We start from the raw sequence: 56,134 nt of genomic DNA, 5'->3' as shown, positions 1-56,134 counted from the left end.
CTCTTCCTGACCCGGCGAAGTATGTTTCGTTGTTCCCGGTCAGTGGATGCGCATTATAGGGACTTCCGCGCCGCCCGCAACCCCTAATTTGAAAAAACCTTCCGACCGCTGAATCTTTAGTCAAAACGCTGTTAAATTGACAGTTTTTGCAGCGTTGAAAAGCCATAACCCTGTAAAACGGGCAATAAAGCATCAGTATCCGCGTTCAACGCCATGCAGTAAGCAATATTTTCATCTTGAGAAGAAACCACATTTTCCTGAGAAGATATCAACCAGGCAGTACGACGGGCAATGGCTGCGCCGGAATCCACCATTCGGGTGCCTTCCGGTAGCACTTGCGCTAACTCTGCTACTAATAGAGGGAAATGAGTGCAACCCAAGACGATGGTATCTGGTGGCTCCCGCATCGCCAGCCATGGGTGAAGGATTTTCTTTAGAACTTCGGTCGGTACTGCACCACCGTGCAATTTGGTTTCTGCTAATTCCACTAGCTCGGATGAACCCAGTAGCTCAATTTTGCAATCTGTAGCAAAGCGCTCAATCAAATCACGAGTATAAGAAGCATGAACTGTGCCGCGAGTTGCAAGTAAACCTACAACACCATTACGGGTTAACCTCACCGCAGGTTTGATAGCAGGAACGACACCCACCACTGGGAAGGTGAAGCGCTCACGTAAAGCAGGGAGAGAGACGGTGCTGGCCGTGTTACAGGCGATAACCACAATTGCCAGTGGATGGCGCTGTTGTACCGCAGTGACAATTTCCCGTACGCGTTCAACAATAAACTCACCGGATTTCTCTCCATAAGGGAAAGCAACATTGTCGAAAGCATATATATAGTGGAGATCCGGCAGTAATTGCCGGATCTCTTGATAGACAGATAGCCCACCAACACCTGAGTCAAAAATCAGTGCTGTCGGGCGAGGGGCAGTATCAACCTTAGAAGTTATAGCTTCCGGTGAGGTAATACTCTCGTCCAGCGGTTTTATAGCCATAAGCCGTTTCGTAATCTTTATCAAACAGGTTAGCAATTCTACCACGAACTGTAAGATGAGAAGTAACCGGATAACTCGCTGAGACGTCGACCGTGCTATAACTCGATAATTCACGCTGAGTCGAGCTATAAGCGAGGGTGCTATTGTCATAACGTTTACCGTAATACTGATACGAAACGTCCATATCCAGATTGAATATCGTCCAATCTAATTGATACTTAGCTTGCTGTTTAGAACGATGGACCAAAACTTCATTATTCTTATCATTACGCGGATCCATATATTGCAATGTGATCTTATGATTGAGCATGCCGGTATCGAAGTTCCCTGTCCATTCAACACCTTTTATGGTTGCCGAATTGACATTGTAATACTGCCATTTGTAAGTATTTGGGACTGAGAGATAATCGATCAGGTTTTCAATTTTGTAACGATAAGCAGACAAGCGCCAGTCAAGTGGGCCAGTGACCCCTTCCAAGCCAGCTTCCCATTGGCGGGACTCTTCAGGCTTCAAATCACTGTTTGATATAATGTCGAAGCGCTGCGAACCATACTGCTGACCCAGTGATGGAGCCAGGAACCCGGTGCCATAAGACAGGGTCGCGCGATAGTCGGGGATAAACTCCCAACCTGCGGCGGTTTGCCAGGTCTCATGCCAGCCAAACTGCTCATCTTTATCTTCGCGGCCCGAGGCTTCCAGCGTCACACTACCTATCTTCTGCTGCCCGCTAAGATACAAACCGGTATTATCCCGCTTATATGCATCAGAGATAGTGGTACTCGATGAGGTCAAACGCTGTTGCTGCCAGTCAACGCCAGCACTCAGCGTTGCACTCTCAAAACTGTATGTATTACCCCATTGCACGTTACGCTGATCCATATCGTCCAGCGTAGTCGCCTCGCCATAACGCCCATATTGGCTGCTGTAGTTATAATCTTTGTATTTCTGATAGCTACCGATTAATTGAGAGGAGAAAGCCCCCGCAGCATAACGTAGCCCTGCGTCATAAGTATGGTTATATAATCGCTCCTCATCGCCACTGTAAGCAGGGGAAGAAATACTGCCAACATCGTAATCAGTATTGTTGGTGTAACCATAACCTCTGACGAAACCGGATATATCTTGGTTGAACTGATGCTCTAGCCCTGCCCAAAAATTTTTATTACGAAAACCGTCCCGATCGCTATCCACTGGATTAGGTGAGTCGGGTTTAATGTTAAAACCGTTCGTGGTTTGATAGCCGCCCGCTATCGTCGCTAACGTATCACCAAAACGTTGGCGAACGCTGCCGTCATATTGCTGGTAACCTTTAGAACCAACCCCGGCATTAATCTGCCCACCTTCCTGGTCTGACTGTGTAATAACGTTAATAACACCACCAATTGCGCCAGAACCATATACGGCAGAACGTGGCCCGCGAATATATTCAACGCGTTGCACCAGAGAGATAGGAATTTGATTGAAATCGACACTATTGAGGATACCGGTTCGCGCCAGAGGAATAGCGTCGATCAGCACTAATACATGACGGGCTTCAGTGCCACGGATATACAGAGTAGAGCCTTGGCCTAGCCCCCCCATTTGCGCAATATCCACGCCCGGCAAGCGGCGCATCACTTCATCGAGGTTTTTTGCCTGCCAGCGATCGATATCATCGCGAGTGACCACATCAGTGGGCGCTAAGACGGTAGAAACCGGTTGTTTGAAACGGCTGGCAGTTACCACCATTTCATCTTTATTACTTGTGGTGGTGCTGCCCTCGGCCCATCCAGAAAAGGCTGTCACAGAAAGGGCTGTGAACAGCGTATATTTTTTTATTGTCATGGTATTTTTAACGATCATTAAAGAAGCATCCAAGCTCATTTGGCGGATGCCGCAGTGCCATGGTCGGTATTACGCGACGACCACGAATATTGCGACGTATACCGGCAGGTCTTCGGGCTTGGGATCTCTACTATATTCTACTATATAGAGAGCGGGCGATGACTTCCCATCCTTGCGGACAGTGTCTGGTTTAAACCTATCGCCGTAGCTTCCCCTTACCGCTGCGCGTCAGCTCCGGATTTACACCGGATTCCCTTTTAACTCTTAGGTGTTTAAGTAACCGCATGAGGCCGGACCGCAATGCTACAATCAAGTAAAATAGATATCTAGACTTCCGTCTTTGTTCCATCGAATAAACACAACAAAACTGGACATCACTGCCACTTTCCCTACAATCCGCTGCAATAACCCTCTTTTATAATGGCCAGACGAGAAGAAACATGACTCCCGACATCCTGCCAACTGACAGCTACGAAAACCAATTAGCGGAAAAATCTGCCCGTATTCAGGCGATGATGTCGCCATTTCAGGCACCCACTCCGGAAATATTCCGCTCTCCGGCAGAACATTACCGCATGAGAGCCGAGTTTCGCGTTTGGCACGATGAAGATGATTTGTACCACATCATGTTTGACCAGCAGACCAAGCAGCGTATCCGGGTTGAGCAATTTCCGGTAGCAAGTCTGCTAATTAATCGTCTGATGAGCGTGCTGATGACCGCTATCAGAGCAGAACCAATATTGCGCCGTAAACTGTTCCAAATCGATTACTTATCTACCCTGAGCGGTAAGCTGATTGCTTCTTTGCTGTATCACCGTCAATTAGATGAAGAGTGGCAGCAAAAGGCACTGGAGCTGCGTGATCAGTTACGCGAACAAGGTTTTGACCTGCAACTGATTGGGCGGGCGTCAAAAACCAAAATCATGCTGGATCACGACTATATCGATGAAGTGTTACCCGTCGCTGGGCGCGAGATGATTTATCGTCAGGTTGAGAATAGCTTCACCCAACCGAATGCGGCGGTGAATATTCATATGCTGGAATGGGCGATTGATAGCACCAAGAACGCCAGTGGTGATTTACTGGAGCTGTACTGCGGTAATGGTAATTTTTCACTGGCACTGGCACGGAATTTTGCACGGGTACTGGCAACCGAAATTGCCAAGCCGTCGGTAGCAGCGGCGCAATACAATATCGCGGCAAATAATATCGACAACGTGCAGATTATCCGCATGTCGGCTGAAGAGTTTACCCAGGCCATGCGAGGTGTGCGCGAGTTTAACCGTTTGAAGGGGATTGACCTGAGCAGTTATAACTGCGAGACCATTTTTGTCGATCCCCCGCGCAGCGGGCTGGATGACGAAACAGTCAAATTAGTACAGGCTTACCCACGTATCCTTTATATCTCCTGTAACCCTGAAACACTGTGCGCCAATCTGGAACAGTTACAACACACACATAAAATCAGTCGGTTAGCACTATTCGATCAATTCCCTTATACCCACCATATGGAGTGTGGGGTATTGCTGGAAAAGCGAGATTAACGAGTAAGGTTAACGACAAACCCAACATAAAACCAAGGGCGTGAAGGGGCGACTGTCCCTTATCTCTTGATCTAGGGGCGCTAGCGCGTCGGTCGCTTACGCGCTTATATTTGAAACTAAGAGCGCCCCCCAACGGAATATTTCCCCTTCAATCGACTTTGTAAGCAGTCTGCCCTTTTCATTTGTGCCGTTGGATCAAGCGATTATTGCGGCTGCTGGTTATCCGTATCAGGCTCAACGTCAGTCTGCACCGATTTACGTGATTTCAATTTGAACAAGATCCAGAAAACCAACACCACACTGAGAATCGAAGGAACAAAATTAGAACCAATAGCCGGATACTCAACCCGCACAATAGCGCTATATAACAAAATTCCCAACAGGAAACACGCGGAGGCCAGAACTGGCAGCCCATGTGACATGGCAAAATTGAGATAACGCTGATGTAGGCAATAAACTGCCAATATTAAGGTGAGCAACGGAAAGACTGAAAAAGGCACAAACGTGCTGAATATCGTGTTAAATGAACCGTTTATTGCCAGACCAGTAATCAATGCCAGCAACAGGGTGCCGGTTTCACCACGAGATTGTTCCATCATTTTCTTTACCTTATTAAGTACGGGACACAGCGAGCTTTTCCTGCTCGCGACGATACCAATAATAAGCGCCCTTTGAGATCATCCGCAGTTGTAAGACCAGGCGTTCCTCTAACTGTCGCCGTTGTTCAATATCCACGTCCAGCGCTTCAGCACCCGCACTGAAGACAATGGTGACCATGGCCTCAGCTTGCGCTTCGGTGAAACTGCGCGGCATGTGGTTTTCCAGCTCGAGGTAATCGGCCAGCTCAGCAATAAAATGCTGAATTTCACGCGCAACCGCAGCACGAAATGCAGCGGAAGTCCCGGAGCGCTCGCGCAGTAATAAGCGAAATGCATTCGGATTATTACCGATAAATTCCATAAATGTAGATACTGACGTGCGGATAACACTGCCACCCTTGGCAATCCGCTGGCGTGCCTGACGCATCAGTTGGCGTAACATTAGGCCGCTTTCATCAACCATTGTCAGGCCAAGCTCGTCGACATCACGGAAATGCCGATAAAAGGAAGTCGGCGCGATACCCGCTTCACGTGAGACTTCCCGTAAACTCAGGCTGGCAAAACTCCGCTCAGCGCTCAATTGGCTAAACGCCGCTTCGATAAGGGAACGACGAGTCCGCTCTTTTTGTTGTGCTCTGACGCCTATAATCGTACCCAAGGGATATCCAAACTCTTAATCTAAGATACATAATAAGCAATATACCAAACTTTATAGTAACAACCGTTATACAAACGTATCTTCGCAATATTGAATTATCGCTTTATAGCGCACATTACAGTGATTTTCCCATTGTTGATTGGGTTATGTACAGGATGATGTTAATGTGGCGTTGTAATTTTGTATAAGAATAGGTCTCTCCTATATGCAACAGCACTTCCATTTTGATGCCATTGTTATTGGCTCGGGTCCTGGCGGTGAAGGTGCCGCTATGGGGCTGGTCAAACAGGGCGCCCGAGTTGCCGTGATTGAACGGTACAACAATGTCGGTGGCGGATGTACCCATTGGGGCACCATCCCTTCCAAAGCCTTGCGCCACGCCGTTAGCCGTATTATCGAATTCAATCAAAATCCACTCTACAGCGACAATGCCAGAACGATCAGTTCTTCTTTTGCTGATATTTTAAACCATGCGGATCGTGTTATTAATCAACAGACCCGTATGCGCCAAGGCTTTTATGATCGCAACCACTGCCAGATGTTTTCAGGCGATGCCAGCTTCGTTGATGCCAATACTATCAACGTGCGTTATGCCGACGGCACCAACGATACGCTGAGTGCCAATAACATTGTAATTGCCACCGGCTCACGCCCCTATCGTCCGGCAAATGTTGATTTTAACCACGAGCGTATTTACGACAGCGATACTATCTTGCAACTCAGCCATGAACCCCAGCACGTCATCATTTATGGCGCTGGGGTTATTGGTTGTGAATATGCGTCAATTTTCCGTGGGTTGAGCGTCAAAGTTGATTTGATCAATACTCGTGACCGTCTACTGGCTTTCCTCGATCAGGAAATGTCAGATGCTCTCTCTTATCACTTCTGGAATAACGGCGTGGTTATCCGCCACAACGAAGAGTTTGAGCAAATTGAAGGAACGGTTGATGGCGTTATCGTTCATCTCAAATCAGGCAAAAAAGTCAAAGCGGACTGTTTGTTATATGCCAATGGGCGCACCGGTAATACCAGCGGTTTAGGGTTGGAAAATATTGGTCTCGAAGCGGATAGCCGTGGCTTGCTGAAGGTCAATAGCATGTACCAAACGGCATTGCCCCATGTCTATGCGGTTGGGGACGTGATTGGTTACCCGAGCCTGGCCTCTGCGGCCTATGATCAAGGGCGGATTGCCGCACAAGCGATGATCAAGGGCGAAGCCAATGTTCACCTGATCGAAGATATCCCGACGGGCATTTATACCATTCCGGAGATCAGCTCGGTGGGTAAAACCGAGCAGGACTTGACCGCGATGAAAGTGCCTTATGAAGTAGGCCGCGCACAATTCAAGCACCTTGCACGCGCACAAATCGTCGGGATGAATACCGGCAGCTTGAAAATCCTGTTCCATCGGGAAACCAAGCAAATACTCGGTATTCATTGCTTTGGCGAACGTGCGGCTGAAATCATCCACATCGGGCAGGCCATCATGGAACAGAAAGGAGAAGGCAATACTATCGAATATTTCGTTAATACTACCTTCAACTATCCAACCATGGCTGAAGCCTATCGTGTAGCTGCACTTAATGGTTTAAACCGCTTGTTCTAGCTTTTCGTTGATAACTTCTGGGTTCATGCGCGGTTGCATGTGCTCACGTATTGCCTCGGCAAGTTGCTCATAGCGGCCACGCAATGGGGAGCCGGGGCGATACACCAACGCAATCGTGCGTTTTGGTACTGGTTTGTAGCATTCCAGATAACATACGCCATCACGCATTCTTTCATTCGGTACTGCCAATAAGGGCAATAAGGTAATGCCGCTACCCGCTGCAACCATGTTGCGCAGCGTCTCCAAACTGGTGGCGCGGAAATGCGTATCCTCTTCTGCACCCGCCTGGAAACAAAACCCCATCGCCTGATCGCGTAAGCAGTGACCATCTTCCAGCATCAGCAATTTTTCGCCAACCAACTCATGCATTTGTATCCGGTCACGATCCACCCACGGATGGTCTGCATAGATAGCCAAGCTCAACGGCTCGTCAAATAACGGGACTTCGATAAAAGCCTCGGTCTCTTTGACAAGTGCCAGAATGGCGCAATCCAGCTTGCCACTGTCCAACTGAGCCAGAAGATTTTGAGTCTGTGCTTCGTGTAGATACATTTCCAATTTTGGGAATGATTGATGCAGCATAGGAATGATTTTCGGTAACAAATAAGGCCCGACGGTAGGGATCAGCCCAATGTGTAACGGGCCGGACATACTCTCGCCCTGTAAGCTGGCCATCTCTTTTAGTACTTTCACTTCCCGCAATATGGTTCTAGCCTGCTCCACCAACAGCAACCCGGCTTGCGTAAACAGCACTTTACGACTGGTTCGTTCTAACAGCATCACGCCCAGCTCATCTTCCAATTTACGGATCTGGCCGCTTAATGTGGGTTGGCTGACATGGCAAGAGTCGGCGGCACGCCGGAAGTGCCTGAACTCAGCCAACGCCACCAGGTATTCTAGATCACGAATATTCATCGGTGCTCCACTTTATGATAGCCATTGACGATAGATAAGATAGCAACCAGTGATTAGAACTATCAAGTAATAAAATTAATAATGTGTCCCAACGAAGAGATAGCCGTAAAAATTTTAACATTTTATTTTTGAATTAAGGAGTTACAGATGTTTACTAGCCAAGAAGGTAAAAAAATCCCACAAGTGACCTTCCATACCCGTCAGGGCGACCAGTGGATTGACGTAACCACCGACGACTTGTTCAGCAACAAAACTGTGATTGTATTCTCACTGCCGGGTGCCTTTACCCCAACCTGTTCTTCCAGCCATCTGCCACGTTATAACGAACTGGCCGGAGTGTTTAAACAGCACGGTGTCGATAGCATTCTATGTGTATCCGTCAATGACACTTTCGTGATGAATGCCTGGAAAGCCGATCAGAATGCTGAAAATATTACTTTCGTGCCAGATGGCAACGGTGAATTTACCAAAGGTATGAATATGTTGGTTGAGAAGGCCGACCTGGGCTTCGGGCCACGTTCATGGCGTTACTCCATGCTGGTACGTAACGGCGTGGTTGAGAAAATGTTTGTTGAGCCAAATAAACCGGGCGATCCGTTTGAAGTGTCAGATGCTGACACCATGCTGAAATATTTGGCACCTGATTTTAAAGTGCAGGGATCCGTTTCTGTCTTTACTAAGCCGGGTTGCCCATTCTGCGTCAAAGCGAAACAGATGCTGCAAGAGCGCGGTATTCAGTATGAAGAAATCGTGCTAGGTAAAGATGCAACAACCGTCAGTCTGCGGGCAGTGACTGGCCGTGGGACTGTGCCGCAAGTGTTTATTGGCGGTCGCCACATTGGCGGCAGTGATGATTTAGAGAATTACTTATCTTCTAATTAATAATATTAATAGAATGAAGATAATGTGAATACCCAAAGTCATTGGAGTTGCAGCTAGGCGGCAAGTGAACTCATCCCGATGAGCTTACTTATTTTTAAGGTCAAGACCAGTAAGTGATTCGGGTGACAAATCTGCCGGGAGCAGATTTGAACGCGGCTGGCCGCGGCCTCGCAGAGGCGAGGCCCAAGGATGGGCCGAGTAAAAAATGTAGCCAACAACCCTGCAGCTTCAAATACGAAGGGTATATTTGGTAGGCTTCGGCCTACCCTTTTTCTGTTAGGAGTAGACATGAAAACCTTAAACGTTGATGTCGCCGTTATCGGTGGCGGCACCGCCGGGCTTGGCGCTTATCGCGCTGCTAAACTATCGACCCCCAATGTGGTGATGATTGAAGGTGGCGAGTACGGTACCACCTGTGCTCGCGTGGGTTGCATGCCATCCAAACTGCTGATCGCAGCGGCAGAAGCCGTGCATCAGATTGAAAAAGCGCCCGGATTTGGTATTCATCCGCAAGGTAACACCCTGATTAATGGCCGTGAAGTGATGGATCGCGTTAAACGTGAACGTGACCGATTTGTTGGTTTTGTATTGGAAGGTGTAGATAGCATTCCAGCAGCCGATAAAATTCAGGGCTACGCCCGTTTTATTGATGAAAACACGCTACAAGTTGACGATCACACCCGAATTGTCGCGCAACGTATCGTGATTGCGACCGGTTCGCGCCCAAGCTGGCCTGCGGCCTGGAATGAATTAGGTGACCGACTGATAGTTAATGATGATGTCTTTAACTGGGATGATCTGCCCAAATCTGTCGCAGTGTTCGGCCCCGGCGTTATTGGTCTGGAACTCGGTCAGGCCCTGCACCGACTGGGTGTTCAGGTCAAAATGTTCGGTGTAGGTGGTGGTGTTGGCCCGTTGACTGACAGCATCGTGCGTAATTATGCGGCGAAAACACTGGGTGAAGAGTTCTACCTTGATCCAGATGTAAAAATTGAAGTGATGCAGCGTGAAGGGGATAAGGTGTTTATCCGTTATCTGGATAAGGCTGATAAACCGCAAGAGATCATGGTGGACTATGTTTTGGCCGCCACAGGTCGCCGCCCTAATGTTGATAAACTGGGTCTGGAAAATACCTCACTCGCCCTTGATGAGCGTGGTGTGCCGCAAGCTGATCGGCTGACAATGCAAACCAGCGTGCCACATATATTTATCGCCGGTGATGCCAGTAACCAATTGCCGTTACTGCATGAAGCCAGCGATCAAGCCCGTATCGCGGGAGTGAATGCCGGAGGGTTCCCTGAAGTGGTTCCCGGCTTACGCCGTAGCCCGATTTCAGTGGTGTTCTCTGACCCACAAATTGCAATGGTGGGTTCCACCTTCCGCGAATTGTCACAAAAGTTCAGTGCATGCGGCTGTTTTGAAATCGGTGAAGTCTCTTTTGAAAATCAGGGCCGCTCACGGGTGATGCTAAAGAATAAGGGTATTTTGCGCATTTATGGTGAGCAAGGTACAGGGCGCTTTTTGGGTGCCGAAATGATGGGGCCAAGTGCAGAGCATATCGCACACTTGTTGGCCTGGGCGCATCAACAGCAGATGACTATCGATCAGATGCTAGATATGCCGTTCTATCACCCGGTCATTGAAGAAGGCTTACGTACCGCGCTACGTGATTTGCAGTCTAAGTTAAGACTGGGGACCGATGAGGCGGAACGTTGCCTGCTCTGCCCTGGCGAATAACATTTCTCGCTGGCTACTGTTGAATCCCCAAGCTGAGGTTAATGATAAAGTGCCCATGACGGAGAGAACAGGCAGGTCGTAAAGACGCCGTATTTTCTTGGTTAAAAGTAAGCATCTATGATGGTTCAAGCCGCGCCATCTCTGGCGCGGACGCTTTACTCTTCTACCTATCCTCATTGGTTTATCTTTTTTAGATCAAAACCAATGGCTAGAGTTAATGTTATCGGCCCACGTAATAACAACTCGGCGGGTGGTCGAGGTAATGGTTGAGCGCGTTTGATAACTGCCAACGCCTCGTGATCTAAAATAGCTACCCCACTACTATTGATAAGTTGAGCCGATAATACATCCCCATTTTGATTGACCGAAAAACGGATAGTGGCGGTACCTTGTTGACGCTGCTTTCTGGCACTGGGTGGATAGCGTTTAAAATCCCTCAGATGCCCGTTAACACGATTTTTCCAGTTCATTTTAATCTGTTGCTTATGTAAAGAGTCGCTATTCGATGCGGCGGCAATCTGATGACTATCGCCAGATAGCGTCGTGCTGGCGACCGCTGCAGGTGGAGAGGGTTTGCTGCGGTTCTCTGCTGTTTCTTCAATAATTGGTTTACGCGGTTTTATCACTTCTTTTTGTGGTCGTTTCGTTTTGGTCGGTTGCTTTTTTACCACCTCTAATTCTTTTTCAACAATCAGAAAGGCATCTGGTTGTTCCGGTGCCGTCAGCAAATCGGGTACTTCTTCTGGCTGATTTTCTGACCGTTCAACTTGCGGTTCGTTGAAATCCTGAGTTAACCCCACCACCGTGTTTTGTTCTAAGTTTGGCGTAAACTCCGTCTCGGCCGACAACGTAAGCATCACTGCCACCGGAGAGTGATCGGTGTGCTTAACGGGAACAGCTTCAGTACTCAGCAGCCAGAGCAAATATAGATGGGTGGAGCCCGTGAATAAGGCACTCCCCCACCAAAGAAAAATGCGGTTGTTATTCTCTCTTATTGTCATGAATTAAATCACTATATTCCTTTATTTTTAATAGGTTACTCCAAGTAACCCAGCAAAGTGTTTATTCTTCAGCAAGTGCTACATGCAGACGATCAGTGAGGGGTTTAAACAGATAATTGAGTAACGACCTTTCTCCGGTTCGGATAAAAACATCAACAGACATTCCAGGCCGGATTGTTAGCTCGGTCTGAGACATATCAATAGCGACGGTTAGAGGGTAATAAGGCTGCATGGTTTGCGGATGCTGTATACTATCTGCCCCAACATGTAATACCGACCCGTATAGTTTAGGGGTATTGCTCTGGTTAAAAGCAGAAAAACTGAGGTCGACGGGTAGACCTACCTTAGCTTTGTCAATTAGCTCTACCGGTAACTGGGCTTCAATTAAGAGTGGCTGACCACTGGGGACCAATTCCATTAATGTTTGCCCGGTACTTACCACGCCGCCTACCGTATGTTGGGCCAGAGCGATAACCGCACCACTGACCGGGGCATATATACGAGTATTGTCCAACTCATATTCTGCAATATTCAAACGCTGCTCCAACTCTTGTGTATTTTGCTGCGCTTTAGCTAATTGTTCTCGATTCTCACTTTGATACTGTTCACTCCGTTGTAATATATGCTGTTCGGTTTCATCAATCAGCCGATGAGCCTCTTCAATGTCACTGGTGTCCTGCTCTACCCGTGCATGCAGTGAAATCGCCTGACGCTCCATCTCCAACAACTGGTTTTGAGCAACATGACCATTTTTCGCCAACAACTGAATACCTTGTAATTGTTGTTGGAATAACTCGGTTTGGCGCTGGTTATTACGCCGCATTGTCTGCAAACCATTTAGCCGGTCCTGATAACGCGTAATTTGTGCGGATAGGCGAGCAATTTCGCTCAGTTGCGCCTGGCGACGATGATGGAAAAGTTGTTGTTGCAAAACAATATTACGTTCAACCAAAGACTGGGTTGGATGCAAGAATAATGTCTTGGGGAAAGTAATTTCGTCCAGACCATCCTGCTCAGCGGTTAAACGGGCTTCCTGCGCCAAAGCACTCAGATACTGATTTTGCAGATTATCCCGCTGACTACGAATCACCGAGTCATCCATGGTGATTAATAATTGCCCGACGGTTACGTCCTCTCCTTCAGCAATATGTAATTGTTGGATACGGCCCCCTTGCAGTGGCTGGATAACTTTGCGATTTTCGGCAACCACAACCTGCCCTATAACCGCAATCCCTTTATCCAGTGGTGCTAACCCAGCCCAAAGCAAGAAGCCAATAAAACCCCCGAAAACCAGTAGCCCGCCGAGGGCCAGATAGTCGCCACTGTTTATCTGTGGTTGTAATCGGTGTGGTTGTTCACGGCTTTTATCTGTAACGGGATAGCGGCTTGATTCAGGTAACATCGCTTTATCTCCATCCATGGTATCTATATTCATGATTTCTGTGCTGCGGTGCGAATGGGAGCAACACCATATGACATGCCGCTACCCCAGCCATTACGTGTGTTGGATGCTTTGGCTTCAGGTTCAGCCGCTGCCTTATCCTTACCCTGAAAGCCTTGCAATATGGTTTGAGTGTGATCAAACAACTCCATTTGCCCATTTTTCAAGAACAGTAAGTAATCACTGCCTGATAACAGCTCGGGTTTATGAGTGATCATCACAATAGTGCTACCCAGTTGCTTTAGCTGACTGATACTGCCTAATAACGCTTTCTCACCCTCTTTATCCAGGCTGGCATTGGGTTCATCCAGGACGATAAGCCGTGGAACACCATACATGGCCCGCGCCAAAGCAATTCGCTGCCGCTGGCCACCGGATAACCCTTCGCCCTCATCCCCTAGCTGGGTGTCATATCCTTGAGGTAGATGCAAAATAAGGTCATGTACATCAGCCAGTTGCGCGGCTGCGATAACTTTTTCCATATCAATCGTGCCAAAACGTGCAATGTTCTCAGCAATCGAACCGCGAAATAGCTGGATATCCTGGGGTAAGTAGCCAATAAATTCGCCCAAATGGTTTTTATCCCATTGAGAAATATTGGCGCTATCCAAACGGACCGAGCCACTAAAGGCGGGTTTACATGCCACCAACAGCTTGGCCAGAGTTGATTTACCGCTGCCTGACGGGCCCAAAACACCTAAAACATCACCGGGTTGCAGTTCAAAGTTGATGGATTGCAATACAGGAATGTGTGTGCCCGGTTTGCAGACGGTTAGTTGTTTCACGCTCAATTTGCCCACAGGTGGGGGCAGGATCATACCGATAGCGGGCTGTGGGTGTTGCGCTAACAAATAAGAGAGACGCTGATAGGCTAGACGCGTGTGGCTCCATTGTTTCCAGACGGCAATAAGCTGGTCAATCGGCCCGAGTACCCGACCAACCAAGATAGACCCGGCAATCATCACCCCTGCGGTAATGGCCCCGTCAATCACCAGCAATGCGCCAAGGCCCAGCATCATTGACTGCAATGCCTGACGGCTAGATTTGGATAAAGCAGTAACACGGCTGCTTTTATCACTGGCAATATTTTGTTGGTAGAGAAAATGTGAGTGCTGTTTCAGCCAGCGTTCGCGCAAGGCTTTTAGCATTCCCATGGCTTCGATGGTATCGGCATTACGCAGATTCGCATTGGCCTGTTGAGTCGCTTGTGAGGTGATAGTTGAGGCTTCATTCAGTGGTTTTTTGCATATCCAATGATTGAGCCAGGCAAGAAAAATCAGAATACCCGCCCCTAGACCAGCCAACGCTCCGAGCCAAGGATGAAGGATGAAGATCACCAGTAAATAGAACGGGAACCATGGTGCATCAAAAAAGGCAAACAGTGCGCTGCCGGTGGCAAACTGGCGCAGTGCGGTCAGATCATTCAGTGCCTGGGCGGCCTGCACTTTTTGACCATTAAGGTTAGAGGTAAACGCGGCATTAAAGACCTGCTGGTTCAGTTGCATATCGATGCGAGTCCCCAAACGAATAACCACCGCACTACGAACCCATTCTAATAAACCGACAAAAGCAAATATGGCCAGTACGAGGATGGTTAGCATTAATAACGTCATGGTATTTGCTGAGGCAAGAACACGATCATAAACTTGCAGCATATAAATAGCAGGTGCCAGCATCAGCAGATTGATTACGGCTGTAAATAAGCCAATACCCCAAAGGCTTTTTTTATGATGAGCCAACGCGGAAAGAAGGGTTGATGATGCCAATGAAGAGCTGGCGTTTTTACTTGATTCCATGACATCCATTTCCATACTGAAAATATTTTATCGTGAAATAGTTTGTGACTGATTTTAATTTATAAAAATAGTTTTATTTATCAGAACACATTCATTTTCGGACAAATTTACTTTCAGAATAATAACAATGTGAACCGCCGCTGTAGTGAGTATGTAGCCGTGTAGCGGTAGTATTATTTATTCAGCCAGAAGATCATTTCCTAGCAACCTTAATTAAGCAGCTAATAATATATCGCTCCCATCGGTTGCACCCAGGGCGTCAATGATTGGTGTATCGGTAATAATGTCAAACTGACTGGCAATCGCCATATCTTTGAGTGGGGTATCCACATCAATGCCTTGGGCTTTGAGGATCTCCAATATAGGGATTGCATTGCCTCTCAACAGATTGTATATGCCTTGATCCATACCATCTTGGTAAGGTTTGCCTGGCTCAGCGTGTATTGCACGGGACAATGAACAGATTGAATGATAAAAATCACCTTCAATTTCTAAGCCATCGAATCTCAACTGCACTTGTTCAAGCTGCTTACCGGTATTATCAGTGTTAGGAATTAACGACTCACCAAACTCCAAAGATTGTATATAATTCTCACTCCCCATTCTTCCATTGTCACCCAACAGCGTCCCACCAATAATTATTGCGGCACTATCATAAAAGCTTTTAAAGCCAGCAAGAACGATTTTATTATTATTCGCGTCAGTACCGCTAAAGAAGTTATATGTGTCCTCGTGATTAAGGGCCTGAACCAAGTCACCATAAGCAGTAGCCCACTGCTGGGTATAGGAAGATATAGTCTGGTCTGCGAACTGACTTTGATATTTTATAGTTACCGTCATGATAATATCCTTTAAATTAATGGTTATTCTATGTTTCATCATTGAGTCATAGAATGGTTTAAGCGGTTAACGATATTTCACTGCTATTAATCACACCTACGGTATCAATGGTTGGCACATCGGTAATAACGTCAAACTGGCTGGCAATCGCCAAATCTTTGAGTGGGGTATTTACATCAATGCCTTGGGATTTGAGGATTTCCAATATAGGGATATTATTCCCTCTCAGCAGACCATATACACCAAGATCCATATTACTTGGATAGCTATTATCTATAAGCATCGCATAATGAACCTCAAATACAGAGATATCAATGTCATCTGAAATATCTAAGCCACTGAATTTCAGTTGCACTTGCTGGAGCTGAAGTTGATGAGGCTGAGGATCCTCTAAGTTACTATCAGGAATAGGGACTAAATACTCACCAAATTCCAGACCTTCGCTGTTACCGGGAGTTAGAGGGGCCGTTTCCGATGGCTTAACGCCATTCGCTTCCAAAATCATCGCCGCTTTTATTCCCTTAGATTCCATCACTATCGCGGTTTTACTTTGAGGAGAGCTGCTTTGAATTGCGAATTTTATACCAACGGTAGGAGGATTTGGGCCAGCCGAGTAAAAACCATATTCACCTTCACCCAATTCCAGTGCTATATCCCCAAAATCAGTGGCCCACCAGTAAGTATAAGAGGAAATAGTTTCATTTTTAAATTGTTCCTGATACTTAATAGTTACTGTCATATTAACGTCCTTTTAATAAAGGATATAACTCATCGTTAAGTTATATCAATTAGAGGGTGAATTAATAAAGTCACCTAAATATATTTATCTAATATTTAAAATAAAAACATGAACCACCGCCGTAGCCAATATGCCAAATAGTCCAGAGTACGGCGGCGGTGCACTTACACTTATTACATTTATAACACTAACTCTGCTTCAGCCAAAAAATCCTTTTCCGGCTGTCTTACTTAAGCAGCTAACAACATATCGCTGCTTTCAACCACACCAACGGTATCAATCATTGGTGCATCTGACGCCATAACGTCAATTTGGCTGGCGATTGGCATATCCTTCAGTGGGGTATTCACATCAATACCTTTAGCCGCGAGTGTTTCCAGCAATGGGACAGCATTACCTCTCATAAGGCCATAAGTGGCTTTATGCATATCCCCTTGATGGTTTTCTACCATTGTTTTGGTAGGGTCATATTCACCGGTCAGATCTATGCCACTCAATTTCACTTGCACTTGGTCAAGCTGTTTACCAGTGCTATCTGAGTTATCTTTCAAGTATTCACCCAACTCCAAGTTTGCCATTTTCCCGTAGAAGGTATGGTGGGCCATATTATAGTTCAAATCACCCTCTACGATCATTGCAGTACTAACACCACTATGAGAGCTTCCAATTGAATATTGGGTACCACTAAACCACCCCCCACCAGAAAATTGGCCAACGTCCTTGGCATAGCCTGGCGCCTGCGTGTCTTTTATATCACCATGAGTGGTAGCCCACTGCTGAGTATAAGAGGTTAGAGTGTCGTTACTGAATTGGCTTTGATATTTGATAGTTACTGTCATGATAAACTTCCTTATTGCTAATAACAATTATATGACTCATCATTGAGTCACCGTGACTACAGGTGAAGTTATCATTCCACCTGAAGATTTAAATTTAATATTTATATTTAGTCTTTTTTATTTTATTTTGATAACTAAAATTTATATTCAAAACCGCCCTGAATAGTTCGACCACGATTTGGCGCAAAAGAAAGTGAATCACCATAACTGACTATATAAGCGCGATTAGTTATATTTTCTATTGTGCTACGCAAAGTTAAATTATTAGTTACCTTATAACTAGCATAAAGATCAAATAAGGTATACTTCGGCCAATCCGCAACATAAGCGGTATTAGCGTGGCCGTAGCTATTAACAACCGATGCGTCTTGATGTCCTTTGTTATAGCGAACAATGGTGCCGAGATCCAGCTTTTTATCAAATAATCTTCCACCTAAAGTTAAACTGCCACGATCACCGGGCAAATAAGCAGAAGAACCAAATAATTTATTCCCCGCCAAGCAATCAATCATATTATTCATGTTATTATTTTCGAAAGGATAAATACCATCCTTATTAGATGTAAAGGCTTGCGCTCCACCTAACCAAGCCCTTTTAGAACAAAAGTTATTAACACCAATCATTCTGGTATAATTTAAACTGGTATAAAAAAAACCCATGTCATAGCTTAATTGATATTCCAGACCACGAAAACGGGCTGCCAATAAATTATTAATGTAGGTAGCATTTGCAAAGGAACCGTAACCTAGCAGTGGTTTGGTCTTGGATAATTCAAGATTAATATAATTGCTGACGCGGGTATCAAAGTAGGCCATTTTGGCCACCAGGCGGTCTTGTTCACTAAACAGATTACTGTGTTGAATATTAATGCCCGCTTCCCAGGCTTTGGAATGCTCTGCGGCCAGAAACGGATTGGGCAAAATCCAGCCGTGACCATGTGCACTGCCGGTCGCCAGCACTTCGGTAATCGCCGGTGGCCGCCAGGATTTGCCGTAATTACCAAAAAACTCCAGCCACTGCACACCAGGTTTGATACCGATAGCCAAGGTGGGCGAAAGCTGTTGTTCACGGCGATCCACATCCCAGGTCATTTTGACCGTGTGATTATAGGAGCACCGCCTGTTTTCAGCGAGATGTTGCTCATGTATCTTTTTGTTGCATGGATTTTCACGGGAATAGTTGCCAAGGAAAGATTTGCTCTGCATCCAGGTATTACCCTTTAAGCGAAATTGATCATAACGCAGGCCACCTTCCAGCCGCAGCCAGTCTGCATGTTCGTAATTCAACTGGGCAAAGGTGCTGGTCATGGTGCGCTTGCCGGGTGGGGTGACACCCAGCATTGTTTCTTGAGTTGAGTTGCCGGTGGAGCGGTCACTAAACCACTCGAGGCCATATTTGACTTGTAATTGATGGTGGTCGGCGAAGGTAAAGTAATTGGTATTTTGCAGTTGTAAACCACGGGTGTTCAAACGGGTTTGAGTCCAAAACTTTTTACAAAAAACGGCATCAGAACACAGGGTATCGGTTTCATCATTGGTATCAACGTAATAGATTTTAGCCGCCACATCCAGCCAGGCAATATGTTCAGGCTTGAGGCTATAATCCAACCCTATACTACGGTTCAGCACATCACTTACGCTGCTCTTTTTCCAGCCCATTCTAATTCTACGGTAGGGATCTGACTTATCGACAATCTGCGTTAACATACTGGCATTGGGGCTATTTATTTGCGTTTGCAAATAGCTGAGTACCAGCCGTTGGTCAGCGGGCAGATTCCAGCCCAGTTTAGCGAGCCGTGAGCTCATTTTATAGTTGGCAAATTCAACTTTGTTATTTGTAATTTCTCTGCCTAAAACTGGGGCGGCTTCTCTGCCAAAACGAAGAGCACCAATATCCCCTTTATTGCCGGGCCAATAATCTTTTAGATTGCGCTCACTGGCAGCAATTAATAGATCACCATATTCATTACCCAGCGCCAGGACACCACCACCAATAAACTGAGTGCCGTTATCACCGGTCATGGCACGTATTTGCCCCCCCAGCTCTTTGCCCGGTTCAAGGAAGTCACTGGCATTAATAGTATTAAAGGTGGCAACCCCGCCCATACCGCTGGTAGCGCCCTTTTCAATCACCACGTTACTCAATATTTCCGGATCGATATACATCACACCATGGCGTTGACCATGACCACTTTTCATAAAATTCTGACGCATGCCGTCAATATTCATATTGACCCGGCCGTAGTCTTGGATGCCACGGATATTCACGGAAAGCGCAGGGTCTTGCTGGCTGACGCTGGAGTAGACACCGGGAGTTTGTTCCAATATATCTGCCGCATGGCGGGCAGGGCGATTATCCAGTTGTTCACGGGAGATTTCACTAACCGAATGGAGTTCATCATAGACCCAGTCACCGTCCTGAGCGTTACTGGTTCCCTCTACCTTGAGTTTATCCAACACCATGTCATTTTCACTCGACGATGCGGCGGCGGCATCAGCCTTAACGCTCGGTGAATAACCCTGTGCCGTGAGTGCCAACAATATACCAAACGCAATTTTATTCATTACGCTTATTGGCGTTTTTTTATCTCTAACTATACTTTCCATTTATGAGATTTCATCCTTATTAATAAAAACTAATACATCTATTAATTATTGACTATTACCTTAATGATATGAATGCTAATATTTGGCAATAGAATGCCATACCGAATATTAAATATTATCGGGCAGTTGATATGGTGCCGTTTACTATAAAATAAATAAGTTAATTAAATTAATAAAAGTACGCATTAAATCAAAACACATCAGATTGTTTTATTGGCGGACAGAGTAATATGTCAGATTAATACCCCTGTTATTTCCCTAACTTAATTGAGTTTATTTTTAATACTAGTAGAGGTTTTACTACAATGCCAAAATTTGATAATGATTATCATAACCATTTGTGAGTATGAACTCAACTGCACATTAAAAACAATACAGCATCAAATTAAAAATATTGACGTTACTTGAAGAGGTAAAGAATAGAGTAATAATAGTTTCGGTAACAGGAAGAGGTATATTTAACGCTCTATACCTTATAGATTTCAAGATGAATGCAAAATGGGAGGTTATTGACAACGTGCCCGCAGCGGTGAAAACAGGCCGATCGTAAAGACGCCGTAAACCCGTCCTTGGGGGCTAGAGCCGCCTAACATCGAGTCATCGAGGTTTGTCAGCAGTTTGATGGGCCACTTTAACAGTGGCCCATGCTCGATATTAATACTCAAAGAACTAAAACAACCGTGCTTTAGCCTCAGTAATGGCAGAAGCCACCTGCTGTGGTGAAACCCCACCTTTAGCCACACGTTTATCCAGGCAAGATTGCAGCGCCAGAATGGGATAGACGTCATCGCCAATCACTGCACTGAATTTCTGCAAATCACTCAGGGCCAGGGCCTCTAATGCTTTGCCCTGACGAATCGCTTCTACTACTGCTTCACCCACAATATGGTGCGCTTCGCGGAATGGCACGCCTTTGGCGACCAAATAGTCAGCCAGTTCAGTGGCATTGGCATAGCCCTGTTGTGCGGCTTCTTTGCAACGAGGGCGTTTTACCTGAATGCCGTCTAAGACCAAGGCGGCCATATGTAAGCAATCGAGCCAGGTATCCAGCGCATCAAACAAGCCTTCTTTGTCTTCCTGCATGTCTTTGTTATAAGCCAGAGGCAAACCTTTTAGCGTCATCATCATCCCGGTCAATGCACCTTGTACCCGGCCACATTTACCACGGATTAATTCCAGCGCATCCGGGTTTTTCTTCTGCGGCATCAGGGAAGAACCGGAAGTCACGCGATCGGATAAATCGACAAAAGCCGCTTCGCCACTGTTAAAGAAAATCAAGTCTTCAGCAAAACGCGATAAATGCACCATACCGATGCTGGCGTTAGACAGTAATTCCAACACATGGTCACGGTCGGAAACGCTATCCAGGCTGTTACGGGTCGCAGAGGCAAAACCTAACCAGCCCGCCAGTTGTTCGCGATCAATTGCATAAGCGGTACCTGCCAATGCGCCGCTGCCTAATGGACTGACATCCAGGCGCTTCAGGGTATCTTGCAGACGGCTTTCATCACGGGACAGCATTTCGGCATACGCCAGGCACCAGTGCGCGAAAGTGATCGGCTGAGCACGTTGCAAGTGGGTGTAACCCGGCATGACGGCATCTTGATTGGCTTCGGCGGTGATAACCAGCGCCTGCTGCAACTGCTGCACTGCAGTTTGTAATTCGGTTATCTGGAATTTGCACCACAATTTTAGATCAGTCGCCACCTGATCATTACGGCTGCGACCCGTGTGCAATTTCTTGCCTAAATCGCCAACTTTATCAATCAGTTTGGTTTCTACCCAACTGTGAATGTCTTCGGCATCACTGTTCAGAATGGCCTGTGGATCGGCCTGCACTTCTTCCAGTAACACTGAAAGCGCCTGCTCCAGTTGTTGCTGTTCAGCGGCCGTTAATACGCCAACCGTAACCAGCGCTTTCGACCAGGCAACAGAACCGATAATATCCTGTTGCGCCAGTCGGTAATCAAACCGCAGCGAATCGTTGAATTGCTTGAAACGCTGATCTGCCGCCTGACTGAACCGCCCGCCCCACAATGCCATAATCTTGCTTCCCTAGTTTCAGAATAAAAACTCATAATATACCCAAAGTAGTTGGAGTGGCAGCAAGGCAGCAAACGCACGAATCCCGTTGAGCTGACTCAAGTCAGTGATTCGGGTGAGTAAGAGCCGCTAACACTGCTGCAACTTCAAATAAGAAGGGTATTTAGGCCAGAATACGCGTGCCAATCGGCACACCATTAAACAGCGCCGGTAACTGATCAGCGTGACGCCAACTGGCAATATCCACCGGGCGGCCCAGAGAACGTGCGGCATCGAGTGCGGCATTCACTTTGATCACCATGCCATCGGTGATGATACCCTGAGCAATCAATTGTTCAGCTTTTTGTGCCGTCATTTCGGCAATCCGCTGGCCCTTGCCATCCAGAATACCACTGACATCAGACAGTAAAATCAAATCGGCCCCCAGTGTGGCGGCCAGTGCCGTTGCGGCCTGATCAGCATTCACATTCATCAGGATGCCATCTGCGGTGATACCGATGGAGCTGATAATTGGCATGTAATTCGCTGCCAGCAGGGTTTGTACCAAAGCTGGAGAGCCAGGCAGTGCTTTACCTACATGCCCCAGTGCTGCATCCAACGGGGTGACCGAAACAGTATTACCATCGCCCAGACACAGCCCGACGGCATTAATTTGGTGTTTTACCGCCCAAGCCAGTAGTGTTTTGTTGGCAGTACCGGCCAATGCACCAGTAATAATATCGATCTGATCAGCCGGGGTAACACGCAGGCCGTTTTTCTTCACCACCGGCAACGCCAGTTTTTTCATCAAATCATCGACCAGACAACCACCACCGTGCATAATCACCAACGGGCGCTCATGCTTCTCGCGATAAGTCACCAACGCAGTAAACAGGCGCTCCAGCGCTTCCTCGCTGTCCAGCAACACGCCACCTAATTTAATGACTAACGGGTTCATCATTTTTGCGCCTTATCTCATCGGATTATCAGTGTTTGCCTATTGCTTACCGTTCTATTACTTACAACAGAGACTGGGTTTGTGCAAAGCCAAAACGTATATTCATGCATTGTACGGCTTGCGCCGCTGCGCCTTTCAGCAGGTTATCTTCGGTGGCGACAATAATTAAATGTTCGCCCTGTACCGAGAAACCGATATCACAAAAAGGCAGTCCAACCACCGCTTTTAGAGCCGGAACACCTTGTTTATATAGCCGCACCAGTGGCTTATCCTGATAAGCCTGGTGATACGCCTCGGCGATATCTTGCGCCGTGACTCCGGCTTTCAGGCGGCAGGTAATGGTCGCCAAAATGCCGCGAGCGAAGTTCCCCAGGTGCGGCGTGAAAATCACCGGTATACCCAGGTGAGCCACAATCTCTGGCTGATGGCGATGATTAAACAGACCATACGGCTGAAAACTGACTTCACAGAAGCTGTTGCCGATGCTGGCTTTACGCCCGGCACCGCTGACACCACTGACTGCGTTGATCACTGGCCACTGTGCATCATTCAGCAGGCCGCCATCGATCAGCGGCTTAAGTGCCAGTTGTGATGCCGTTGGATAACAGCCGGGAACGGCAACCAGTTGTGCCTGTTTAATCTCTTCGGCCTGCCATTCGGCTAGCCCATAAACAGCTTTATCCAGCCAATCGGTATGTTTGTGCTCAAAACCGTAATATTGGCGGTAAAACTCAACATCCTTAACCCGAAACGCGCCGGAGAGATCAAACACCACACAACCGGCGGCTAAAAATTGTGGCGCTAAATCATGGCTGACCTCATGGGCGGTGGCGAGGAAGACGACATCAACCCCTTTTGCCGCCTGAGCTACATCCACCAAGGGTTGCAGCGGCAGATCAATAATGCCTTTTAGTTGCGGATGCAGGTCAGAAAGTAATTTTCCTGCATCTGCACTTTGCGCTGAAACCGCTAAAGCGGTTATGTTCATATGTGGGTGACGATTTAGGTAAGCCGTAAGTTCTGCTCCGGCATAACCACTGGCACCAACAATTAGCGTATTCAACATGGGTTAATGTCCACCTTACCCTTGGTGCTTTGGGTATAAATTTAATCGGAATAAAGACATAAGTAGTCAAAACCGGTATTTGGGTTCTCAGCAAGGTTTTACTGTTCCCCCTCGTGATTGAGCGTTGACATTTTCGTAAATTTAAGGGCGTTTTTCGGTTCCCTTACGCTCAAGCTTAATGTATTTTTATTCATAATTACTGCATGAATATTGATACTATCCTAACCAAAGGCTGTCAACAGTGAAGATGAAATTACCTCCATTTATTGAGCTGTATCGGGCGTTAATCGCAACGCCGTCGATCAGCGCAACCGATAGCGCCCTTGATCAAAGTAATGAGGCGTTAATCAACTTGTTGGCCGGATGGTTTACCGATCTGGGTTTTCGTGTCGAGATCCAGCCGGTACCTGATACCCGCCACAAATTTAATCTGCTTGCCAGCATCGGAGAAGGTCGCGGCGGGCTACTATTGGCAGGTCATACCGATACCGTGCCTTACGATGAAGGGCGCTGGACGCGCGATCCGTTTACTCTGACCGAACATGACAACAAATTGTATGGCTTGGGTACTGCCGATATGAAAGGCTTCTTCGCTTTTATTCTGGATGCGGTACGCGATATCGATGCCAGCAAGCTAAGTAAGCCGCTGTATATACTGGCAACTGCCGATGAAGAGACCACCATGGCAGGTGCGCGCTACTTTGCCGCCTCCACCCTGTTGCGCCCCGACTTTGCCATTATCGGCGAACCCACTTCGCTGCAACCAGTACGGGCGCACAAAGGGCATATTTCCAATGCGATCCGCATTACCGGCCAGTCAGGCCATTCCAGTGATCCGGCACGTGGAGTGAATGCCATTGATTTGATGCATGAATCGATTACCGAGCTAATGAAGCTGCGTACCACGCTGCAAGAGCGTTATAACAATCCGGCATTTGCTATCCCTTACCCCACGATGAATTTTGGTCATATTAATGGTGGTGATGCGGCAAACCGTATCTGTGCTTGCTGTGAATTACATATGGATATCCGCCCGCTGCCGGGGCTGACACTAAGTGATCTGGATGAATTGATGGCTGAAGCACTGGCACCTGTCAGTGCGCGCTGGCCGGGCCGCTTGAGTATTGATGAACTGCATCCACCGATTCCAGGCTATGAATGCCCGACCGATCACCATATGGTTGGGGTTATCGAGAAATTACTGGGTGAGCGCACGGCGGTGGTGAACTACTGCACCGAAGCGCCGTTTATTCAGCAAATTTGCCCAACATTGGTGTTGGGGCCAGGCTCAATCAATCAGGCTCATCAGCCGGATGAATTTATCGATATGGCGTTTATCGAGCCAACCCGCGAGTTGATTGGTCAGTTAGTCGACCATTTCTGCCAGCAGTAATTACCGCTGGTGGGGTAGGCGGATCAATATTGTTGATTAGCTAAACTGATAACGTGGCCTTAGTAATTAAATTTCAGCGATATCTCTAAAATTGATGTTTTTTTGCTGAAAATAGTGTCAATTGGGCTATGGAATTGAACGTGGCGAGTGGATTTTTCCATCTCTGCCTTTTGGATGAAACTAATTTACAAAAAGAAATCATATACTCTAAATAATTCGAGTTGCAGGTAGGCGGCAAACGAGCGAATCCCCAGGAGCTTACTTGAGTAAGTGACTGGGGTGAGGGAATGTGGCCAACACCCCTGCGGCTTGAAGTATGACGAGTATAATGGGTCAGGGGTCATATGAACGAACAGTATTCCGCAATGCGAAGTAACGTCAGTATGCTCGGCAAACTACTCGGGGACACCATCAAGGAAGCGTTAGGCGAGCACATTCTTGATCGGGTAGAAACCATTCGTAAATTATCCAAATCTTCGCGTGCCGGTAATGAAGCAAGCCGTCAGGAACTGCTAACCACGCTGCAAAATCTGTCCAACGATGAGCTGCTGCCGGTAGCCCGGGCTTTTAGCCAATTCCTCAATCTGACCAATACGGCAGAGCAATATCACAGTATTTCGCCACACGGTGAAGCCGCAAGTAACCCGGAAGCTCTGGCTCAACTGTTCACTCGCTTAAAAGACAGAAAGCTGAGCGAACAAGACATGCGCAGCGCGGTTGATGATTTATCCATTGAGCTGGTGTTAACCGCTCATCCAACCGAAATTACCCGCCGTACCCTGATCCATAAACTGGTGGAAGTGAATACTTGCCTGAGCCAGTTGGATCACAATGATTTAGCCGATTACGAACGTAACAAGATCATGCGTCGTTTGCGTCAGTTAGTCGCACAATCATGGCATACCGACGAAATTCGCAAAATTCGTCCTTCCCCGGTGGATGAAGCCAAATGGGGCTTTGCCGTGGTTGAAAACAGCCTATGGGAAGGTGTGCCAGCCTTCCTACGTGAGTTTAACGAGCAGTTGCAAAACTCCCTCGATTATCGCTTACCGGTAGAAGCGGTGCCGATCCGCTTTACTTCCTGGATGGGCGGTGACCGCGACGGTAACCCCAATGTGACCGCTGAAATTACTCGCCATGTGCTGTTACTCAGTCGTTGGAAAGCCACCGACCTGTTCCTGCGTGATATCCAAGTGCTGGTGTCTGAGCTTTCGATGTCGGAATGTACGCCGGAACTGCGTGAACTGGCTGGGGGCGAAGAGGTGGTTGAACCTTATCGCGAACTGATGAAACGTGTTCGTACCCAGTTGACCAACACTCAGACCTATCTGGAAGGCCGCCTGAAGGGCGAGCGCGTATTGCCACCAACAGATTTGCTGGTCAGCAATGACCAACTGTGGGACCCACTTTACGCCTGTTATCAGTCTCTAAAAGCCTGTGGCATGGAAATCATCGCTAACGGTCAATTGCTGGATACCCTGCGCCGCGTGCGCTGCTTTGGCGTGCCATTGGTGCGTATCGATGTGCGTCAGGAAAGCACCCGCCATACCGATGCGATTGCTGAACTGACCCGCTATTTGGGTCTTGGCGATTATGAGCGTTGGTCTGAGGCTGATAAACAAGCCTTCCTGATCCGCGAACTAAACTCCAAGCGCCCGTTAGTTCCACTGAAATGGGAACCGAGCGCCGATACACAGGAAGTGCTGGAAACCTGTCGGGTGATTGCCGAGGCACCACAAGGCTCTATCGCTGCGTATGTCATCTCCATGGCGAAAGTGCCATCAGATGTGCTGGCAGTGCATTTACTGCTAAAAGAAGCCGGTTGCCCATTCACCCTGCCGGTCGCACCGCTGTTCGAAACTCTCGACGACCTGAACAACGCTGATGACGTAATGACGCAGTTGTTGAACATCGACTGGTATCGCGGCCTGATCCAAGGCAAGCAGATGGTGATGATTGGCTATTCCGACTCAGCGAAAGATGCTGGCGTGATGGCGGCATCCTGGGCGCAATACCGTGCGCAAGATGCGTTGATCAAAACCTGCGAGAAAGCCGGTATTTCCCTGACCCTGTTCCATGGCCGTGGCGGTTCTATCGGTCGCGGTGGTGCGCCCGCTCACGCCGCGCTGCTGTCTCAGCCTCCGGGTAGCCTGAAAGGGGGTTTGCGCGTCACTGAACAGGGCGAGATGATCCGCTTTAAGTTCGGTCTGCCAGAAGTGACTATCAGCAGCCTGGCGCTGTATGCCGGGGCGATTCTGGAAGCCAATCTGTTACCGCCGCCAGAGCCGAAGAAAGAGTGGGTTGAGGTGATGGATATTCTGTCTGATGCTTCCTGCGAGATGTATCGCGGCTATGTGCGTGAGAACCCAGATTTCGTTCCTTACTTCCGTGCCGCGACACCAGAACTGGAATTAGGCAAGCTCCCCTTGGGTTCACGCCCAGCCAAACGCCGCCCGAACGGCGGGGTAGAAAGCCTGCGTGCTATTCCATGGATTTTCGCCTGGACGCAAAACCGCCTGATGCTACCTGCCTGGCTGGGTGCCGGTGCCGGTTTGCAAAAAGCTATCGATGCTGGTAAACGAGATGCCCTCGCCACGATGTGTCGTGACTGGCCGTTCTTCTCTACCCGTATCGGGATGCTGGAAATGGTGTTCGCTAAAGCAGATTTGTGGCTGGCAGAATACTATGACCAGCGTTTGGTGGATAAATCGCTGTGGCCGTTAGGTCAGCAGTTACGCGACCAATTGGCCGCCGATATCAAAGTGGTGCTGGCTATCGCCAACGATGACCACCTGATGGCTGATTTACCGTGGATTGCGGAGTCTATCGCGTTACGTAACGTGTACACCGACCCACTCAACGTCCTGCAAGCCGAACTGTTGCACCGTTCGCGTCAGCAAGAACACCCAGACCCTCGTGTTGAGCAGGCATTAATGGTGACTATTGCAGGTGTTGCGGCAGGGATGCGTAATACTGGCTAGGGTTTGATTCTGGCAGGATTAAAGGGGCCTCGGCCCCTTTAACAACTTACGGCCTTACCCCTAAGGTATGGCAAATCGCATAACTCAACTCAGCCCGGTTCAGGGTATAGAAGTGGAAATCCTTCACGCCTTCACGGCTTAATATCTTCACCATATCCATCGCCACCGATGCCCCCACCATTTTGCGCGTCTCAGGGTCGTTATCCAGCCCTTCGAATATCTTGGTCATCCAGTTAGGCACCCGCACATTGGTCATGGTAGCGAAACGCTGAAGCTGCTTAAAGTTAGATACCGGTAAAATGCCGGGTACGATCTCAACGTCAATGCCGGTAGCCACACAGCGATCACGGAAACGCAGGTAGCTCTCAACATCAAAAAAGAACTGCGTAATAGCACGGTTAGCGCCCGCATCGATCTTGCGTTTCAGGTTAATCAGATCAGCCTGTGCGCTTTTCGCTTCAGGATGAACTTCCGGATAAGCCGCAACTGAGATATCAAAATCACCCACGTCTTTCAGCAAGGCCACCAGGTCAGAAGCGTACATTTCCGGTTTGCCGCTATCCGGTGGCAAATCACCGCGCAGGGCAACAATATGGCGGATACCACTATTCCAGTAGTCGGTGGCGATATCACGTAATTGGGTCGGAGAAGCATCAATACAGGTCAGATGCGGTGCCGCCTCGAGGCCAGTACGTTCTTTAATGCCTTTGATGATGCTATGAGTGCGATCGCGCTCACCAGAGTTTGCACCATAAGTTACTGAAACAAATTTCGGTTTCAGGATGCTAAGGCGGTCAATCGAGCTCCACAGGGTGTCTTCCATCTCGCTGGTACGCGGCGGGAAAAACTCAAAGGAAACATTAATCTGACCCTGCAACTCTGCCAGACTTTGATTCAGCGCTTCCCGCTGGTTTGCGTGAAAAAAACTCATACCCTGTTACTCCAGTGTCGTTATGACGACTTATGTTATCGCTCACTTATGAGTGTCTATACGTTTAGACGGCTAAATAGAAAATGACGGAAGTTGGCTAAAGAGTCAACTTTTAAATAAGTTTAGAATGATGATGATTGTTCACACGCAATATGCGGAAAATTCATGCAGCCGCTAAAGTGGGATTGTGCCTCCCCTGCGGTGGGCAGAAGAGGCGAATTAATGCAGATTACAGCAGTTGGGACAGGCGGTTTAAATCAGACTGAATGGCACCGGCAGTCACGTCGCGCCCGGCTCCAGGGCCACGGATGACTAACGGATTGTCTCGATACCAACGGCTCTCAATGGCAAAGACATTATCGCAGGGGAGCAACGAGGCCAATGGATGATCAGCACGGACGGCTTCAACGCCCACTCGCGCCTTACCATTGGCGTCAAAACGGGCCACATAACGTAATACCAGCCCCATCTCATTGGCGGCTTCCAAGCGCTGTATCATTTGTTGATTCAATGCTTCACCATTTTCAAAGAACTGATCTACGGAACCGACATCAGCACCGGCAGGTACCAGCGATTCCACTCGCACCTGATTTGGCTCGATGTCGTAACCTGCCTCACGGGCCAGGATCACCAACTTGCGCATGACATCCTGACCGGAGAGATCCACTCGCGGGTCGGGTTCTGTCAGCCCTTGTTGCCAGGCTTGATCCACCAATTCGGTAAACGGCACCGTGCCATCGAATTGCAGGAATAACCATGACAATGTGCCGGAGAAAATACCGCTGATCGCCAGAATACTGTCGCCACTATCACGCAGGTCGCGTACCGTGTGATTCACCGGCAAACCGGCACCCACAGTGGCGTTATACAGCCAGTGGCGGCCTGTTTTAGCGAAAGCATCACGGATTTGGCGATAATTATTACTACTGGAAGCACCGGCCAGTTTGTTGGCGCTGATAACGTGGAAACCGTAGCTGGCAAAATCCAGGTATTGTTCAGCCAATGATTCGCTGGCGGTCACATCCAGCACCACTAAATCATCAAACGGGTGCGCTCGCATCCACAAGAATAGCGATTCTTCATCCTGTTCTTTGGCTTCGTCATCGTAAAATGCCAACATCCGGCTGGCATCCAGCCCGTCGTAACTTAATAGGCTGCGACGGCTGTCCACTACGCCGGCCAGCACAAACTCAAAACCGCTGCGTGCCGAGATATTCTTCTGCTCGCGGGCGAATAGCTCCAGCCAGCGTGCGCCGATATTGCCTTTGCCAAACAGCATCAGGCCAATACGCTTTTCTGCACGGAACAGCGACTGGTGCAAGCCCTGAATCAGGTGTTCAGTTGGCCCAAGACGCAGAATGGCCACCATGCTGATGCCGTCTTCCGCCTGCCAGATAAATTCAACCGGTTGATCTTTCAGTTGTTGATAGAAACGGTGGCTGTGTAGCGGGTTCTTGCTCACCCCCGCGCCCACCAGAGCCACCAGCGCCAGCCCCTCACGCAGGGCTAATCTCCCCGGCAGCGTGGCATCTTCCAGCACTCTTAATGCACTGTTAACCACTTCGGAGGTGTAGCAGAGTTGCAACAGGTTACGATCAGGGTGAATACCGGTCGCCAGCGGCTTGATTTGCGCGCGTTTGAGCAGTAAATCGATCTCTTTCTGCGCCAGCGAGAAATCATGGTGACTGGCAATCTGTAATTCGATTAGGCAGACATCATCGTGGCTGGTGACAATTTTGGCACCCGAGCCTGACGCCAACACACGTTCAATACGGGTTGAGCCTTGCTCTGGCTGGTAGCTGCAACGCAGTTGTAAATCAATATCGCTGCCGGAAACCGGCTGTAGCGTTCGCGTGTGTAACACCGGTGCCGCCAGACGGGCCAGTTCACTGGCTTCATCCAACCGCAGTAATGGTAATAGGCAGGCATCTTTCACTTTGCGCGGGTCAGCGCTGTATACCCCGGCAACGTCACTCCAAATAGTGACGCGTTCGACCCCCGCCAGCGCACCAACTTGAGTGGCCGAGTAGTCACTGCCGTTACGCCCTAACAACACGGTTTCACCGGCGTTGTTGCGCGAGATAAAGCCGGTTACGACTAAGCGTTGATGCGGATGCTGCGCCATCAACTGTTGCAACAACGGATAAGAGCGGCCTTCATCAATTTGTGGCTGCGCCGCACGTTCAGCACGCAGGAAAGTGCGAGCATCAAGCCAGGCGGCGTCCATGTCTAACTTGTTCAGTACCGCAGCCATCAGACGGGCGGACCAAATCTCACCATGGCCAAGCACTTCGGCATAAATCGCATCGTCTACTTTGTTATCCAGCAAACCCGCCAGGCGTTCCAAATCATGGATCAACGTAGTAATCAGCGGCTCAGCCATTTCTGGCGACAATAAACCGCTAATCAGATCGTGTTGATAACGACGTAGATTTTGCTGTACCTGATGGGCAGAAAGACGATCACTTTGGCTCAGTTTCAACCAGCTAATCAGTTGGTTGGTGGTGCTACCGGCTGCTGATACCACCATAAGATCACCAGGGCGACTGTAGTTAGCCATAATATTGGCTACTCGCAGGTAACACTTCACATCCGCAAGGCTACTCCCACCAAATTTATGCAGTTGACGGCCCGTTACCGCCGCTGCTACCGCTGTTGCATTCATGCTTACCTCGTTCCTGCCAACTGGAAAGCATTTTCCAGATCGGCAATCAAATCTTCGCTGTCTTCAATACCCACGGAAATACGCAATAAGCTATCAGTAATACCTGCGGCAATGCGCGCTTCTGGCGCCATACCGGCATGGGTCATGGTCGCGGCATGAGAGATTAGGCTTTCTACGCCGCCTAAAGACTCCGCCAAAGTAAACAACGCAAGGGCCGAGAGGAAACGCCGTAGTACCTGCTCATCGCCATTGAGTTCAAAACTGAGCATCGCACCAAAACCAGACTGCTGACGGCGTGCAATTTCGTGGCCGGGATGTTGTGGCAGAGAAGGATGATACAGCTTTTTCACTAAAGGCTGCTGCTGTAAATAACGAACAATGTCATCCGCGTTACGCTGCTGTTGAGCCATACGGGGCAATAAGGTACGTAAACCACGTAATAACAGGTAACTATCAAACGCAGCACCGGTGACACCAATATTATTCGCCCACCATGCCAGCTCCACCGCCAGTTCAGGATCTTTGGCAATCACCGCCCCCGCCACTACGTCTGAGTGGCCGTTCAGATATTTAGTGCAAGAATGAATCACCAGATCCGCACCTAAAGTAAGAGGCTGTTGTAACGCTGGGCTGAGGAATGTGTTGTCACAAACAGTCAATGCGCCGACGGCATGGGCCGCTGTGCAGATAGCAGCAATATCCACCACGCGTAACAGTGGATTACTCGGGGTTTCAATTAACACCAATTTTGGTTTTTCAGCCAACGCTCGGCTTAAGGCTGTTTCATCGCCCTGATCAACAAACAGCACTCGGTAAGCACCGCGCTTACTCAGGCTATCGAATAACCGGTAGCTGCCGCCGTAACAATCATGTGGGGCGACCAGTAGATCACCCGGCTTGAGAAATGTGGTGCAAACCAAATGAATCGCCGACATCCCGCTGCTGGTCATTACCGCACCTGCGCCACCCTCCAATTCAGCCAGCGCTCGCTGCACTACATCACGCGTCGGATTGCCGCGACGTGAATAGTCATGTACGCGAGGCTGATTAAAATCAGTAAAATTATAGGTACTGGAGAGGTGAATCGGAGGAACAACGCAGCCGTATTGCTCGTCATCGTTCAACCCACTACGGACTGCTATTGTTGCCTGTTTACGCGTCATATGAAGTTCCACCAGCCGGTTATCGAGAAAATGTTACGTCAGAGTAGACGCACAAATTACGGACGTCAATACATCTGGACATCTAAACTTCTTTCCGTATAGATTGAGCCATGGAATAATAACCGCTAAAATTATAGAGGTTTTAGATATCCTAATGATGCCAGTCAGCTTTCAGCGGCGCTTTGTTTAACCGCAAAGACGCGATAGAAAGGTAACGGCTATCAATAAGTAGCAAAAAAGGTTATTTCAGTGACCCTAGTCTACTAAAATTGACATTTATTTAGTGAGAATAGCGAAGATCGGGCATAATTGGCCGGTTTTCAGAATGTTGTATTTTTCCGACAAATTTAAGGTGTCCCATGGCTGAGTGGAACGGCGAGTATGTCAGCCCTTACGCTGAACACGGCAAGAAAAGCGAACAGGTCAAAAAAATTACGGTATCCATTCCGCTGAAGGTGTTAAAAATCCTCACCGATGAACGGACCCGCCGTCAGGTGAACAACCTGCGCCACGCCACCAACAGTGAATTGTTGTGTGAGGCTTTTTTGCATGCATTTACTGGTCAGCCGTTGCCGAATGACGAAGACCTGCGTAAAGAGCGCAGTGATGAAATTCCGGAAGCCGCGAAGATTTTAATGCGTGAGTTGGGTGTTGACCCCGATACCTGGGAATATTGATAACGATAACTTCGGCTTAATTTCTCCGAACCCGCAACGTTTAGAATCCTCTTTCGCTAAAAACAAAAAAGGCGCCCAAGGCGCCTTTTTCATCTGACGGGCAATTATGGCTTCGCAGCACCCGGCACGCTGAAACGCTTGTTAAAGCGGTCAACACGGCCACCGGTAGCAACGTCACGCTGCTTGCCAGTATAGAACGGGTGGCATTCGCCGCACACGTCCAGATTCAGGTTCTTACCAACTGTTGAGTTGATTTGGATAACGTTACCGCAAGAGCAAGAAGCAGTAACTTCTTCGTATTTAGGGTGGATACCTTTTTTCATGGAAAACCTCTATATTTAGGCCGTGTCGCTATCCAGCCCTGTTCCGCCAGACACCACACGATTAAGAAATAACAATCGCTGATAAAACAAGCAACGGTTGTTCATAGGATTTGATATCAAATTATACCAAAGGCGGCGAATCATACAGAATTTGACCAAACCGCGCAATCGAATCCGTACATTGTGATACATGCGGTGTAAACTGCTCAATCTTTTTTTAATCAGGATCGCAACATGTCCGTTGTTCAAGTGGCATTACCCGTACCGCTGGCTCGTACTTTCGATTACCGTTTAGGCAGCGCCATGGCCTGCCCAGGGGTCGGTGCTCGCGTCAGTGTGCCGTTTGGTAAACGCAAAGCCATCGGGATCGTAGTGGGTATCAGTGATACCAGCACCTTCCCCCTTGAACAACTTAAAGCCGTTGATGCTGTTTTGGACAACCACAGCTTATTCCCACCTAGCCTATGGCGCATACTGTGCTGGGCCACCGAGTATTATCATTATCCGATTGGTGAAGTGCTATTCCATGCTCTGCCGATCCTGCTACGGCAAGGGAAGCCCGCGCAATCAGCGCCGTTGTGGCAATGGTTTGCCACAGAACAAGGCCGGGCCACACCACCGGAAAGTTTAAAACGCGCGCCCAAACAACAACAGGCCCTGGCCGCATTATTACAAAAACCAGTCTATCGCCATCAGGTTAATGAAATGGCGTTAACCGAAAGTGCATTGCAAGCCTTGCGCAGTAAAGGGTTGATTGATCTGCGGGCGCAAGCAGCCACAACGATTGACTGGCGTGATGGTTTCTCAGTATTAGGTGAGCGCCTGCGATTGAACACCGAGCAGGCGACTGCCGTCGGTGCGATCCGCAGTGAAGATACCCATTTTTCTGCCTGGCTACTGGCTGGGGTCACCGGCTCCGGTAAAACAGAGGTTTATCTCAGTGTGCTGGAAAATATTCTGGCTCAGGGCCGTCAGGCGCTGGTTCTGGTGCCTGAGATTGGCCTGACTCCACAGACTATTGCCCGTTTTCGCGAACGCTTTAACGCCCCCGTTGAGGTACTCCATTCCGGCTTAAACGACAGCGAACGTTTATCCGTCTGGTTAAGGGCGCAGAACGGCGAAGCCGCCATTGTGATTGGTACCCGCTCGGCACTGTTTACCCCGTTCTCCCGCCTTGGGGTCATTATTATCGATGAAGAGCACGACAGCTCTTATAAACAGCAGGAAGGCTGGCGTTACCATGCCAGAGATTTAGCCGTCTTCCGCGCCCGTGAAGAAAATATCCCCATCGTGATGGGCACCGCAACCCCTGCACTGGAGACGCTGTATAACGTACAAATGGGCAAGTATCGCCAACTCACCCTGACCAAACGGGCTGGGAATGCAACGCCGGCAGTACAACATTTACTCGATCTGAAAGGGCTACCGTTAAAAGTTGGCCTATCTCAGCCACTGCTGAAACGAATGAAAACTCACTTGCAGGCCAACAACCAAGTGATTTTATTCCTCAACCGCCGTGGTTATGCTCCTGCCCTGCTGTGCCATGAGTGTGGCTGGATTGCCGAATGCCAGCGCTGCGACCACTATTACACCTTGCATCAGAATTACCGTCAGTTGCGCTGCCACCATTGCGACAGCCAGCGGCCTGTGCCTCAGCAATGCCCGAAATGCGGCTCGACCCATATGGTCTCCGTTGGCGTCGGCACTGAGCAGTTGGAAAACGAACTGGCTCCGCTATTCCCAGACACCCCGATCACCCGAATTGACCGTGATACCACCAGTCGCAAAGGCTCATTGGAACAACATTTGGCTGATGTGCATCAAGGGGGGGCCCGTATTTTGATTGGTACTCAAATGCTGGCAAAAGGCCATCACTTCCCCGATGTCACCCTGGTGGCCTTGCTGGATGTCGACGGTGCGCTGTTCTCGGCAGATTTTCGCTCGGCAGAGCGTTTTGCTCAGCTTTATACTCAAGTATCTGGCCGTGCAGGGCGTGCAGGTAAGCAAGGCGAAGTCATTTTACAGACCCACCATCCTGAGCACCCACTGCTGCAAATTCTATTACAGCAAGGCTACGATGCCTTTGCCAAACAGGCATTGGCAGAACGTAAAAGTGTATTTTTACCCCCTTATACCAGCCATATCATTGTGCGCAGCGAAGACCACGATAATCAGCAGTCAGCACTGTTTCTGCAACAATTACGAAATTTACTGGAAGCCAGCCCACTGAAAGATGATGCACTGTGGATTATGGGGCCGGTTCCGGCATTGCAGGCCAAACGTAGTGGGCGCTTCCGCTGGCAATTACTGCTGCAACATCCTTCACGGCAATTGCTGCAACGGCTGATAAAAACCTCTCAACCGCTCATCAATACGTTGCCACAGGCACGTAAGGTTAAGTGGACGTTGGATGTCGATCCAATAGACAGCTAACTCCCTTGATGCAACAGCGTTGCTAGCTATGTTCGTTACTCGCCCCATCCATGGGCCTCGCGGCTGCAAACAGCCTCGCTGTAACGCCAATGACTTTGGGTAATATCTCTTTTACTTGAGTAATTTATTGTCTACTCGGTACCGCAAAGCAATCGTTTACCCTGCTTTCTGCGAGCTAGTTCGAAAAAACCTACTTATGTCACACTTTTAATGCAAATTAGGTAACAAGTTGCCCCCACTATCTGTATAGAATATCGGAAAGTCTGCATTTAACCGAGACTACTCAGCCATGAAAGGATACGAGTACGCTTACCGCTAACACCGGTTTGCGTGTGACAAGCCGTTAATATTCTGAGCCATTAACCACAGAATATCTCAAAGCATTTAATGCTGACTCGGCGTCAGAGCAAGGAGAAAGACGTTGGAACATAAGAAAGAATTCACGATGGCTACCATGAAAGACGTTGCTAAAATGGCGGGTGTTTCAACGGCGACGGTATCACGCGCGCTGATGAATCCAGAGAAGGTTTCAACAGTGACGCGGCAAAAAGTGGAGCAAGCTGTTCTGGCGGTGGGTTATTCTCCCCATGCTTTGTCTCGTAATATTAAGCGTAATGAATCACGTACTATTCTGGTTATCGTACCGGATATCAGCGATCCATTTTTTGCCGATATCATTCAGGGTATTGAGCATGCGGCAGCCCAGCAAGGTTATCTGATATTAATTGGCGATTGCGCACAACAAACCCAGCAAGAGCGTACTTTCGTTAACCTGATTATCACCAAGCAAATTGATGGGATGTTGCTGTTAGGCTCTAATCTGCCTTTTGATGCCAGTAAAGAAGAACAACGCAATTTGCCCCCCATGGTGATGGCCAATGAGTTCGCACCTGAACTGGAACTGCCAACGGTGCATATCGATAACCTGACCGCCGCCTATGAAGCCGTTAATTATCTGCACGAATTGGGGCACCAGCGCATTGCCTGTGTTGCCGGGCCGGAAAGTTTACCGCTGAGCCATTATCGGCTACAGGGCTATATCCAGTCACTGCGTCGTAATGGTATCGCGGTCGACAGTGACTATATTATGCGCGGTGACTTTAGCTATGAAGCCGGTGCTGAAACCTTTGCCACCCTGATGGAACTGCCTCATCCCCCGACAGCAATATTTTGTCACAATGATGTGATGGCGATTGGGGCTATGTGGCAGGCGAAAAAAATGGGGCTATGTGTCCCGCAGGATGTCTCACTGGTAGGCTTTGACAACCTGAAGCTGTCACAGTATTGCTCTCCTCCCTTGACCACGGTGGCACAACCACGCTATCAAATTGGTCAGCAAGCCATGTTACTATTACTTGAACAGTTACAAGGGCATTCAGTACAAAGTGGCTCCCGCTTGTTAGACACCGAATTAATTGTCAGGGAAAGTACTGCTGCGCCTAAACGCTAGGCAAATATTCAGGGGTTCAGTAACATGACGGACTTATTCCATCATCACGACGCAGCGAAACGATAGTGGCACAAAGAGATTATGTAAGCCGAGGGCGCTCAGGAGCGCGGCGCAAAAGCACCAGCCGGAAAAAACGGAGTGCTCCAGCAGTATCAAAAACCGTGGTGGCACTGGCCGTCGCGCTATTAGTGGTATTTGTTGGTGGCCTCTATTTCATCACCCACAATAAGCCGGGTGAGCTCCCGTTACTGCCGAACCATGACCCCCGCACCGGCAATGGGTTACCACCCAAACCCGAAGAGCGCTGGCGCTATATTAAAGAACTGGAAAATCGCCAGATAGGCGTGTCTACACCAACAGAACCGTCTGCCGGTGGCGACGTTAATTCCAAGACACAATTGACCAATGAGCAGCGCCAATTACTTGAGCAGATGCAGGCAGATATGCGTCAGCAGCCAACCCAGTTGTCAGAAGTACCCTACAACCAAGGGATGCCGGTGCCACGCTCTGCGGTGACCATTAAACCACCGGTCACCAATATGCAGCCGCCGTTAACCTCACCGCGTCAGGCTATCGCGCCAGTACAACCACACACACCAGTGCCCTCGCCGACACCCGTATCGCCTCCGGTACCTACCCCGCCGCGTGCACAACCCACGGCTCCGGTGACACAAACTGTTACACCACCGAAACCGGAAAAAGAGAAAGAGAAAGCGCAACGTTGGATGGTGCAATGTGGTTCATTTAAAGCCGTCGATCAGGCCGAATCTATCCGCGCTCAACTGGCATTTGAAGGGATAGAAAGCCGCATTACCGCCGGTGGCGGCTGGAATCGCGTCGTGCTTGGCCCTTACAATAGCAAGGCAGCCGCTGATATTGCCTTACAGCGTTTGAAAGGCGCGGGTCAGTCAGCATGCATTCCCCTCGCGGTTGGGGGTTGAAAAGTAGTAATCCTCCCCCATTTATAATCTCAATATGCCCCGTATTGTTTTGCTGAGAAACAGTACGGGGACTCATTCAGTCTGCAACGAGGGTTCGCTCGTGACAACAATTGTAAGTGTACGCCGTAATGGTCATGTCGTTATTGGTGGCGATGGCCAGGTCACTCTGGGCAATACCGTAATGAAAGGCAACGCCAAAAAAGTACGCCGCCTTTATAACAATAAAGTCATTGCCGGGTTTGCGGGTGGTACTGCTGATGCCTTTACCCTGTTTGAGCTATTTGAGCGCAAACTAGAGATGTATCAAGGTCATCTGACTAAAGCCGCTGTTGAGTTAGCCAAAGACTGGCGCACCGACCGTATGTTACGCAAGCTCGAAGCGCTACTGGCTGTCGCAGATGAAACCGCATCACTGATCATTACGGGTAACGGCGATGTCGTTCAACCGGAAGATGACCTGATTGCTATCGGTTCCGGCGGGCCTTATGCCCAGTCTGCTGCACGGGCGTTATTGGAAAATACCGAATTAGATGCGCGGGATATCGTTGAAAAATCACTGAGCATTGCGGGGGATATTTGTATCTACACCAACCGCTTCCAAACCATTGAAGAATTAACGTATAAGCGTAAGGATAGAGTGACATGTCTGAAATGACCCCACGCGAAATCGTCAGCGAACTTGATAGCTATATCATCGGCCAGGATAAAGCTAAACGTGCGGTGGCAATTGCCCTGCGTAACCGCTGGCGTCGTATGCAGCTTAACGAAGAGCTGCGCCACGAAGTTACCCCTAAAAATATTCTGATGATCGGCCCAACCGGTGTGGGTAAAACTGAAATTGCCCGCCGACTGGCGAAACTGGCCAATGCACCGTTCATCAAGGTTGAAGCCACTAAATTCACCGAAGTTGGCTATGTCGGTAAAGAAGTGGACTCTATTATCCGCGATCTGACTGATGCCGCCGTGAAAATGGTTCGTCATCAATCTATCGAGAAAATGCGCTACCGGGCGGAAGAATTAGCCGAAGAACGTATCCTGGACGTGCTGATCCCGCCGGCCAAGAATAACTGGGGGCAACCGGATGAGACCCAAGAGCCATCTGCTACCCGCCAGGCTTTCCGCAAAAAACTGCGTGAAGGTCAACTTGATGACAAAGAGATTGAAATCGATCTGGCTGCCTCACCGGTAGGCGTTGAAATTATGGCCCCTCCGGGCATGGAAGAGATGACCAACCAGTTGCAATCCATGTTCCAGAATATTGCTGGTCAGAAACAAAAACCGCGTAAAATCAAAATCAAAGATGCATTCAAACTGTTGATTGAGGAAGAAGGCGCGAAGTTGGTCAATCCAGAAGAACTGAAACAGCAGGCGATTGATGCCGTTGAGCAACACGGGATAGTCTTTATCGATGAAATCGATAAAATCTGTAAGCGTGGTCAAACTTCAGGCCCGGATGTGTCCCGTGAAGGGGTGCAACGTGACTTGCTGCCACTGGTCGAAGGCTGCACCGTATCAACCAAACACGGTATGGTGAAGACTGACCATATTCTGTTTATTGCTTCCGGGGCGTTCCAGGTCTCCAGCCCGTCAGATCTTATCCCGGAATTGCAAGGTCGCTTGCCAATCCGCGTAGAATTGCAGGCACTGACCACCGATGATTTCGAACGCATCCTGACGGAGCCGAGTGCCTCGTTAACTGAGCAGTACAAAGCCCTGATGGCAACCGAAGGTGTTACCGTTGAGTTTACCCGCGAAGGTATTCGCAAAATCGCTGAAGCGGCATGGCAGGTTAACGAACGCACCGAAAATATCGGCGCACGTCGTTTGCATACCGTGCTGGAACGTCTGATGGAAGATATCTCCTATGACGCCAGCGAAAGTAGTGGTGAATCAATCACTATTGATGCGGCATATGTAGGTAAACATCTGGATGAGTTAGTGGCAGATGAAGATCTGAGTCGTTTTATCCTATAATTCGCTTTATAAGCCTATGCTGGATAAAATGGTTCGCCAGTATAATATTGAGTGGGAGGCATCGCCTCCCACTTTTGCTTTTTGACCGACATGAATCTTTTTAACGCGCCGATATGGGCGGACCAGACTCCTATAAAATGAAGCGAAAAATGAGCCTATCAACCAATACCAGCCAAACCCAGGCGTGGCTGGAAAGCCTGCGGCCACGCACCCTACCACTGGCCTTTGCCTCTATCGTTACCGGTTCAGCCCTTGCAGTCTGGCTCGGTAGTTTTAAACCCGCAGTGGCACTGCTGGCCTTATTAACTGCCGGTCTGCTGCAAATACTCTCTAATCTGGCCAATGATTATGGCGATGCCATTAAGGGCAGTGATACAGAGGAGCGTATCGGGCCGTTGCGTGGTATGCAAAAAGGGATGATTACCCGCCAGCAGATGAAAGTGGCGCTGATTATTACCGTTATCCTGACGATCATTTCCGGTATCGCACTCATTGCTGTTGCCTGTGAAAAGCCCAGTGACGTTTTAGGCTTCTTACTGCTTGGGCTGATGGCCATTGTTGCCGCAATTACCTATACTGTAGGTAGAAAACCTTATGGATACATGGGGTTGGGTGATATATCAGTGTTGGTGTTCTTCGGCTGGTTGAGCGTCGCAGGGACTTACTATCTCCAGGCTGGGCACTTTGACAGCCTTGTCATATTGCCAGCCACTGCCTGTGGTTTACTGGCAACTGCGGTTTTAAATATTAATAATTTGCGCGATATCGAAAATGACAAAGCCAATGGCAAAAATACGTTGGCAGTGCGTTTAGGCCCTGTCGTCGCACGTTATTACCATGCCCTGTTGATCGCTGCCGCCATCTTCTGTCTGGCGTTATTCAGCATTCTGCATCTGCATAGCTGGGCGGGTTGGATCTTTATTCTGGCCGTTCCGTTACTGGTCAAACATGCGCTATTTGTCCTGCGCGATCCTACTGCTGCGGGCATGCGGCCCATGCTAGAACAGATGGTCAAAGCGGCACTACTAACCAACATCCTGTTTGCGGTTGGTCTGGTATTCCACTAAATCCCATTGGGTTGTGATTCAAATAGACTCCGGGCCGAAACCAATAAAAGGTTAGCCCGGATAAATTTAACAATTGATGATTTTGCCAACAGTAGTCAGAAAGGGATATACTTAACATCCCAGCCGCAACTAGACGTTAATCCTATGAAATATGATACTTCCGAACTCAGTGACATCTATCATGAAGAGGTCAATGTGGTAGAACCCCTGTTCTCCAATTTTGGCGGACGCACTTCATTTGGTGGCAAGATTACTACTGTAAAATGTTTCGAAGATAACGGCTTATTGTTCGACCTACTTGAAGAAAATGGTCTGGGCCGTGTTCTGGTGGTCGATGGCGGTGGCTCAGTGCGCCGTGCATTAGTCAATGCTGAGCTAGCTGCACTGGCTTCGCAAAACCAGTGGGAAGGGATTGTCGTTTACGGTGCCGTACGCCAGGTAGATGACCTGGCTGAGTTGGATATCGGTATTCAGGCAATGGCCGCTATCCCCGTGGGAGCCGCAGATGAAGGCATTGGTGAAAGTGATATCCGCGTTAACTTTGGCGGCGTGACTTTCTTCTCAGGTGATCATTTATATGCTGATAACACCGGGATCATCTTGTCAGAAGAGCCGTTGGATATTGAATAGTCTTGCGCTGATTTATAGGTGAAAGGGCGATACTGATATCGCCCTTTTTGCCCTGCGCACTCGAAGTGGCTAATGGCCTTCAACAATGCATTAGTGATACTTTAACCCGGTCAGCACTCAGACTTCTTCCATCTTTCCCAGCAGTGCCCGCAGACGATCCTGCCAGACATGCTGCTCTTGCTTCAGTTGCTCATTTTCATGCACTAACGCTTCACGTCCACCAGCAACATCCTGGATTTCTTGGGACAGGGTGTTATTTTTCTCTTTCAGCTCTTCAATTTCCATCTGTAACAAAGTGATGGTATCAATCGCTTGCTGAACTTTAACTTCCAATTTCTCAAATACTTCAAATGACATTCTTCGGTCCCCTTATAGTAGCAAGGCGTACATATCTTGGTCGCAGTCATCATCCATAACCGAAGTCACCGCATCTACTGAGATAACACCCGGCAGATGAAACTGCTGTGAATACTTATCGCGCTGTATATCTATCGATCTGGTGTAACAAGCGCTATGTTCTAACGCGTTCCTTCGCAAAGGCGACGCAACTTGATAAAAACGATGCTCTTGATAAACCGATGCTATTGATAAACAGATTGTATGTAGCCTGCTCCCCCCTGTCTAGCGCCATACCGGTACAAACAACACTCTGTAGCAATTTCGTGTCAGTAACTATCAGCAAAAACCGAAAAAACCCTACGACCTATCCTGCGATAGCTATACATGCCTTTAACAACCAGGGGGAAACCACTGGTCTGATCACACTTTCAAAGTCCCTTAATCACCGCTAATGACGCGAGATCGCTCATTTTTATGACGTGCCACACACATTTTGATTTCGCTATTTCTCGTTTGCGCTCGTTAACGATAAATTCACATCAAGCCTTTAATAATTTTAATGGTAATAATAAGAAGCACCCTATAAATCTCTGTCTCTAGGACACCTATCTATGAGCCAAACCGCTAGTTCGACCTTAAAGGGCCAATGTATCGCGGAGTTTCTCGGTACTGCTCTACTTATCTTTTTTGGTGTGGGCTGTGTCGCTGCATTAAAATTGGCAGGGGCCAGTTTTGGGCAGTGGGAAATTAGTATCATTTGGGGCCTGGGTGTTGCCATGGCCATTTATTTGACAGCAGCAATTTCAGGCGCACATCTTAACCCGGCCGTCACTATCGCCTTGTGGTTATTTGCCTGCTTCGATCGCCGGAAAGTTATTCCTTATATCGTGGCACAGGTTGCCGGCGCATTTTGCGCCGCCGCGTTAGTCTACGGGCTGTACTACAACCTGTTCGTCGATTTTGAGCAAACCCATCAGATGGTGCGCGGCAGTGCCGAGAGCCTGGACCTGGCAAGTATTTTCTCGACGTATCCAAATCCGCATATTTCTGTTTTTCAGGCTTTCCTGGTTGAAACCGTCATTACCGCAATTCTGATGTGTCTGATCCTGGCTCTGACTGACGATGGTAACGGTATCCCACGCGGCCCACTGGCTCCTCTGCTGATCGGTATTCTGATCGCGGTTATCGGCGCATCAATGGGGCCACTGACCGGGTTCGCATTAAACCCGGCCCGAGACTTTGGTCCAAAAACATTTGCTTATTTGGCTGGCTGGGGCGAAATCGCTTTCACTGGCGGGCGTGATATTCCTTACTTCCTGGTACCCATCTTCGGGCCTATCTGCGGCGCACTGCTGGGTGCATTTGGTTATCGCGCGTTGATTGGCCGCCATTTGCCTTGTGATGAATGTGTCGTTGAGGAAGACGAAACCGCAGTGACGAGCACCGAACACAAAGTATAACTGTAACTTAAAAAGTAGGCTAACGATGACAACTGAAAATACTACTCAAAAGAGATACATTGTCGCGCTTGATCAGGGAACCACCAGTTCCAGAGCGGTAGTGCTGGATCATGATGCCAATATCGTGAGTGTTTCTCAGCGCGAATTCACTCAAATTTACCCAAAAGCCGGTTGGGTTGAACATGACCCCATGGAAATCTGGGCAACTCAAAGCTCAACGCTGGTCGAAGTGCTGGCAAAAGCCGGTATCAATTCTGACGAAATTGCCGGTATCGGTATTACCAACCAACGTGAAACCACCATTGTTTGGGACAAAGCAACCGGTAAACCGGTGTATAACGCCATTGTCTGGCAATGCCGCCGTACTGCCGAAATCTGCGAAAAACTGAAAAAAGAAGGACTGGAAGAGTACATCCGCCACAACACCGGTTTAGTGGTCGACCCTTACTTCTCCGGCACTAAAGTGAAGTGGATCCTTGATAATGTCGAAGGGGCGCGTGAGCGTGCTGAGCGTGGTGAACTACTATTTGGTACGGTAGATACTTGGCTGGTGTGGAACATGACACAGGGCCGCGTACACGTAACGGATTACACCAACGCATCGCGTACCATGATGTTTAATATCCACAGCAAAGAATGGGATGACCGCCTGCTGAAAGCGCTGAATATTCCGCGTTCCATGCTGCCAGAAGTTTGTCCGTCCTCACATATTTATGGCCAGACCAACATTGGGGGTAAAGGCGGGACGCGTATTCCCATCGCCGGGATCGCCGGTGACCAACAAGCGGCCTTGTTTGGCCAGCTTTGTGTGCAACCGGGTATGGCAAAAAATACCTATGGTACTGGCTGCTTCCTATTAATGAATACCGGCACAGAAGCGGTTCAGTCTACCCATGGCCTGCTGACTACTATTGCCTGCGGCCCACGCGGTGAAGTTAACTATGCGCTGGAAGGTGCGGTATTTATTGGCGGTGCATCTATCCAATGGCTGCGTGATGAACTGAAGTTAATCAATGACGCAGCCGACTCTGAGTATTTCGCCACCAAAGTGAAAGACAGCAACGGCGTGTATGTGGTGCCCGCCTTCACCGGTTTAGGCGCGCCATATTGGGATCCGTATGCCCGTGGTGCGATTTTCGGCCTGACCCGAGGTGTTAACAGCAATCATATTATTCGTGCAACGTTGGAGTCTATCGCTTACCAGACCCGCGATGTATTGGATGCGATGCAAGCGGATTCCGGCGAGCGCCTGAAATCACTGCGCGTTGATGGAGGCGCGGTAGCGAATAACTTCCTGATGCAGTTCCAAGCCGATATTCTAGGCACCCGGGTGGAGCGCCCGGCAGTGCGTGAAAGTACCGCGTTAGGCGCGGCATTCCTGGCCGGCCTGGCAACAGGCTTCTGGAGTGACCTGGACGAAGTGAAAAGCAAAGCAACCATTGAGCGTGAATTCCGCCCAGGGATTGAAACCACTGAGCGTGATATTCGTTACCGTGGCTGGAAGAAAGCCGTGGCCCGCGCTCAGGCATGGGAAGATCACGAAGAGTAACCGCTCGCCAGTTTTACGCTGTTTTTTTGTAAACCATAGGCGCCATCATCCCTGATGGCGCGTTTTTATTGTGAAAAATCCCATCACGCCAAAAGACACCCTTGCGGCTTCGCGCCACAAAGATGGTAGAATTCCTGCTGACATTCTTCTATGCCACCTCAATGAACAGGTTAATGATGAAACGTGAACTAGCCATCGAGTTTTCCCGTGTCACTGAGGCTGCCGCACTGGCAGGTTATAAGTGGCTGGGCAGAGGCGACAAAAATGCCGCCGACGGCGCTGCTGTACGTGCCATGCGTATTATGCTCAATCAGGTCAATATTGATGGGCAGATTGTTATCGGCGAAGGTGAAATCGATGAAGCACCAATGCTGTTTATCGGCGAACACGTCGGGACCGGCCAAGGTGATGCGGTTGATATTGCGGTTGATCCCATTGAAGGCACCCGCATGACGGCAATGGGCCAGGCTAATGCGCTGGCTGTATTGGCGGTGGGCGACAAAGGCACATTTTTACATGCGCCAGATATGTATATGGAAAAGCTGGTGGTGGGTCCGGGAGCCAAAGGGGCGATCGACCTTAACCTCTCGCTGGAACAAAACCTGCGCAATATCGCCATTAAACTCAATAAGCCTTTGGCGGATTTAACCGTGACTACGCTGGCCAAACCGCGTCATGACGGTATCATCGCCGAAATGCAGCAACTTGGTGTAAAAGTGTTCGCTATTCCCGACGGCGACGTCGCTGCGTCCATTTTGACCTGTATGCCAGAAAGTGAGGTGGATGTCATGTATTGCATCGGCGGAGCTCCTGAAGGGGTCATTTCTGCTGCGGTGATCCGGGCACTGGACGGTGATATGCAAGGTCGTTTATTGCCGCGCTACCAAGTTAAAGGCGATAACGAAGATAACCGTCGTATCGGTGAACAAGAGCTGGTGCGTTGCAAAGCAATGGGTATTGAAGCGGGTAAAGTGCTGTTACTGGGCGATATGGCCCGTAATGACAATGTGATTTTCTCTGCCACAGGGATTACCAAAGGTGATCTGCTGGAAGGGATTTATCGCAAAGGGAACATGGCGACCACCGAGACACTGCTGATCCGTGGCAAATCCCGCACTATCCGCCGTATCCGTTCGACTCATTTCCTTGATCGCAAAGACCCGGCATTGCATGAGTTCTTACTGTAATTCGGCTTACAAACAATTCGGCTCACAAACTCTTCAGCAAAAAGTAAAAATGGATATCACACTTAATCGATAATGTTTTTCAACCAAATGCTCTAAAATATCGCCTGCGCTTTTGGTATTACTGCTGATAAGCATATGACGGGAAAAGAATTATGGCTGAATGGGTTAGTGGCAAGGTTACCCACATCGAACACTGGACTGACTCTTTGTTCAGTATTCGGGTCAATGCGCCCATTGACCCCTTTACTGCCGGTCAATTTGCCAAGCTGGCACTAGATGTTAATGGTGAGCGGGTGCAACGAGCCTATTCCTATGTGAATGCACCGAGCGACAGTAATCTGGAATTCTATCTGGTCACCGTACCGGAAGGTAAACTCAGCCCACAACTGGATCAACTGCCCGTGGGCGGCGAAGTGATGATTACCAAACAAGCGGCTGGCTTCTTTGTGCTGGAAGAGATCCCGGACTGCGATACCTTATGGATGCTGGCGACCGGCACCGCCATTGGTCCGTATCTGTCGATTTTGCAGGAAGGGCTCGACTTGGAACGCTTCAAAAATCTGGTATTGGTCCATGCCGCACGTTTTGCCCGTGACCTCAGCTACCTGCCACTGATGCAACAGCTTGAGCAACGCTACAACGGCAAGCTGCGTATCCAGACGGTCGTGAGCCGTGAAGAATCACCCGGTTCATTGACTGGCAGAGTCCCGGCACTGATTGAAAATGGTTCATTGGAAGCGGCTGTCGGCCTGAAACTGGACGCGCAAGATAGCCATGTAATGCTGTGTGGTAACCCGCAAATGGTGCGAGATACCCAGCAATTGCTGAAAGATCAACGTGAAATGCGCAAACACTTACGCCGTAAACCGGGGCATATCACCAGCGAGCAATATTGGTAGTAAAACATCGTATTGACAGCAAAACACCCTGAACCAAAGGCTAACCATGCCAGTAGGCACTCCGACGGCATGTTCCCCCTTGGTTCAGTTGAGCTAACACCTGAAGGCGTTACTGCGTTTTCTCTGCCAAATACCTTACTGGCACGGCTTCGGGGCCAAAACGGTTATCTCCGGCGGTACCGAGAAAAGCACCACAGTCGATAAACATCATGACAATGATCAGCGTGGGAATGAATCGCCCGACCCCCCATTGCCAGATAGGTGCCAACATCTGCCAATTACCGGCCATCAGCATCCAGGCCAGTACCACCAATAACGCCCACCAGCCGGCTTTATTACGATCATGTAGCCGTTTAACGACCACTGCCGCCGTTGGCCACAGTAAAAAAACGATGGCAAAAGCAGCGGTCTGGATTGGCAACCAATCCTTCCCAGCCAAGGTAAAAATAACCAGCATTGCCAGCAGCCACAAGCCGATCCAGATCCAAAAATCACGCCGCCCGATACGGCCTTTAAACGAGAAACACCACTGCTGTATTATCATCGATGACCCGATCCATTTACTTGATATAATTTACATTTGATATAATAGTGGCAAAGTGTAACCCAACGCAGCAACTAACCTATACTCTTTGCCGCGTATTTTATCTTTGCAGTGAATTTTGACAATTACCCCCGATTACCGTTTTAATCCCCTACACACACTTCTAACAACGGCGTCAGTCATGAGAAAAGAAATAGCCGCAATGTTGACAATAATGCTGCTGATAGCAACGGTGAGCCGCGCTCATGCCGACCCCGCAGACGGCAGTGGTCAGCCAATGGAAGAAGCCCAGCCGACCGCGCCTTATCTGCTGTCCGGTGCACCGACTTTTGATTTAACATTGGTAAAATTCCGCGAAAGTTATAACCACGCCAACCCGACGCTGCCTATCAGTGAGTTTCACTCCATCATCATAAAAGATGATGTGTCACCGCTGACCCGTGCTGCCAGTAAGATTAACGAGAATCTCTATGCCTCAACCGCATTGGAAAAAGGCACTGGCAAAATTAAGACCTTACAAATTACCTATCTGCCCATAAAAGGGAACGAAGAGAAAGCGGCCCGACTGATCGCGGTCAATTACATGGCAGCCCTGATGCGCCAGTTTGAACCGACGCTGACACTGCGCCAAAGTATCAATAACGTGCAGCAACTGCTGACTCAGGGTAAAGGCTCTTCTTTCTATGCTCATCCCGTCGGTGCAATCCGCTATGTTGTGGCGGACAACGGCGAAAAAGGGCTTACCTTCTCAGTTGAACCGATTAAGCTGTCACTATCTGAAGCATAGTCTCGCTGTAATTAATGACGAAAAGCAAAGCCATTGCCATTAATCATCTCTATACTGTTGGACAGGTAAACTGCCTGTCGGGCAGTCATTATTATTGACCCTCGCGTCCCCTTGTTGGAGGAAGAAACATGCGTCATCCATTAGTTATGGGTAACTGGAAGCTGAACGGTAGCACTCACATGGTTAACGAACTTATCGCTGGCCTGCGTAAAGAATTGAGCACCGTTGACGGTTGTGGCGTTGCTATTGCCCCACCTGCTATCTATCTGAATCAAGCTAAACATGAGCTGTCAGGTAGCCGTATCGCCCTGGGTGCACAGAACGTTGATGTGAATCTGTCCGGCGCATTTACCGGCGAAACCTCTGCTGAAATGCTGAAAGATATTGGTGCGCAATACGTCATCATCGGTCACTCTGAGCGCCGTACTTATCACAAAGAAAGTGATGAATTCATCGCGAAGAAATTTGGCGTACTGAAAGAAATCGGCCTGATCCCAGTATTGTGTATCGGTGAATCCGAAGCTGAAAACGAAGCGGGTCAAACTGAAGCGGTCTGCGCCAAGCAACTGGACGCAGTGCTGAATACCTTGGGTGTGAAAGCATTCGAAGGCGCAGTTATCGCTTATGAGCCAATCTGGGCTATCGGCACCGGCAAATCAGCCACACCAGCACAGGCTCAAGCCGTTCACAAATTTATCCGTGACCATATTGCCAAGCAAGATGCCGCAGTTGCAGCACAAGTGATCATTCAGTACGGCGGTTCTGTGAATGATAAAAATGCAGCAGAACTGTTCACCCAACCAGATATCGATGGCGCGCTGGTTGGCGGTGCATCACTGAAAGCGGATGCATTCGCCGTTATCGTGAAAGCAGCAGCAAAAGCTAAAAAAGCCTGATTCAGGTTTTAAGCTAGCGATTAAGCTGGGGCAGATGATGCTCCGGCTTTTTTATTGATATCTGCGTGAAATTCTTTCTTATATAAATCAATTCCATCCGCACCAACCCAGCCCAAGAATTTACTTATCTGAGCGTCCTGATGTGAAAGCTTTGTTTGATCAATCAGGTTTAAGGGCTTCACCTGCTGACTGAGACTAAGATCACAGCTCAAATGGGTCTTTTTCTGAACATCAATAAAATGAAGGATATTGCTATCTTTAAATTTAATCACATTACAGGCATGCCCTTGTGTCGCCCCCGGTAACATGCGCAACATAGCTGGCCGATGAATCACAAGAACACCATTTAACTCGTCAGTGGGTTGATATTGCTGTAGCTGAGTCAGCAGTTCATCAACAGACTTAGCACTCTTATCTAGCAACCCCATATTCCCTTTGACATCCCCGCCTCTCAGTTCGGGTCTTGCAAGATAAACCGTATTCTTCTCAAATGTTTCAGCCACGGCGGTGGCACAAGAAGCACAGTTAGTTTGCCCAAAACCATGAATGCCGAAGTATGCCAGCTAAGCAGCCTGTGGTCGTAGTAACAGAGGCGGCTTACCCTTACTATTGCCTATATTTAACAAATAGCCTGTTAGATAATTCTCTTTGGTACCAAAAATGGAGTAGTTACTGGGCTTAATGCCAAAGGAGGCTTTCTCATTTGTTATGGCTAATGTTGGTGGTGTATAGCTCTCAGTGATAACTGCTGAAGCGGCATCCCATTCATCAGGTTCACATATAATTGACGCGTTACTATGCAGTGATTCAGTACTCCCACCCCTCGATAATGCCCTCAATGGCGGACTTGATGAGTCCAAACCTGGATTATCTATCAATCTCGTACTTGAAACGCCACGAATACTCATAATTCTCTCCGCATAATTTGCCACATTTATTAGACCAAATAACTCAATAGCGCATTTAACACGTGCTGGCGAATTACGCGGTTTTTATCTGTAAGAAAGAGATGAATTATGAAAATAATCAAAGCATGGGTGTGGCTGATAAAAAAGCGCCCGTAAGCATTCACTGACGGGCGCTATCGTTTCTTATTTTATTGCGGACTTCTTTATCGCTTACTTATTTCATCAAACACACCGCCGGTGGCGAAATGTGTCTGCTGTGTTTTAGTCCAGCCACCGAACACTTCATCGATAGTAAATAGTTTCAGTTGCGGGAACTCATTGGCAAACTTGGCGGCTACTGCCGGATCTCGTGGGCGATAGTAATTCTTGGCGGCAATAGTCTGGCCTTCTGGTGAATACAGGTATTTTAAATAAGCATCAGCCACTTCACGGGTACCGCGCTTATCAACCACTTTATCCACCACCGAGACAGTCGGCTCAGCTAAAATAGACACACTCGGAGTAATGATATCAAACTTATCTTTACCTACTTCATTCACGGCCAACAGGGCTTCGTTTTCCCAGGCAATCAGCACATCACCAATCCCGCGCTCAACAAAAGTATTGGTCGCCCCACGCGCACCGGAGTCCAATACTTCCACATTCTTATACAGCGTTTTGACAAACTCTTGCGCCTTAGCCTGATCATTATTGTTGTGCTCTAACGCATAACCCCATGCGGCCAGATAGTTCCAACGTGCCCCACCAGAGGTTTTTGGATTAGGGGTAATGATCGAAATACCCGGCTTCACTAAATCTGACCAATCATGGATCTGTTTTGGGTTCCCTTTACGTACCAGAAACACGATGGTTGAGGTGTAAGGCGCGGAGTTATCCGGCAGGCGCGTGATCCAGTTTTTATCAATACGACCACGCTCAGCAATAGCATCGACGTCATAAGCCAGTGCCAGTGTCACTACATCGGCTTCAATACCATTAATAACCGAGGTCGCCTGCTTACCAGAACCGCCATGCGATTGACGCACGGTTACTTTATCGCCAGTTTTCTGTTGCCAATACTTACTGAAGGCTTGGTTATATTCCTGATAAAACTCGCGTGTCGGATCATATGACACATTCAATAATTGAATATCTTTTGCCATGGCACCCGATGCCAACAGCAGTAATGACAGACCTACACCCCATTTACGCATTGACCCGCTCCCCAGATTTATTGTTATTAACTAAAATAATTTTTAAACTAAATTGTAATCAACCCAATTAGTTGGCTTGATACAGAGCGTGCCAGAAACTTCCCATCCAATTAAAGAATAAAAAAGTTATTATTATATCAATAAGAAATATACAACCTATAAAATGCAAAAAGCCCCCGCGGACGGAGGCTCTGTTATCGAATGATTGGCTGTTTTAGAACAGTTTTTTCGCTGTGTCATACCAATCTTGTTTAAATTTACTTTTCTTGTTTTTTGGATCGATACAGACGGAGATTAATTCATGCACCATCTTCTCGTTCTGTACGCCAACGCAGAAGCCGCCGTGTGAATAGTCGCGGCCTTCTTCCAACAGCAGGTCAACAGCATAAGCGCCCATGCGGGAAGCCAGAATACGGTCATAGGGAACCGGAGCACCACCGCGCTGAATATGACCCAATACTGTGCCACGAGTTTCACGACCCGTTTCTTTCTCGATGTATTTAGCCAGCTCGTCGATATTGTCCAGTTTTTCAGTGATAGCAACGATAGCGTGCTTCTTACCTTTCTCGATGCCAGCTTTAATTTCGGCAACCAGATCATCACGTTTGAATTCAACTTCCGGGATAGCAATAAACTCACACCCCCCGGCAATGGCAGCAGCCAGTGTCAAATCACCACAATAACGGCCCATCACTTCAACAATAGAGATACGCTGATGCGAAGAAGAGGTATCACGTAGGCGGTCAATGGCTTCAACCACAGTACCCAGTGCGGTGAAGAAACCGATGGTGTAGTCAGTCCCTGCCACATCGTTATCGATGGTGCCCGGTAAACCGATACAGTGAATGCCACCTTCTTTGGTCAACAGGTCTGCACCGGCATATGAACCATCACCACCGATAACCACCAAGCCATCGATACCACGGTCTTTCATATTCTGAAGAGCAACTTTGCGTTTTTCCGGGTCACGAAACTCAGGGAAACGCGCAGAACCAAGGAAAGTACCGCCACGGTTAATCATATCTGACACGCTATAGCGGTCCAGTTTCCTCATACGATCTTCAAACAAACCAAGGTAGCCATCTTCAATACCGAAAACTTCCAACTCTGCTGACAAAGCTGCACGAACAACCCCACGAATGGCTGCGTTCATACCTGGCGCATCACCGCCGCTTGTTAGTACACCGATTTTCTTGACCATGACTACCTCTGAACTTGTAGATGCGATTTTTTAAGATTCTCTATTTGCCGATTATCTCCTGCACAAGAGAACAGTATAGAAAACCAGCTTTATGCGATATATAGCGGATATTATAGCAAAAACACCAAGCTGAATTGATTCAAGTCATACCCTCTAACGGTATTTTATTCATGACCCAACCATAATGTAACCACTGTTTACCTGTAATTAATAAAACAATGATTGGTGAAACAATTATAACTCCCAATGCGCATGGCGCTCTTTTGGCACCACAGAGCAGGGGTCTTGATGGATAAGGACATCGGCACCTGGGAAACGATGCAACAGTGCATGCTCAACTTGCTCAGCCAGAATATGTGCTTTCATTAACGGCAGCATATCCTCCATTTCAAGATGGAGCTGAATAAAGCGCGTCGGTCCCGACTGACGGGTACGCAGATCATGAGCACCAATCACGCCCGGCCATGACATCACAATATTGATAATTTCCTGCCGCTCGCTATCAGGTAACGCTCGATCCAGCAAAGCTTGCACTGCCTCATAACCCATACGCAACGCACTATAGAGAATATAAATACCGATACCCAATGCAAACAACGCATCAGCCCAGTGAAAACCATACCAACTTAATGCCAACGCAATAAGGATAGCACCATTCATCAGTACGTCAGATTGATAGTGCAGCATATCGGCGCGAATGGCCTGACTCTGGGTTTTGCGTACCACCCAACGCTGAAATGTGACTAATATCATAGTACTGAATAATGCGACTAACGTTACCCAGATACCTACGCCAGGATCTTGCAAGGGTGCTGGCGACGCTAAATGCTGGAAACCAGTCAGAAACAGAAATAATGCTGAACCAGAAATAAACATACTTTGCGCTAATGCAGCCAGTGATTCAGCCTTGCCATGACCAAAAGTGTGTTCTGCATCGGCAGGTTGCAGCGAATAGCGCACCACAAAAAGGTTTGTCAGAGAGGCTGCCAGATCCACCAGTGAGTCAACTAACGCTGCCAACAAACTCACCGAGCCGGTGTGCAACCAGGCAAAAATTTTAATAATCAGTAAGATTGATGCCAGCACGGTAGCACTGAGCGCAGCGGCTTTGACCAGTCGCGCATATTGCGGATCCATAAATAATCCCAAATGATATTCAAGGGTTATTAGTATAACGGAAATAAGGTAAAAAAAAGCCCTCCATCATGGAGGGCGAAAGACGGGGATGGCGATATTCTTTCATCTCTATCGACATGAAATAAAAGAATTTATTTCACTCAATGTCCATACATTGACCACATCGAAAAAAAGCCCCACATTTTGGGGCTTTCTCGTTACAGCTACATCCAAAGGTTTTGTTGGCCGCTTCGCTCCGGGTGGGGTAGCCATTGTCGCCGAGGTTATGGGTCACTTTGGTGATAATCCACGTCTGCTGATCTATCACGCTTTTAAACCCTTTCAGCCTGACCGGCGTTTCTGGGTAGAGATCGGCACGCCCCATCGCCAGGTTTATCGAAAACTCAGCCACACTGCGTTGCAGTTTGTCCCACTTGGCCTGTGCCGCCCGCATCGCCTGTGCCTTGGTGGCATACACCGTGGTTAGCGCCAGTGACGCCACCCGCTTATTCCGCTGTGCAATCTGTGTTACCACTGCGCCGAGTGTGGTGTCGTGATAAGAGGCTTCGCGACGTGAATTGAGCGAACCACGAAAATCAGCGCTACGGGCGCGAATAGTCAGGGTAGTCGCCGAATCCATGATGACTCCCTCTTCGATGGGAGAGATTATCACCACCAAGAGATGCTAATCTCAGAGGGGGGGGGAGCTGGACAGGGTTAGCGTAACCGGTCATCGAAGAACCCGGCGCATCTTGCGATGCCCCCGCCCAGCTCACCATTGCTGACTTATTACAGGCGTCACTGTGCTCGCACATAATAACCGAATCTATGGTCGTGCGTTTCGGGACGCTAATCCCGACAGCAGATTTTGCCGCTGCGGCGTGACTATAGCCCAGCAAAGTTCTACCGTGCAATCAGCCAGCATCACTTTAGTGACAAACATTTTTTCTGTAAAAATAGGCAGTTATCGTAGTGATGTTTTAAAGAATGGATGAGGCAACAAGCAGTAAGGAAGAAAAAGGGAAAAGGGTAATAAACAACGCAAACAGACGAGGTTTAAGGCAATATCGCCTGTTAAAAGTATGGATTTAGCTAGCAACTTAATGGCAAATTTGAGCCAGTTCTTCTTCGCTCAGACCTGTCATTTTCATTACTGTGGCACGGTCAAGACCATTGGCCAACATAGTTCGGGCAACTTCCAACTTACCTTTCTTTAGCCCATTAGCCTCGCCGATCTGTATTCCTTCAGTTAAACCTTCTTGAATACCTTCTTGAATACCTTCCACTCGGCCTGCTTGATGGGCTTTATATTCCAATTTCTGTGCAATCGTCATAAGTTCCTCCTCGTGCTGTGGCAG

Annotated in this window: 46 protein-coding genes, 3 pseudogenes and 1 riboswitch; of the genes and pseudogenes, 20 read left to right on the top strand and 29 right to left on the bottom strand. The window is 48.5% G+C overall.

The genetic code is table 11. The annotated features are described in order from the left end of the window. Nucleotides 1-131 precede the first annotated feature (131 nt). Nucleotides 132-995 carry a glutamate racemase gene (gene murI / locus AEP37_RS15635; protein WP_049614206.1) on the bottom strand — a complete coding sequence of 288 codons (864 nt, stop codon included), beginning with the start codon at nt 993-995 and terminating at the stop codon, nt 132-134. Then, nucleotides 940-2,838 carry a TonB-dependent vitamin B12 receptor BtuB gene (btuB, locus tag AEP37_RS15630; RefSeq protein WP_082170827.1) on the bottom strand — a complete coding sequence of 633 codons (1,899 nt, stop codon included), beginning with the start codon at nt 2,836-2,838 and terminating at the stop codon, nt 940-942. Before btuB ends, murI begins: the two co-directional genes overlap by 56 nt. Before the next feature lie 68 nt (nt 2,839-2,906). Further along, nucleotides 2,907-3,120: riboswitch (cobalamin riboswitch) on the bottom strand. A 140-nt stretch (nt 3,121-3,260) separates the two neighbouring features. Here btuB and trmA point away from each other — a divergent pair. Then, complete coding sequence (gene trmA / locus AEP37_RS15625; RefSeq protein ID WP_049614205.1) at nt 3,261-4,364, top strand: tRNA (uridine(54)-C5)-methyltransferase TrmA; 1,104 nt, start codon at nt 3,261-3,263, stop codon at nt 4,362-4,364. Nucleotides 4,365-4,567: 203 nt separating this feature from the next. Here the strand turns inward: trmA and AEP37_RS15620 are convergent, their stop codons facing one another. Continuing rightward, a complete protein-coding gene (locus AEP37_RS15620; RefSeq protein ID WP_072086323.1) occupies nt 4,568-4,963 on the bottom strand; it encodes a YijD family membrane protein in 396 nt (131 codons plus the stop codon). 13 nt (nt 4,964-4,976) lie between these two features. Further along, nucleotides 4,977-5,609 (bottom strand): HTH-type transcriptional repressor FabR, encoded by a 633-nt coding sequence (fabR, locus tag AEP37_RS15615; RefSeq protein ID WP_049614210.1) that lies wholly within the window; start codon nt 5,607-5,609, stop codon nt 4,977-4,979. A 217-nt stretch (nt 5,610-5,826) separates the two neighbouring features. Between fabR and sthA the strand changes: the two genes are divergently transcribed. Continuing rightward, nucleotides 5,827-7,227, top strand: a complete 1,401-nt coding sequence (sthA, locus tag AEP37_RS15610) for a Si-specific NAD(P)(+) transhydrogenase (RefSeq protein ID WP_049614204.1) — start codon at nt 5,827-5,829, stop codon at nt 7,225-7,227. On the opposite strand, the gene oxyR is transcribed toward sthA, so the two are convergent. Continuing rightward, the gene (oxyR, locus tag AEP37_RS15605; RefSeq protein WP_049614203.1) at nt 7,210-8,142 is read right to left on the bottom strand and encodes a DNA-binding transcriptional regulator OxyR; all 933 of its coding nucleotides are present in this window, start codon (nt 8,140-8,142) and stop codon (nt 7,210-7,212) included. The two genes, sthA and oxyR, sit on opposite strands and share 18 nt — an antisense overlap. 147 nt (nt 8,143-8,289) lie before the next feature. Between oxyR and AEP37_RS15600 the strand changes: the two genes are divergently transcribed. Both AEP37_RS15600 and AEP37_RS15595 read left to right on the top strand, forming a co-directional pair. After that, on the top strand, nt 8,290-9,024 hold the full coding sequence (locus AEP37_RS15600) for a glutathione peroxidase (RefSeq protein WP_049614202.1): 735 nt from the start codon (nt 8,290-8,292) through the stop codon (nt 9,022-9,024). 288 nt (nt 9,025-9,312) lie between these two features. Beyond that, nucleotides 9,313-10,761 carry a dihydrolipoyl dehydrogenase gene (locus AEP37_RS15595; protein ID WP_049614201.1) on the top strand — a complete coding sequence of 483 codons (1,449 nt, stop codon included), beginning with the start codon at nt 9,313-9,315 and terminating at the stop codon, nt 10,759-10,761. A gap of 173 nt (nt 10,762-10,934) precedes the next feature. Here the strand turns inward: AEP37_RS15595 and AEP37_RS15590 are convergent, their stop codons facing one another. The 11 genes and pseudogenes from AEP37_RS15590 to argC form a co-directional block, all read right to left on the bottom strand. Then, nucleotides 10,935-11,762 carry an energy transducer TonB family protein gene (locus AEP37_RS15590; protein WP_049614200.1) on the bottom strand — a complete coding sequence of 276 codons (828 nt, stop codon included), beginning with the start codon at nt 11,760-11,762 and terminating at the stop codon, nt 10,935-10,937. Nucleotides 11,763-11,823: 61 nt separating this feature from the next. Beyond that, complete coding sequence (locus AEP37_RS15585) at nt 11,824-13,164, bottom strand: HlyD family type I secretion periplasmic adaptor subunit (RefSeq protein ID WP_049614209.1); 1,341 nt, start codon at nt 13,162-13,164, stop codon at nt 11,824-11,826. Between the two features lie 29 nt (nt 13,165-13,193). Continuing rightward, on the bottom strand, nt 13,194-14,999 hold the full coding sequence (locus AEP37_RS15580; RefSeq protein WP_049614199.1) for a type I secretion system permease/ATPase: 1,806 nt from the start codon (nt 14,997-14,999) through the stop codon (nt 13,194-13,196). 213 nt (nt 15,000-15,212) lie between these two features. Next, nucleotides 15,213-15,839 (bottom strand): heme acquisition protein HasA, encoded by a 627-nt coding sequence (locus AEP37_RS15575; protein ID WP_049614198.1) that lies wholly within the window; start codon nt 15,837-15,839, stop codon nt 15,213-15,215. A 58-nt stretch (nt 15,840-15,897) separates the two neighbouring features. After that, nucleotides 15,898-16,578 carry a heme acquisition protein HasA gene (locus tag AEP37_RS15570; RefSeq protein ID WP_049614197.1) on the bottom strand — a complete coding sequence of 227 codons (681 nt, stop codon included), beginning with the start codon at nt 16,576-16,578 and terminating at the stop codon, nt 15,898-15,900. A gap of 230 nt (nt 16,579-16,808) precedes the next feature. Then, entirely contained in the window at nt 16,809-17,417 is a 609-nt protein-coding gene (locus AEP37_RS15565; RefSeq protein WP_049614196.1) for a heme acquisition protein HasA, read from the bottom strand. 134 nt (nt 17,418-17,551) lie between these two features. After that, the gene (locus tag AEP37_RS15560; protein ID WP_049614195.1) at nt 17,552-20,023 is read right to left on the bottom strand and encodes a TonB-dependent hemoglobin/transferrin/lactoferrin family receptor; all 2,472 of its coding nucleotides are present in this window, start codon (nt 20,021-20,023) and stop codon (nt 17,552-17,554) included. Between the two features lie 466 nt (nt 20,024-20,489). Then, nucleotides 20,490-20,591 (bottom strand): annotated as a pseudogene (locus tag AEP37_RS27745) (gluconate 5-dehydrogenase); the annotation flags it as partial. A 101-nt stretch (nt 20,592-20,692) separates the two neighbouring features. Further along, the gene (gene argH, locus AEP37_RS15555) at nt 20,693-22,066 is read right to left on the bottom strand and encodes an argininosuccinate lyase (protein ID WP_049614194.1); all 1,374 of its coding nucleotides are present in this window, start codon (nt 22,064-22,066) and stop codon (nt 20,693-20,695) included. Between the two features lie 163 nt (nt 22,067-22,229). After that, a complete protein-coding gene (argB, locus tag AEP37_RS15550) occupies nt 22,230-23,003 on the bottom strand; it encodes an acetylglutamate kinase (RefSeq protein WP_049614208.1) in 774 nt (257 codons plus the stop codon). Nucleotides 23,004-23,064: 61 nt separating this feature from the next. Then, nucleotides 23,065-24,069 (bottom strand): N-acetyl-gamma-glutamyl-phosphate reductase, encoded by a 1,005-nt coding sequence (gene argC, locus AEP37_RS15545; protein ID WP_049614193.1) that lies wholly within the window; start codon nt 24,067-24,069, stop codon nt 23,065-23,067. Between the two features lie 247 nt (nt 24,070-24,316). Between argC and argE the strand changes: the two genes are divergently transcribed. Continuing rightward, entirely contained in the window at nt 24,317-25,462 is a 1,146-nt protein-coding gene (gene argE, locus AEP37_RS15540; RefSeq protein WP_049614192.1) for an acetylornithine deacetylase, read from the top strand. Between the two features lie 344 nt (nt 25,463-25,806). Next, nucleotides 25,807-28,443, top strand: coding sequence for a phosphoenolpyruvate carboxylase (gene ppc / locus AEP37_RS15535; protein WP_049614191.1), 2,637 nt, complete (start codon nt 25,807-25,809; stop codon nt 28,441-28,443). Between the two features lie 46 nt (nt 28,444-28,489). On the opposite strand, the gene metF is transcribed toward ppc, so the two are convergent. From metF to metB, 3 genes are all read right to left on the bottom strand, one after another. After that, on the bottom strand, nt 28,490-29,374 hold the full coding sequence (gene metF, locus AEP37_RS15530; protein WP_049614190.1) for a methylenetetrahydrofolate reductase: 885 nt from the start codon (nt 29,372-29,374) through the stop codon (nt 28,490-28,492). A gap of 229 nt (nt 29,375-29,603) precedes the next feature. After that, nucleotides 29,604-32,039 carry a bifunctional aspartate kinase/homoserine dehydrogenase II gene (locus AEP37_RS15525; RefSeq protein ID WP_049614189.1) on the bottom strand — a complete coding sequence of 812 codons (2,436 nt, stop codon included), beginning with the start codon at nt 32,037-32,039 and terminating at the stop codon, nt 29,604-29,606. Nucleotides 32,040-32,041: 2 nt separating this feature from the next. Continuing rightward, nucleotides 32,042-33,202 (bottom strand): cystathionine gamma-synthase, encoded by a 1,161-nt coding sequence (gene metB, locus AEP37_RS15520; protein ID WP_049614188.1) that lies wholly within the window; start codon nt 33,200-33,202, stop codon nt 32,042-32,044. A gap of 359 nt (nt 33,203-33,561) precedes the next feature. Between metB and metJ the strand changes: the two genes are divergently transcribed. Then, the gene (gene metJ / locus AEP37_RS15515; RefSeq protein WP_004392248.1) at nt 33,562-33,879 is read left to right on the top strand and encodes a met regulon transcriptional regulator MetJ; all 318 of its coding nucleotides are present in this window, start codon (nt 33,562-33,564) and stop codon (nt 33,877-33,879) included. A 104-nt stretch (nt 33,880-33,983) separates the two neighbouring features. Here the strand turns inward: metJ and rpmE are convergent, their stop codons facing one another. Next, the gene (gene rpmE / locus AEP37_RS15510) at nt 33,984-34,202 is read right to left on the bottom strand and encodes a 50S ribosomal protein L31 (protein ID WP_049614187.1); all 219 of its coding nucleotides are present in this window, start codon (nt 34,200-34,202) and stop codon (nt 33,984-33,986) included. Between the two features lie 234 nt (nt 34,203-34,436). Here rpmE and priA point away from each other — a divergent pair, with 234 nt between their 5' ends. The 7 genes from priA (at nt 34,437) to rraA (ending at nt 42,697) form a co-directional block, all read left to right on the top strand. Continuing rightward, a complete protein-coding gene (gene priA, locus AEP37_RS15505) occupies nt 34,437-36,635 on the top strand; it encodes a primosomal protein N' (protein WP_049614186.1) in 2,199 nt (732 codons plus the stop codon). A 421-nt stretch (nt 36,636-37,056) separates the two neighbouring features. Then, a complete protein-coding gene (gene cytR / locus AEP37_RS15500) occupies nt 37,057-38,085 on the top strand; it encodes a DNA-binding transcriptional regulator CytR (protein WP_049614185.1) in 1,029 nt (342 codons plus the stop codon). 65 nt (nt 38,086-38,150) lie between these two features. Next, nucleotides 38,151-39,026 (top strand): cell division protein FtsN, encoded by an 876-nt coding sequence (gene ftsN, locus AEP37_RS15495; protein WP_049614184.1) that lies wholly within the window; start codon nt 38,151-38,153, stop codon nt 39,024-39,026. Between the two features lie 100 nt (nt 39,027-39,126). Next, nucleotides 39,127-39,681 (top strand): ATP-dependent protease subunit HslV, encoded by a 555-nt coding sequence (hslV, locus tag AEP37_RS15490; RefSeq protein ID WP_049614183.1) that lies wholly within the window; start codon nt 39,127-39,129, stop codon nt 39,679-39,681. Then, entirely contained in the window at nt 39,669-41,000 is a 1,332-nt protein-coding gene (hslU, locus tag AEP37_RS15485) for an HslU--HslV peptidase ATPase subunit (protein ID WP_049614182.1), read from the top strand. The genes hslV and hslU overlap by 13 nt, the downstream gene beginning before the upstream one ends. Nucleotides 41,001-41,149: 149 nt before the next feature. Next, complete coding sequence (locus AEP37_RS15480; RefSeq protein WP_049614181.1) at nt 41,150-42,067, top strand: 1,4-dihydroxy-2-naphthoate polyprenyltransferase; 918 nt, start codon at nt 41,150-41,152, stop codon at nt 42,065-42,067. Between the two features lie 144 nt (nt 42,068-42,211). Further along, entirely contained in the window at nt 42,212-42,697 is a 486-nt protein-coding gene (gene rraA / locus AEP37_RS15475) for a ribonuclease E activity regulator RraA (protein WP_049614180.1), read from the top strand. Between the two features lie 117 nt (nt 42,698-42,814). Here the strand turns inward: rraA and zapB are convergent, their stop codons facing one another. Next, nucleotides 42,815-43,054 carry a cell division protein ZapB gene (gene zapB / locus AEP37_RS15470; protein ID WP_049614179.1) on the bottom strand — a complete coding sequence of 80 codons (240 nt, stop codon included), beginning with the start codon at nt 43,052-43,054 and terminating at the stop codon, nt 42,815-42,817. A gap of 593 nt (nt 43,055-43,647) precedes the next feature. On the opposite strand from zapB, the gene AEP37_RS15465 reads away from it, so the two are divergent. The 4 genes from AEP37_RS15465 to fpr all read left to right on the top strand — a co-directional run bounded on the left by AEP37_RS15465 (nt 43,648) and on the right by fpr (nt 48,131). Continuing rightward, nucleotides 43,648-44,496, top strand: a complete 849-nt coding sequence (locus AEP37_RS15465) for an MIP/aquaporin family protein (protein ID WP_049614178.1) — start codon at nt 43,648-43,650, stop codon at nt 44,494-44,496. Between the two features lie 25 nt (nt 44,497-44,521). After that, nucleotides 44,522-46,045, top strand: coding sequence for a glycerol kinase GlpK (gene glpK, locus AEP37_RS15460; RefSeq protein ID WP_049614177.1), 1,524 nt, complete (start codon nt 44,522-44,524; stop codon nt 46,043-46,045). 176 nt (nt 46,046-46,221) lie between these two features. After that, nucleotides 46,222-47,232, top strand: coding sequence for a class II fructose-bisphosphatase (gene glpX / locus AEP37_RS15455; RefSeq protein WP_049614207.1), 1,011 nt, complete (start codon nt 46,222-46,224; stop codon nt 47,230-47,232). A gap of 152 nt (nt 47,233-47,384) precedes the next feature. Beyond that, on the top strand, nt 47,385-48,131 hold the full coding sequence (fpr, locus tag AEP37_RS15450) for a ferredoxin--NADP(+) reductase (protein ID WP_049614176.1): 747 nt from the start codon (nt 47,385-47,387) through the stop codon (nt 48,129-48,131). A gap of 109 nt (nt 48,132-48,240) precedes the next feature. Here the strand turns inward: fpr and AEP37_RS15445 are convergent, their stop codons facing one another. Further along, the gene (locus AEP37_RS15445; protein WP_049614175.1) at nt 48,241-48,675 is read right to left on the bottom strand and encodes a DUF805 domain-containing protein; all 435 of its coding nucleotides are present in this window, start codon (nt 48,673-48,675) and stop codon (nt 48,241-48,243) included. A 181-nt stretch (nt 48,676-48,856) separates the two neighbouring features. Here AEP37_RS15445 and AEP37_RS15440 point away from each other — a divergent pair, with 181 nt between their 5' ends. After that, nucleotides 48,857-49,462 (top strand): DUF1454 family protein, encoded by a 606-nt coding sequence (locus AEP37_RS15440; RefSeq protein WP_049614174.1) that lies wholly within the window; start codon nt 48,857-48,859, stop codon nt 49,460-49,462. 128 nt (nt 49,463-49,590) lie between these two features. Further along, nucleotides 49,591-50,358, top strand: a complete 768-nt coding sequence (tpiA, locus tag AEP37_RS15435; RefSeq protein WP_049614173.1) for a triose-phosphate isomerase — start codon at nt 49,591-49,593, stop codon at nt 50,356-50,358. A 20-nt stretch (nt 50,359-50,378) separates the two neighbouring features. Here the strand turns inward: tpiA and AEP37_RS25695 are convergent, their stop codons facing one another. The 7 genes and pseudogenes from AEP37_RS25695 to AEP37_RS15405 form a co-directional block, all read right to left on the bottom strand. Beyond that, complete coding sequence (locus tag AEP37_RS25695) at nt 50,379-50,861, bottom strand: hypothetical protein (RefSeq protein ID WP_072086322.1); 483 nt, start codon at nt 50,859-50,861, stop codon at nt 50,379-50,381. Nucleotides 50,862-51,469: 608 nt separating this feature from the next. Beyond that, nucleotides 51,470-52,459: a sulfate ABC transporter substrate-binding protein gene (locus AEP37_RS15425; RefSeq protein WP_049614172.1), complete on the bottom strand. Its 990-nt coding sequence runs from the start codon at nt 52,457-52,459 to the stop codon at nt 51,470-51,472. 214 nt (nt 52,460-52,673) lie between these two features. Beyond that, nucleotides 52,674-53,660 (bottom strand): 6-phosphofructokinase, encoded by a 987-nt coding sequence (pfkA, locus tag AEP37_RS15420; RefSeq protein WP_049614171.1) that lies wholly within the window; start codon nt 53,658-53,660, stop codon nt 52,674-52,676. 234 nt (nt 53,661-53,894) lie between these two features. Continuing rightward, complete coding sequence (gene fieF / locus AEP37_RS15415) at nt 53,895-54,797, bottom strand: CDF family cation-efflux transporter FieF (protein WP_049614170.1); 903 nt, start codon at nt 54,795-54,797, stop codon at nt 53,895-53,897. Nucleotides 54,798-54,933: 136 nt separating this feature from the next. Further along, a pseudogene (locus tag AEP37_RS15410) lies at nt 54,934-55,401 on the bottom strand (hypothetical protein); the annotation flags it as partial. After that, a complete protein-coding gene (locus AEP37_RS25015; RefSeq protein WP_072086321.1) occupies nt 55,379-55,675 on the bottom strand; it encodes an ash family protein in 297 nt (98 codons plus the stop codon). The pseudogene AEP37_RS15410 and the gene AEP37_RS25015, both read right to left, overlap by 23 nt. Nucleotides 55,676-55,876: 201 nt before the next feature. After that, nucleotides 55,877-56,134: pseudogene (locus tag AEP37_RS15405) on the bottom strand (ISNCY family transposase); the annotation flags it as partial.

The sequence above is a fragment of the Yersinia pekkanenii genome, assembly GCF_001152565.1.
In the GTDB taxonomy this organism is placed as follows: domain Bacteria; phylum Pseudomonadota; class Gammaproteobacteria; order Enterobacterales; family Enterobacteriaceae; genus Yersinia; species Yersinia pekkanenii.
Note: the sequence above shows the minus strand (reverse complement) of the source record. Positions and strands in the feature narration are given on the sequence as shown.

Excerpts from the sequence above, each read along its gene's own strand:
- murI (WP_049614206.1), bottom strand. The coding sequence starts at position 995 with ATGGCTATAAAACCGCTGGACGAGAGTATTACCTCACCGGAAGCTATA.
- btuB (WP_082170827.1), bottom strand. The coding sequence starts at position 2,838 with ATGATCGTTAAAAATACCATGACAATAAAAAAATATACGCTGTTCACA.
- trmA (WP_049614205.1), top strand. The coding sequence starts at position 3,261 with ATGACTCCCGACATCCTGCCAACTGACAGCTACGAAAACCAATTAGCG.
- AEP37_RS15620 (WP_072086323.1), bottom strand. The coding sequence starts at position 4,963 with ATGATGGAACAATCTCGTGGTGAAACCGGCACCCTGTTGCTGGCATTG.
- sthA (WP_049614204.1), top strand. The coding sequence starts at position 5,827 with ATGCAACAGCACTTCCATTTTGATGCCATTGTTATTGGCTCGGGTCCT.
- oxyR (WP_049614203.1), bottom strand. The coding sequence starts at position 8,142 with ATGAATATTCGTGATCTAGAATACCTGGTGGCGTTGGCTGAGTTCAGG.
- AEP37_RS15600 (WP_049614202.1), top strand. The coding sequence starts at position 8,290 with ATGTTTACTAGCCAAGAAGGTAAAAAAATCCCACAAGTGACCTTCCAT.
- AEP37_RS15595 (WP_049614201.1), top strand. The coding sequence starts at position 9,313 with ATGAAAACCTTAAACGTTGATGTCGCCGTTATCGGTGGCGGCACCGCC.
- AEP37_RS15590 (WP_049614200.1), bottom strand. The coding sequence starts at position 11,762 with ATGACAATAAGAGAGAATAACAACCGCATTTTTCTTTGGTGGGGGAGT.
- AEP37_RS15585 (WP_049614209.1), bottom strand. The coding sequence starts at position 13,164 with ATGTTACCTGAATCAAGCCGCTATCCCGTTACAGATAAAAGCCGTGAA.
- AEP37_RS15580 (WP_049614199.1), bottom strand. The coding sequence starts at position 14,999 with ATGGAATCAAGTAAAAACGCCAGCTCTTCATTGGCATCATCAACCCTT.
- AEP37_RS15575 (WP_049614198.1), bottom strand. The coding sequence starts at position 15,839 with ATGACGGTAACTATAAAATATCAAAGTCAGTTCGCAGACCAGACTATA.
- AEP37_RS15570 (WP_049614197.1), bottom strand. The coding sequence starts at position 16,578 with ATGACAGTAACTATTAAGTATCAGGAACAATTTAAAAATGAAACTATT.
- AEP37_RS15565 (WP_049614196.1), bottom strand. The coding sequence starts at position 17,417 with ATGACAGTAACTATCAAATATCAAAGCCAATTCAGTAACGACACTCTA.
- AEP37_RS15560 (WP_049614195.1), bottom strand. The coding sequence starts at position 20,023 with ATGGAAAGTATAGTTAGAGATAAAAAAACGCCAATAAGCGTAATGAAT.
- argH (WP_049614194.1), bottom strand. The coding sequence starts at position 22,066 with ATGGCATTGTGGGGCGGGCGGTTCAGTCAGGCGGCAGATCAGCGTTTC.
- argB (WP_049614208.1), bottom strand. The coding sequence starts at position 23,003 with ATGAACCCGTTAGTCATTAAATTAGGTGGCGTGTTGCTGGACAGCGAG.
- argC (WP_049614193.1), bottom strand. The coding sequence starts at position 24,069 with ATGTTGAATACGCTAATTGTTGGTGCCAGTGGTTATGCCGGAGCAGAA.
- argE (WP_049614192.1), top strand. The coding sequence starts at position 24,317 with ATGAAATTACCTCCATTTATTGAGCTGTATCGGGCGTTAATCGCAACG.
- ppc (WP_049614191.1), top strand. The coding sequence starts at position 25,807 with ATGAACGAACAGTATTCCGCAATGCGAAGTAACGTCAGTATGCTCGGC.
- metF (WP_049614190.1), bottom strand. The coding sequence starts at position 29,374 with ATGAGTTTTTTTCACGCAAACCAGCGGGAAGCGCTGAATCAAAGTCTG.
- AEP37_RS15525 (WP_049614189.1), bottom strand. The coding sequence starts at position 32,039 with ATGAATGCAACAGCGGTAGCAGCGGCGGTAACGGGCCGTCAACTGCAT.
- metB (WP_049614188.1), bottom strand. The coding sequence starts at position 33,202 with ATGACGCGTAAACAGGCAACAATAGCAGTCCGTAGTGGGTTGAACGAT.
- metJ (WP_004392248.1), top strand. The coding sequence starts at position 33,562 with ATGGCTGAGTGGAACGGCGAGTATGTCAGCCCTTACGCTGAACACGGC.
- rpmE (WP_049614187.1), bottom strand. The coding sequence starts at position 34,202 with ATGAAAAAAGGTATCCACCCTAAATACGAAGAAGTTACTGCTTCTTGC.
- priA (WP_049614186.1), top strand. The coding sequence starts at position 34,437 with ATGTCCGTTGTTCAAGTGGCATTACCCGTACCGCTGGCTCGTACTTTC.
- hslU (WP_049614182.1), top strand. The coding sequence starts at position 39,669 with ATGTCTGAAATGACCCCACGCGAAATCGTCAGCGAACTTGATAGCTAT.
- AEP37_RS15480 (WP_049614181.1), top strand. The coding sequence starts at position 41,150 with ATGAGCCTATCAACCAATACCAGCCAAACCCAGGCGTGGCTGGAAAGC.
- rraA (WP_049614180.1), top strand. The coding sequence starts at position 42,212 with ATGAAATATGATACTTCCGAACTCAGTGACATCTATCATGAAGAGGTC.
- zapB (WP_049614179.1), bottom strand. The coding sequence starts at position 43,054 with ATGTCATTTGAAGTATTTGAGAAATTGGAAGTTAAAGTTCAGCAAGCG.
- AEP37_RS15465 (WP_049614178.1), top strand. The coding sequence starts at position 43,648 with ATGAGCCAAACCGCTAGTTCGACCTTAAAGGGCCAATGTATCGCGGAG.
- glpK (WP_049614177.1), top strand. The coding sequence starts at position 44,522 with ATGACAACTGAAAATACTACTCAAAAGAGATACATTGTCGCGCTTGAT.
- glpX (WP_049614207.1), top strand. The coding sequence starts at position 46,222 with ATGAAACGTGAACTAGCCATCGAGTTTTCCCGTGTCACTGAGGCTGCC.
- fpr (WP_049614176.1), top strand. The coding sequence starts at position 47,385 with ATGGCTGAATGGGTTAGTGGCAAGGTTACCCACATCGAACACTGGACT.
- AEP37_RS15445 (WP_049614175.1), bottom strand. The coding sequence starts at position 48,675 with ATGATAATACAGCAGTGGTGTTTCTCGTTTAAAGGCCGTATCGGGCGG.
- AEP37_RS15440 (WP_049614174.1), top strand. The coding sequence starts at position 48,857 with ATGAGAAAAGAAATAGCCGCAATGTTGACAATAATGCTGCTGATAGCA.
- tpiA (WP_049614173.1), top strand. The coding sequence starts at position 49,591 with ATGCGTCATCCATTAGTTATGGGTAACTGGAAGCTGAACGGTAGCACT.
- AEP37_RS15425 (WP_049614172.1), bottom strand. The coding sequence starts at position 52,459 with ATGCGTAAATGGGGTGTAGGTCTGTCATTACTGCTGTTGGCATCGGGT.
- pfkA (WP_049614171.1), bottom strand. The coding sequence starts at position 53,660 with ATGGTCAAGAAAATCGGTGTACTAACAAGCGGCGGTGATGCGCCAGGT.
- fieF (WP_049614170.1), bottom strand. The coding sequence starts at position 54,797 with ATGGATCCGCAATATGCGCGACTGGTCAAAGCCGCTGCGCTCAGTGCT.